Origin of the sequence: Burkholderia sp. 9779_493, assembly GCF_015712215.1 — a bacterium.
Classification (GTDB): domain Bacteria; phylum Pseudomonadota; class Gammaproteobacteria; order Burkholderiales; family Burkholderiaceae; genus Burkholderia; species Burkholderia cenocepacia.
On the sequence record NZ_JACCQA010000017.1, the window covers coordinates 112,518 to 154,736 of the forward strand.

The 42,219-nt window shown below is 67.4% G+C and carries 44 protein-coding genes (1 of these 44 cut by a window edge); 34 read left to right on the top strand and 10 right to left on the bottom strand.

The annotated features are described in order from the left end of the window. From H0X95_RS19390 to H0X95_RS19415, 6 genes are all read left to right on the top strand, one after another. A protein-coding gene (locus H0X95_RS19390) for a CaiB/BaiF CoA transferase family protein (protein ID WP_059723979.1) crosses the window boundary here: on the top strand, positions 1-209 show its end. It extends 997 nt beyond the left edge of the window; only the last 209 of its 1,206 coding nucleotides appear in the window; its start codon lies beyond the left edge, outside the window; its stop codon occupies positions 207-209. A 95-nt stretch (positions 210-304) separates the two neighbouring features. Then, positions 305-610 (top strand): DUF485 domain-containing protein, encoded by a 306-nt coding sequence (locus H0X95_RS19395; RefSeq protein ID WP_006477703.1) that lies wholly within the window; start codon positions 305-307, stop codon positions 608-610. An 11-nt stretch (positions 611-621) separates the two neighbouring features. Then, positions 622-2,307, top strand: a complete 1,686-nt coding sequence (locus tag H0X95_RS19400) for a cation acetate symporter (protein ID WP_059723977.1) — start codon at positions 622-624, stop codon at positions 2,305-2,307. Between the two features lie 356 nt (positions 2,308-2,663). Further along, complete coding sequence (locus H0X95_RS19405) at positions 2,664-3,953, top strand: dicarboxylate/amino acid:cation symporter (protein WP_006490818.1); 1,290 nt, start codon at positions 2,664-2,666, stop codon at positions 3,951-3,953. A 4-nt stretch (positions 3,954-3,957) separates the two neighbouring features. Continuing rightward, positions 3,958-5,967, top strand: coding sequence for a sensor histidine kinase (locus H0X95_RS19410; protein WP_006499058.1), 2,010 nt, complete (start codon positions 3,958-3,960; stop codon positions 5,965-5,967). Positions 5,968-6,054: 87 nt separating this feature from the next. Next, entirely contained in the window at positions 6,055-7,407 is a 1,353-nt protein-coding gene (locus H0X95_RS19415; protein ID WP_006499057.1) for a sigma-54-dependent transcriptional regulator, read from the top strand. A 99-nt stretch (positions 7,408-7,506) separates the two neighbouring features. On the opposite strand, the gene H0X95_RS19420 is transcribed toward H0X95_RS19415, so the two are convergent. Then, complete coding sequence (locus H0X95_RS19420) at positions 7,507-8,043, bottom strand: peroxiredoxin family protein (RefSeq protein ID WP_006490813.1); 537 nt, start codon at positions 8,041-8,043, stop codon at positions 7,507-7,509. Positions 8,044-8,200: 157 nt separating this feature from the next. On the opposite strand from H0X95_RS19420, the gene H0X95_RS19425 reads away from it, so the two are divergent. Further along, entirely contained in the window at positions 8,201-8,773 is a 573-nt protein-coding gene (locus H0X95_RS19425) for a hypothetical protein (protein WP_006499056.1), read from the top strand. 332 nt (positions 8,774-9,105) lie between these two features. Here the strand turns inward: H0X95_RS19425 and H0X95_RS19430 are convergent, their stop codons facing one another. Both H0X95_RS19430 and H0X95_RS19435 read right to left on the bottom strand, forming a co-directional pair. Continuing rightward, positions 9,106-10,710, bottom strand: coding sequence for a YifB family Mg chelatase-like AAA ATPase (locus H0X95_RS19430; RefSeq protein WP_059723976.1), 1,605 nt, complete (start codon positions 10,708-10,710; stop codon positions 9,106-9,108). Positions 10,711-10,974: 264 nt separating this feature from the next. After that, positions 10,975-11,226: an accessory factor UbiK family protein gene (locus H0X95_RS19435; protein ID WP_006489451.1), complete on the bottom strand. Its 252-nt coding sequence runs from the start codon at positions 11,224-11,226 to the stop codon at positions 10,975-10,977. A gap of 355 nt (positions 11,227-11,581) precedes the next feature. Here H0X95_RS19435 and H0X95_RS19440 point away from each other — a divergent pair, with 355 nt between their 5' ends. The 7 genes from H0X95_RS19440 (at position 11,582) to ptsP (ending at position 19,009) form a co-directional block, all read left to right on the top strand. Next, positions 11,582-11,920, top strand: coding sequence for a P-II family nitrogen regulator (locus H0X95_RS19440; protein WP_006398175.1), 339 nt, complete (start codon positions 11,582-11,584; stop codon positions 11,918-11,920). 37 nt (positions 11,921-11,957) lie between these two features. Beyond that, the gene (locus H0X95_RS19445) at positions 11,958-13,469 is read left to right on the top strand and encodes an ammonium transporter (RefSeq protein ID WP_006499054.1); all 1,512 of its coding nucleotides are present in this window, start codon (positions 11,958-11,960) and stop codon (positions 13,467-13,469) included. A 243-nt stretch (positions 13,470-13,712) separates the two neighbouring features. Then, complete coding sequence (gene gshA, locus H0X95_RS19450; RefSeq protein ID WP_006477713.1) at positions 13,713-15,002, top strand: glutamate--cysteine ligase; 1,290 nt, start codon at positions 13,713-13,715, stop codon at positions 15,000-15,002. Between the two features lie 25 nt (positions 15,003-15,027). Continuing rightward, the gene (gshB, locus tag H0X95_RS19455; RefSeq protein ID WP_006499053.1) at positions 15,028-15,984 is read left to right on the top strand and encodes a glutathione synthase; all 957 of its coding nucleotides are present in this window, start codon (positions 15,028-15,030) and stop codon (positions 15,982-15,984) included. A gap of 237 nt (positions 15,985-16,221) precedes the next feature. Then, on the top strand, positions 16,222-16,692 hold the full coding sequence (locus H0X95_RS19460; protein WP_006487073.1) for a PTS sugar transporter subunit IIA: 471 nt from the start codon (positions 16,222-16,224) through the stop codon (positions 16,690-16,692). A gap of 73 nt (positions 16,693-16,765) precedes the next feature. Beyond that, positions 16,766-17,035 carry an HPr family phosphocarrier protein gene (locus H0X95_RS19465; protein ID WP_006477716.1) on the top strand — a complete coding sequence of 90 codons (270 nt, stop codon included), beginning with the start codon at positions 16,766-16,768 and terminating at the stop codon, positions 17,033-17,035. A 201-nt stretch (positions 17,036-17,236) separates the two neighbouring features. Beyond that, positions 17,237-19,009 (top strand): phosphoenolpyruvate--protein phosphotransferase, encoded by a 1,773-nt coding sequence (gene ptsP / locus H0X95_RS19470; RefSeq protein WP_006487070.1) that lies wholly within the window; start codon positions 17,237-17,239, stop codon positions 19,007-19,009. A 67-nt stretch (positions 19,010-19,076) separates the two neighbouring features. Here ptsP and H0X95_RS19475 read toward each other — a convergent pair whose 3' ends face one another. From H0X95_RS19475 to gpmA, 3 genes are all read right to left on the bottom strand, one after another. Then, complete coding sequence (locus H0X95_RS19475; protein WP_006487067.1) at positions 19,077-19,829, bottom strand: HesA/MoeB/ThiF family protein; 753 nt, start codon at positions 19,827-19,829, stop codon at positions 19,077-19,079. A 104-nt stretch (positions 19,830-19,933) separates the two neighbouring features. Beyond that, positions 19,934-21,487 carry a S41 family peptidase gene (locus tag H0X95_RS19480; RefSeq protein WP_006487071.1) on the bottom strand — a complete coding sequence of 518 codons (1,554 nt, stop codon included), beginning with the start codon at positions 21,485-21,487 and terminating at the stop codon, positions 19,934-19,936. Between the two features lie 263 nt (positions 21,488-21,750). Further along, positions 21,751-22,497, bottom strand: a complete 747-nt coding sequence (gpmA, locus tag H0X95_RS19485; protein WP_006481562.1) for a 2,3-diphosphoglycerate-dependent phosphoglycerate mutase — start codon at positions 22,495-22,497, stop codon at positions 21,751-21,753. 136 nt (positions 22,498-22,633) lie between these two features. On the opposite strand from gpmA, the gene H0X95_RS19490 reads away from it, so the two are divergent. From H0X95_RS19490 to H0X95_RS19510, 5 genes are all read left to right on the top strand, one after another. Continuing rightward, positions 22,634-23,056 (top strand): rhodanese-like domain-containing protein, encoded by a 423-nt coding sequence (locus tag H0X95_RS19490; RefSeq protein WP_006481558.1) that lies wholly within the window; start codon positions 22,634-22,636, stop codon positions 23,054-23,056. Further along, on the top strand, positions 23,053-23,313 hold the full coding sequence (grxC, locus tag H0X95_RS19495; RefSeq protein ID WP_006477722.1) for a glutaredoxin 3: 261 nt from the start codon (positions 23,053-23,055) through the stop codon (positions 23,311-23,313). Before H0X95_RS19490 ends, grxC begins: the two co-directional genes overlap by 4 nt. A gap of 107 nt (positions 23,314-23,420) precedes the next feature. Continuing rightward, positions 23,421-23,912, top strand: a complete 492-nt coding sequence (gene secB, locus H0X95_RS19500) for a protein-export chaperone SecB (RefSeq protein WP_006481561.1) — start codon at positions 23,421-23,423, stop codon at positions 23,910-23,912. 25 nt (positions 23,913-23,937) lie between these two features. Continuing rightward, positions 23,938-24,936, top strand: coding sequence for an NAD(P)H-dependent glycerol-3-phosphate dehydrogenase (locus H0X95_RS19505; RefSeq protein ID WP_006499050.1), 999 nt, complete (start codon positions 23,938-23,940; stop codon positions 24,934-24,936). Positions 24,937-25,028: 92 nt separating this feature from the next. Further along, positions 25,029-25,553 carry an O-acetyl-ADP-ribose deacetylase gene (locus H0X95_RS19510; RefSeq protein WP_006481556.1) on the top strand — a complete coding sequence of 175 codons (525 nt, stop codon included), beginning with the start codon at positions 25,029-25,031 and terminating at the stop codon, positions 25,551-25,553. Positions 25,554-25,580: 27 nt separating this feature from the next. On the opposite strand, the gene trmL is transcribed toward H0X95_RS19510, so the two are convergent. Beyond that, a complete protein-coding gene (gene trmL, locus H0X95_RS19515; protein WP_034201336.1) occupies positions 25,581-26,051 on the bottom strand; it encodes a tRNA (uridine(34)/cytosine(34)/5-carboxymethylaminomethyluridine(34)-2'-O)-methyltransferase TrmL in 471 nt (156 codons plus the stop codon). A 106-nt stretch (positions 26,052-26,157) separates the two neighbouring features. Next, positions 26,158-26,955, bottom strand: a complete 798-nt coding sequence (locus H0X95_RS19520) for a ComF family protein (RefSeq protein WP_058901827.1) — start codon at positions 26,953-26,955, stop codon at positions 26,158-26,160. Between the two features lie 81 nt (positions 26,956-27,036). Between H0X95_RS19520 and H0X95_RS19525 the strand changes: the two genes are divergently transcribed. The 8 genes from H0X95_RS19525 to H0X95_RS19560 all read left to right on the top strand — a co-directional run bounded on the left by H0X95_RS19525 (position 27,037) and on the right by H0X95_RS19560 (position 34,126). Further along, on the top strand, positions 27,037-28,002 hold the full coding sequence (locus tag H0X95_RS19525; protein ID WP_048986797.1) for a methyltransferase domain-containing protein: 966 nt from the start codon (positions 27,037-27,039) through the stop codon (positions 28,000-28,002). Between the two features lie 195 nt (positions 28,003-28,197). Continuing rightward, a complete protein-coding gene (locus H0X95_RS19530; protein WP_006486400.1) occupies positions 28,198-28,722 on the top strand; it encodes a DUF2244 domain-containing protein in 525 nt (174 codons plus the stop codon). A 56-nt stretch (positions 28,723-28,778) separates the two neighbouring features. After that, positions 28,779-30,377, top strand: a complete 1,599-nt coding sequence (gene coxB, locus H0X95_RS19535; protein WP_006477730.1) for a cytochrome c oxidase subunit II — start codon at positions 28,779-28,781, stop codon at positions 30,375-30,377. Positions 30,378-30,420: 43 nt separating this feature from the next. Further along, positions 30,421-32,028, top strand: a complete 1,608-nt coding sequence (gene ctaD / locus H0X95_RS19540) for a cytochrome c oxidase subunit I (RefSeq protein ID WP_006477731.1) — start codon at positions 30,421-30,423, stop codon at positions 32,026-32,028. Between the two features lie 80 nt (positions 32,029-32,108). Next, entirely contained in the window at positions 32,109-32,249 is a 141-nt protein-coding gene (locus H0X95_RS19545; protein ID WP_006486385.1) for a cytochrome oxidase small assembly protein, read from the top strand. A 35-nt stretch (positions 32,250-32,284) separates the two neighbouring features. Further along, a complete protein-coding gene (locus tag H0X95_RS19550; RefSeq protein ID WP_059723974.1) occupies positions 32,285-32,893 on the top strand; it encodes a cytochrome c oxidase assembly protein in 609 nt (202 codons plus the stop codon). A 16-nt stretch (positions 32,894-32,909) separates the two neighbouring features. Continuing rightward, positions 32,910-33,110 (top strand): DUF2970 domain-containing protein, encoded by a 201-nt coding sequence (locus H0X95_RS19555; protein WP_006486367.1) that lies wholly within the window; start codon positions 32,910-32,912, stop codon positions 33,108-33,110. 158 nt (positions 33,111-33,268) lie between these two features. Next, positions 33,269-34,126, top strand: coding sequence for a cytochrome c oxidase subunit 3 (locus H0X95_RS19560; protein WP_006486364.1), 858 nt, complete (start codon positions 33,269-33,271; stop codon positions 34,124-34,126). A gap of 174 nt (positions 34,127-34,300) precedes the next feature. On the opposite strand, the gene H0X95_RS19565 is transcribed toward H0X95_RS19560, so the two are convergent. After that, positions 34,301-34,510 (bottom strand): twin transmembrane helix small protein, encoded by a 210-nt coding sequence (locus H0X95_RS19565; RefSeq protein WP_006477735.1) that lies wholly within the window; start codon positions 34,508-34,510, stop codon positions 34,301-34,303. Positions 34,511-34,594: 84 nt separating this feature from the next. Between H0X95_RS19565 and H0X95_RS19570 the strand changes: the two genes are divergently transcribed. The 5 genes from H0X95_RS19570 to H0X95_RS19590 are packed head-to-tail and all read left to right on the top strand — an operon-like array spanning position 34,595 to position 38,677. Next, entirely contained in the window at positions 34,595-35,305 is a 711-nt protein-coding gene (locus tag H0X95_RS19570; RefSeq protein WP_059723993.1) for an SURF1 family protein, read from the top strand. 60 nt (positions 35,306-35,365) lie between these two features. Next, positions 35,366-35,992: an SCO family protein gene (locus H0X95_RS19575; RefSeq protein WP_012492387.1), complete on the top strand. Its 627-nt coding sequence runs from the start codon at positions 35,366-35,368 to the stop codon at positions 35,990-35,992. A gap of 25 nt (positions 35,993-36,017) precedes the next feature. Further along, the gene (locus H0X95_RS19580) at positions 36,018-37,130 is read left to right on the top strand and encodes a COX15/CtaA family protein (protein WP_059723972.1); all 1,113 of its coding nucleotides are present in this window, start codon (positions 36,018-36,020) and stop codon (positions 37,128-37,130) included. An 8-nt stretch (positions 37,131-37,138) separates the two neighbouring features. Next, a complete protein-coding gene (gene cyoE / locus H0X95_RS19585) occupies positions 37,139-38,041 on the top strand; it encodes a heme o synthase (protein WP_006477738.1) in 903 nt (300 codons plus the stop codon). Between the two features lie 18 nt (positions 38,042-38,059). Beyond that, positions 38,060-38,677 (top strand): SCO family protein, encoded by a 618-nt coding sequence (locus H0X95_RS19590; RefSeq protein WP_034201339.1) that lies wholly within the window; start codon positions 38,060-38,062, stop codon positions 38,675-38,677. Between the two features lie 152 nt (positions 38,678-38,829). Here the strand turns inward: H0X95_RS19590 and H0X95_RS19595 are convergent, their stop codons facing one another. Further along, positions 38,830-39,120 carry a YciI family protein gene (locus tag H0X95_RS19595; RefSeq protein ID WP_006486398.1) on the bottom strand — a complete coding sequence of 97 codons (291 nt, stop codon included), beginning with the start codon at positions 39,118-39,120 and terminating at the stop codon, positions 38,830-38,832. 231 nt (positions 39,121-39,351) lie between these two features. Between H0X95_RS19595 and H0X95_RS19600 the strand changes: the two genes are divergently transcribed. Beyond that, positions 39,352-40,989, top strand: coding sequence for a methyl-accepting chemotaxis protein (locus tag H0X95_RS19600; RefSeq protein ID WP_043206215.1), 1,638 nt, complete (start codon positions 39,352-39,354; stop codon positions 40,987-40,989). Positions 40,990-41,215: 226 nt separating this feature from the next. After that, on the top strand, positions 41,216-42,031 hold the full coding sequence (locus H0X95_RS19605; protein ID WP_006486394.1) for a MetQ/NlpA family ABC transporter substrate-binding protein: 816 nt from the start codon (positions 41,216-41,218) through the stop codon (positions 42,029-42,031). The last annotated feature ends 188 nt before the right edge of the window (positions 42,032-42,219 follow it).

A 42,219-nucleotide genomic window follows, 5' to 3' on the forward strand; every position in this document is an offset into this window, starting at 1 on the left:
CGACGAGTGCCGGGCTCGTCACGCGGCAGCCGCATCCGGTCGCGGGCGGCGTCGACGTGCTTGCGCCGCCGTACCGCTTCGACGGCGCGCGGCTGCCGGTGCGCGGCGCGCCGCCGGTGCTCGGCGCCGATACCGAGGCGGTGCTGGGCGGCTGGCTCGGGATGTCGGCGGAGGACGTCGCGCGGCTGCGGGCGGATCGCATCGTGTAATTCAATTTACCGCCGCGGCGCGGGCGGAACAGTCGACGCGCGCCGACCATTCCACAAAACACCGCTCGCCATGACGAGCTGGAAATGGAGACACCATGGAGCTTTCCGTCATCGAATCGGTCACGGCGCGCCGCGACTACCAGCAGCTCGTGCGGGCACGGCGCCGCTTCAGCTTCACGCTGACGGCGCTGATGATCGCCACCTACTACGGCTTCATCCTGCTCGTCGCGCTTGCGCCGCACGTGCTCGCCGCGCCGCTGTACCGCGGCGCGACGACGACGGTCGGGATCGCCGCGGGTGTCGCGATCATCCTGATCGCGATCGGCCTGACCGCGTGCTACGTGCTGCGCGCGAACCGTGCGTTCGACCGCCGCGTCGACGCGATCCTGCAACGTTCGTGACGGAGGCCCGCATGCGACGCATTGCGCGCGCGCTCGGCGCGCTGACCGTTCTCGTCTCCTCCACCGCCCATGCGACCGGTGTCGCCGGCCCGATGCCCGACAAGGTCGAGCTGAACCCGGTCGCGATCGCGATGTTCTTCGCGTTCGTGTTCGCGACGCTCGCGCTCACGCGCTGGGCCGCGCGCCGCACCCGCTCGACGCGCGACTTCTACACGGCCGGCGGCGGCATCACCGGGCTGCAGAACGGGCTCGCGATCGCCGGCGACTACATGTCGGCCGCGTCGTTCCTCGGGCTGTCGGGGATGGTGTTCATGTTCGGCTTCGACGGGCTGATCTATTCGATCGGCTTCCTGGTCGGCTGGCCGTTCGTGATGTTCCTGATCGCCGAACCGCTGCGCAACCTCGGCAAGTTCACGTTCGTCGACGTCGTCGCGTACCGCTTCGCGCAGCGGCCGATCCGGCTGCTGACGTCGGCGAACGCGCTGACCATCGTCGTGCTGTACCTCGTCGTGCAGATGGTCGGCGCGGGCAAGCTGATCCAGCTGCTGTTCGGGCTGTCGTACGGCACGGCCGAGCTGATCGTCGGCGTGCTGATGGTCGTCTACGTGTTCTTCGGCGGGATGACCGCGACCACCTGGGTGCAGGTGATCAAGGCCGTGCTGCTGCTGTGCGGCGCGACGCTGCTCGCGGTGCTCGCGCTCGGCGAGTTCGGCTTCAGCATCGACGCGATGTTCCGCCGCGCGGTGGCCGTGCATCCGGGCGCGCTGTCGATCATGGGGCCCGGCAAGCTGATCCGCGACCCGGCCAACGCGCTGTCGCTCGGCATCGCGCTGATGTTCGGCACGGCCGGCTTCCCGCACATCCTGATGCGCTTCTTCACGGTGCCGAACGCGAAGGAGGCGCGCAAGTCGGTGCTCTACGCGACGGGCTTCATCGGCTACTTCTACCTGCTGACCTTCGTGATCGGCTTCTCGGCGATCGTGCTGCTCGCGCAGCATCCGGAATTCTTCCGGCTCGGCGCGAACGGCACGTTCAACCTGACGCGCGACCTGCTCGGCGGCTCCAACATGGTCGCGGTGAAGCTCGCGCAGGCAGTGGGCGGCAACTGGTTCTACGGGTTCATCGCGGCCGTCACGTTCGCGACGATCCTCGCGGTGGTCGCGGGCCTGACGCTCGCCGGCGCGACGACGATCTCGCACGACCTGTATGCGCAGATGTGGGCGCGCGGCAAGCCCGACGAGCGGCTGGAGATGCGGATCTCGCGCGCGGCGACGATCGTGCTGTCGGCCGTCGCGATCGGGCTGTCGATCCTGTTCGAGCACGTGAACGTCGCGTTCATGGTCGGGCTCGTCGCGGCGGTGGCCGCGAGCGCCAATTTCCCGGTGCTCGCGATGTCGATCTTCTGGCGCGGGATGACCACGCGCGGCGCGGTGCTCGGCGGCGGCCTCGGCCTCGTGTCGGCGGTCGCGCTCACGGTGCTGTCGAAGTCGGTGTGGGTCGACGTGCTGCACCACGCGCATGCGCCGGTGTTCCTCGACAACCCTGCGCTCGTGTCGGTGCCGCTCGCGTTCGTCGGGATCGTCATCGGTTCGCTCGCGGATCGCGGCGAGCGCGCACGCCGCGAGCGCGACGCGTTCGCGCAGCAGGAGTTCTACGCGCAGACCGGCGTGCTGGCCAGCCAGGCCGTGCAGCACTGATTCGTCTGACGAAGCGACACATCCGTCCGGATCGCCGGACGGATATTTTCCGGAAATCCGGAATCCCGGATTTTCTTGCCTGCCGCATTATGAGAAATACAATGAAAACAACGGCTTGAGGGGTTCCGGAAACCTGGCATCGACCTTGCAATATAAAGCGCATGGCCGGCCCCCGGCCTGACTATTAAACCAAGGAGACAACCGATGACCACTGCCTTCCTCCCCCTCCGGATGTTCTGAGGCATCGCTTGTTGCGGCACGGCAGCCGCGCGGGCGAGTGACTTTCCCCTGAGACATTCGCCTGCGCGCGTGACGCCGTTTCCACCGGCTCATCATCTACTTCAGCAGGAACCATCGTGAAGAAGAAACCCTTCTACAAAGTGCTCTATGTGCAGGTGATCTTCGCCATCATCGTCGGCGTGATCCTCGGCCACTACTACCCGGCGCTCGCCACCGACATGAAGCCGCTCGGCGACGGGTTCATCAAGCTGATCAAGATGGTGATCGGTCCGATCATCTTCTGTACGGTCGTCACCGGCATCGCCGGCATGGAGGACATGAAGAAGGTCGGCCGCGTCGGCGGCAAGGCGCTGCTGTACTTCGAGATCGTGTCAACCTTCGCGCTGCTGCTCGGCCTCGCGGCCACGCACCTGCTGCGTCCGGGCGTCGGCTTCAACATCGATCCGGCGACGCTCGACGGCAAGGCCGTCGCGTCGTACGCGGCGAAGGCGCACGGGCAGTCGACGGTCGACTTCCTGATGCACATCATCCCGAACACGATGGTCGACGCGTTCGCGCAGGGTGAAATCCTGCAGATCCTGCTGATCGCGCTGCTGTTCGGCAGCGTGCTCGCGCACCTCGGCGAGCGCGGCCGTGTGGTCACCGACTTCATCGACGGCCTGACGCGCGTGCTGTTCGGGATCGTGCACATCGTCACGAAGCTGGCCCCGATCGGCGCGTTCGGCGCGATGGCGTTCACGATCGGCAAGTACGGCGTCGGCTCGCTGGTGCCGCTGCTCAAGCTGATCGGCACGTTCTACCTGACGTCGGTCGTGTTCGTGCTCGTCGTGCTCGGCGCGATCGCGCGCTTCACCGGCTTCTCGATCATCCGCTTCGTGTCGTACATCAAGGAAGAGCTGCTGATCGTGCTCGGCACGAGCTCGTCGGAAGCCGCGCTGCCGCAGCTGATGGAAAAGCTCGAGAAGGCCGGCTGCTCGCGTTCGGTCGTCGGCCTCGTCGTGCCGACCGGCTATTCGTTCAACCTCGACGGCACCAACATCTACATGACGATGGCCGTGCTGTTCATCGCGCAGGCGACCAACATCGAGCTGACCTGGATGCAGCAGCTCACGCTGCTGGCCGTCGCGATGCTGACGTCGAAGGGCGCGAGCGGCGTAACCGGCGCGGGCTTCATCACGCTGGCCGCGACGCTGGCCGTCGTGCCGACGATCCCGCTGTCGGGCATGGTGCTGATCCTCGGCATCGACCGCTTCATGAGCGAATGCCGTGCGCTGACCAACATCGTCGGCAACGGCGTGGCGACGGTCGTCGTGTCGGCCTGGGAGAAGGAGCTCGACCGCAACAAGCTGCGCCAGGCGCTGAAGGGCGGCAGCGAAGTCGCGCCGACCGAGACGGCCGGCGTCTGACGCGATGAACGAGCAGGCGGCGGCGCCGCCCGCCGGCCGTGCGGCCCGCGGCGCCCGGGGCATCGAGGCGGAGGCCTATGACACAATAGGCGATCCGCATCGCCAGGAAGCCTCGACCGTGACGCGCCGCCTGCTCATCCTCGTCGTGCTCGCCGCCGCGCTCGTCGCGGCGTGCGCGCTCACGTGGACGGTCACCTGGCAGCGCGGCGTCGCCGAGCTGCAGCGCAATGCCGCGGTGCGCGTCGACCGCACCACCAACGCGCTCAAGAGCACGCTCGATCGCTACGAATCGCTGCCTTACCTGCTCGGCAGCCATCCGTACGTGCAGGATCTGCTCGCGGAGCCCAAGCGCGGCGACTACACCGCGCGCGTCAACCGCTATCTCGAAGACCTCAACGAACACGCGCACGCGACCGTCACCTACGTGATCGGCGCGGACGGCCTGTGCGTCGCCGCCAGCAACTGGCGCGCGCCCGACAGCTTCGTCGGAATCGAATACCGTTTCCGCCCGTATTTTCTCGACGCGATGAACGGCCAGGTCGGCCGTTTTTTCGGGATCGGCACGATCTCGCGCGACCCCGGTTACTACATCTCGCAGCCCGTGTGGCACGACGGCAAGATCGCGGGCGTCGTCGTCGTGAAGCTCAACCTCGAATGGTTCCAGGGCGCCGACGCGTCCGAGCCGCTCGTCGTCGTGGACGATCACGGCGTCGTGTTCCTGTCGTCGGTGCCCGCGTGGAAGTACCACACGCTGCGCCCGCTCACGGGACCGGTCGCCGCGTCGATCTACGAAACGCGCCAGTACGCGCAGCAACCGGTCACGCCGTTGCCGTTGCGTGTCGAGCAGACGCTCGGCGCCGACGCGGAGATCGTGCGCCTCGGCGCCGGCCGGCGCGCGCCGCGCTTTCTCGCCAGCAAGCGGCGGATCGGCGAGCCCGACTGGCTGCTCGTCACGCTCGCGCCGATCGCGCCGATCGATGCCGATGCGCGCAACGCGACGATCGTCACCGGCTTCGGCTTCGTGTCGGTCGCGCTGCTGGCGTTCTACTGGCGAATGCGCCGCGCCCGCGTGCGCGAGATGATCCGCGGCCGCGCGCTGCTGCAGCAGGCGTACGCGGAGCTGAACCGGCGCGTCGAGGAGCGTACGGCCGATTTGTCGGAAGCGAACGAGCAATTGCAGAAGGAAGTCGGCGACCGGATCCGCGCGGAGCAGGAGCTGCGCGCCGCGCACGACGAACTGATCCAGGCGAGCAAGCTCGCCGCGCTCGGCCAGATGGCGGCCGGCATCACGCACGAACTGAACCAGCCGCTCGCGGCGCTGCGCAGCTTCTCGGACAACACGCGCGTGCTGCTCGATCGCGGCGAGCAGGCCGCCGCGCGCGAGAATCTCGAGGCGATCGCCGCGCTGACCGAGCGGATGGGCAAGATCACCAACCAGCTGAAGCTGTTCGTCGGCCGCGCGAAGCCGCGCAACGAGCAGGCCCTCGTCGTGCGCGCATTGCGCAGCGTGCTGTCGCTGCTCGACGAGCGCCTGCGCGGCGTCGCGCTCACGCTGACGCTGCAGGACGCGACCGTGTCGCCCGCGCGCGATGCGCCGCTCGACCTGGCGCGCGACTATCCGGAACTCGTCGCGCGCTGCGAGGATCTGCGCCTCGAACAGGTGCTGATCAACCTGCTCGGCAACGCGCTCGACGCGGTGGCCGGCGTCGCGGCGCCGGCGATCGAGGTGACGATCGCGGTGTCGGCCGCGACGCTCGCGGTCGAGGTGCGCGACAACGGCTCCGGGATCGCGCCCGATCTGCTGCCGCGCCTGTTCGAGCCGTTCTTCACGACCAAGGAAATGGGGCGCGGGCTCGGGCTCGGCCTCGCGATCTCGTCGTCGATCGCGAGCGACGCGGGCGGTGCGCTGACCGCCCGCAACGCCCCGTCGGGCGGCGCGCTGTTCGTCTTGACGCTGCGGCGCGCCCGCACGCATCATCCGGACTCCGTGTCCGAGCCGGCGGGTTCGCATTAGCGTGAACAGGCCCGGTCGGCGACCGACCGGCATCAATCGAGAGCCGCGTGCGAGCGCTGCGCGGCCTGTCAGGAGCAAGTGACCAAGATGGCCAACCGGCTGCAAGTGATCTATATCGAAGACGATGCGCTCGTGCGCCGGGCGAGCGTGCAGAGCCTTCAACTGGCGGGCTTCGACGTCGCCGGCTTCGAGTCGGCCGAAGCGGCCGAGAAGGCGATCGTCGCGGATACCGCCGGCGCGGTCGTCAGCGACATCCGGCTGCCCGGCGCGAGCGGGCTCGACGTGCTCGCGCAGTGCCGCGAGCGCGTGCCCGACGTGCCGGTGATCCTCGTCACCGGGCACGGCGACATCTCGATGGCCGTGCAGGCGATGCGCGACGGCGCGTACGACTTCATCGAAAAGCCGTTCGCGGCCGAGCGCCTGATCGAGACGGTGCGCCGCGCGCTCGAGCGCCGCGAGCTCGTGCTCGAGAACCACGCGCTGCGGCGCGAACTGGCCGGACAGCACGTGGTCGCGCCGCGCATCATCGGCCGCAGCCCGGCGATCGAGCAGGTGCGCAAGCTGATCGCGAACGTCGCGCCGACCGACGCGTCGGTGCTGATCAACGGCGACACGGGCGCCGGCAAGGAACTGATCGCGCGCAGCCTGCACGAGCTGTCGCCGCGCCGCGACAAGCCGTTCATCGCGGTCAATTGCGGCGCGCTGCCCGAGCCGATGTTCGAGTCGGAGATGTTCGGCTACGAGCCCGGCGCGTTCACCGGCGCGGCGAAGCGGCGCGTCGGCAAGCTCGAGTACGCGTCCGGCGGCACGCTGTTCCTCGACGAAATCGAAAGCATGCCGCTCGCGTTGCAGGTCAAGCTGCTGCGCGTGCTGCAGGACGGTGTGCTGGAGCGGCTCGGCTCGAACCAGCCGATCCGCGTGAACTGCCGCGTGGTCGCGGCCGCGAAGGGCGACATGAGCGAGCTCGTCGCGGCCGGCACGTTCCGACGCGACCTGCTGTACCGGCTCAACGTCGTGACGATCGCGCTGCCGCCGCTCGCCGAGCGCCGCGAGGACATCGTGCCGCTGTTCGAGCATTTCATGCTCGACGCGGCCGTGCGCTACGGGCGGCCCGCGCCGGTGCTGACCGACCGGCAGCGCGCGAGCCTGATGCAGCGCGACTGGCCGGGCAACGTGCGCGAGCTGCGCAATGCGGCCGACCGCTTCGTGCTCGGCGTGGCCGACATGCCGCAGGAAACGGGCGCGGGCGACGACGCCGACAACGACCAGACGCTGAAGGAGCGCATCGAGCAGTTCGAGCGCGCGGTGATCGCCGAGGCGCTGAACCAGACGGGCGGTGCGGTCGCGGCAACGGCCGACCGGCTGCACGTCGGCAAGGCGACGCTGTACGAGAAGATGAAGCGCTACGGGCTGTCGGCGAAAGGCGACACCGAGCGCTGAAAAGCAAACGGACCGCGGAACCGGGTTGCCCGGTCATGCGGTCCGTTGTCTTGCCGGAAGGGCGCGGTGCGCGCGCCTGCGAGCCGGATCGGGCGGCGCTCAGGCCGCGTTGCCGTCGAGCGCCTTCTTGAGCAGTGCGTCGAGCTCCGCGAATTGCGGCGCGCCGACGTAGCGCTTCAGGATCTTGCCGTCCTTGTCGACGACGAAGGTCGTCGGCGTGAGCTGCACGTTGCCGAACTGCTTCGCGACGCTGCCGTCGTCGAGCGCGACCTTGAACGGCAACTGGCGCGTCTGCGCGTAGTTCGCGACGTACATCGGCGGATCGTAGTTCATCGCGACCGCGACGAATTCCAGCCCCTGACCCTTGAAGCGATTGTAGGTATCGACCATCTGCGGCATTTCCTGCATGCAGGTCGCGCAGCTCGTCGCCCAGAAATTCACGAGATAGACCTTGCCCTTCAGGTCGCCGGCGGTCGAGACCTTCTGGCCCGACAGCAGCGTGAAGGTCGCGTCCGGCACGCTGGACTTGCCGTTGAACGCGAAGAAGCCGGCGACGGCGATCGCCGCGACGACTGCGGCCGCGACGATATAGCGGACGGGGCCGGTACTGCGGCGGGCGGGGGGCGTGGTGTTCATCTGGTGCTCTCGGAGTCGATGACGCGGATCGATGCAAGGGACGTCGAAATTCGGCGCTCATTTTAGCGCGAATGCGGCGCGCGCACCGGCGGCGGCCCCGCATCCCGGTTGTCAGGTTCGGCGGATAATGGCCGTTTTGCCTGCCGCGATCCACGCCATGCCGAAGGAAGTCACCGATTCGTTGCGCCCCCTTTTTCGCCCGCTGCGACACTTCGCCGCGCTCGCCTGCCTGAGCGCCGCGCTGGCCGCGTGCTCGCCGTCGTACGACTGGCGCACGCTGCACAACGACGCCGGCTATACGATCGACCTGCCGGCGAAGCCGACCGTCGAGCAGCAGCCGGTGGCGCTCGGCGGCGCGTCGATGCCGATGCGGATGCAGGCCGCGCACGTCGACGGCGCGGTGTTCGCGGTCGGCACGCTGACGCTGCCCGACGACCGCGACGACACGCGCCGCGCGGCGCTCGACTTCCTGCGCGCCGGGTTGTCGCGCAACCTCGAGGGCGTGCCGCAGACGGCGTCGGTGCCCGTGCCGCTCGCGGCCGGCGGCGCGGTGAACGGGCTCGAGCTGCGCGTCACGGGCGCCGCCGCCGGCGGCGATCGCGCGCGCAAGACGATCGTCGCGCGGCTCGCCGCGCGCGGCCGGCATGCGTACCAGGCCGTCGTGATCGCCGACGGGCCGCTCGCGCAGGAGCAACTCGACCAGTTTTTCGGCTCGTTCAAGCTCGATTGACGACGGCCGGCGCGGCGCCCGGACACACTGTGACAACTGAAAGTTCGTTCGCAGCTTTCGACGCTAATCGCCGGATTTTGCGAGGGTTTTTCGGCTATCCACAGCGCATGTGGATAACTTTGTTGAAAAGTCGCGCGCATTTCCCGCAGAGCCGCGCCGGACGGCCTTCCGGCCCGTTTGGTCGTCTGTACGCCCTTTGAGAAAAATCAATCAAAACAACGGGATACGAATTCCGTCCGGCAAAGGCCGCGGCGAGTCGCGAACCGGGGCCGGATTCGCGAAATTGTGCATAAGTCAAGTCTTGACAGCCTGATTTTGTCCTCCCAGCGCGCTCACAGCGCCGTCAGCGCGCGCCGGTAGCGGATCGCCTCGGCGATCTGCGCGGCCGTCGGCAGCGGGTCGCCGGCCAGGTCGGCGATCGTTCGCGCGACTTTCAGCACGCGGAAATACGCGCGCGCCGACCAGCCGAAGCGCTCGCCGGCCTCGCGCAGCAGCCGCTCGCCTTCGTCGGTCGGCCGGCACAGGTCGTCGGTTTCGCGGCCGCTCAGCATGTGATTCGTCTTGCCTTGCCGATCGAGCTGCAGCGCCCGCGCCTGTGCGACCCGGGCGGCCACCGCCGCGCTCGGCTCGCCGGGTGCCGTCGCGCGGGTCGCGAGTTCCGCTGGCGACAGCGCGGGCAGGTCGATCTGGATGTCGATGCGGTCGAGCAGCGGCCCCGACAGCTTGCGCAGATAGCGGGCGGCCACGTCCGGCGAGCAGCGGCAGCGCCCGGACGGATCGCCGTGCCAGCCGCACGGGCACGGGTTCATCGCGGCGATCAACTGGCACGCGGCGGGGAAGTCGGCCTGCTGGGCCGCGCGCGAGATCGTGATGCGGCCGGCTTCCAGCGGCTCGCGCAGCATTTCCAGCACGTGCCGGTCGAATTCCGGGAGTTCGTCGAGAAACAGCACACCGAGGTGCGCGAGCGTGATTTCGCCCGGCTGCGGCGGATTGCGGCCGCCCACCAGCGCGGCGGCGCTCGACGAGTGATGCGGCGCGCGGAACGGCCGGCGGCGCCACTGCGCGGGCGAGAAGCCGAGCCGGCTCGCGGACAGCAGCGCGGCCGAGGTCAGCGCCTCGTCGTCGGTCAGCGGCGGCAGGAGCCCGGCCAGCCGCGCGGCCAGCATCGACTTGCCGGCGCCGGGCGGCCCGACCATCAGCATGTGATGGCCGCCCGCGGCCGCGACTTCCAGCGCGCGCCGGGCGCCGCGCTGGCCGACGACGTCCGCGAGGTCGGGCGCGGCGGGCGCCGGCAGGCCGTCGAGACAGGGCGCCGCGACCGGCGTGAGCCGCCCGTCCGGCGCATCCGCGAGGTGCGCGCACAGCGCGGGCAGGTCGCGCGCACCGAATACGGTCACGCCCGGCACGAGCGCGGCCTCGGCGGCGCTGTCGAGCGGCAGGTACAGCTCGGGCGGCCGCGAGGTCGCGACGGAATCGCGCGCGGCGCCGGAATCCGGGCTCGGGCCGCCGGCGAGGCCCGCGCCGGATTCCGCCGCACGCCAGTCCCGCGCGGCGCCGCACGCCATCGCGAACGCGCCGCGCATCGACCGCAGTGCGCCCGTCAGCGACAGTTCCCCCGCGAATTCGCGGCCGGCCAGCGCGTCGGCCGGGATCTGGCCGTTCGCGGCGAGGATGCCGAGCGCGATCGGCAGGTCGAAGCGGCCCGATTCCTTCGGCAGGTCGGCCGGCGCGAGATTGACGGTGATGCGGCGTACCGGGAATTCGAATCCGCAGTTCTGCAGCGCGGCGCGCACGCGCTCGCGGCTTTCGCGGACTTCGAGATCGGGCAGCCCGACGATCGAGAACGACGGCAATCCGTTGGCGAGATGGACTTCGACGGTGACGTCCGGCGCGCGGCCGGAGGCGGGCGCGCGACTGCGCACCACGGCGAGCGACATGGCGAGGCTCCTGTGAACGGGCGGACGACGGCCGTTCGGGGCCGCATGCCGCGGGAATCGGAGGAATCGGGTGCGCGCTTGCCGGCGTGGCGCGGGGGAAAGAACGAGGTGTTGCGGAACGACGTACTGCGAAGAGCGATGGACTGCGAAGAGCGGAGGGTGCTGCGAAGAACGACGGACGACGAAGAGCGGGACCGGCTTCGGGGGTGGGGGCGCGGGCCGCACGAGGCGGCCCGCGCCCGGACCGTTTGGCCGGGTGGGGCGTCAGGCCTGCGGGGCGGCGAGCTTCTGCTCGAGTTCCGCGACGCGCTTTTCGAGTTCCTCGAGGCGCACGCGGGTGCGGGCGAGCACCTGTGCCTGGGTGTCGAATTCCTCGCGCGTGACGAGATCGAGCTTCGAGAAGCCTTGCGACAGCATGGCCTTCACGTTGCGCTCGACGTCCTTGGCCGGCGAGTTTTTCAGCAAATCGCTGACGCGCGACTGCAGATCGTTGAAAACGTCGCTGGGTTGCTTCATGTGATTTCCCTTCCTTGCACAAAAAATGTGCATCTTCAGTTGCGTACGTGCCCATGATGCACGCATGACCGGAAATGGTGCGCGCGGGGCGCGAATTCCGGGCATGGCGCCCGCATGGGTGAATGGCCCGGCGATCCGGGACGTGCGTGCACTCTAGCAACGATCCTTTCGCCGCGCCAGCAAACCGGGCCATGTTGGCCATTCGGCCGGGCTTCCGCGCCTTACACCGCGGGATGCGACCCCGCTTCGAAGCCCTTCGAGACGGTGTTCGGACGAACATGGCATGCGAGTTGCTGAGAAGAGTCCGTTACAACATTCCAACTCATTCGACGGGACAACCCAGCGAGAGGACTTCATGAAACTCATTACCGCAATCATCAAGCCGTTCAAGCTCGATGAGACGCGCGAGGCGCTGTCGGCGCTTGGCGTCTCGGGCATCACGGTGACGGAGGTGAAAGGGTTCGGGCGCCAGAAGGGGCACACCGAGCTGTATCGCGGCGCCGAATACGTGGTCGATTTCCTGCCGAAGATGAAGATCGAGGCGGCCGTGTCCGACGATCTCGTCGACCAGGCGGTGGAAGCGATCGAGCGGGCCGCGCGCACGGGCAAGATCGGCGACGGCAAGATCTTCGTCACGCCGATCGAACAGGTGATCCGGATTCGCACCGGGGAGACGGGCGCGGACGCGCTGTAACAGAACACACAAGACAAGCGACAAGAGGAAACCCAAGATGCGCAAACTTCTGATGTCCCTGCTGATGGCCGGCTCGCTGATCGCGGCCGGCGTCGGCTCCGCGCTCGCGGACGACGCGGCGTCCGCCGCGGCCGGTTCCGCGCCTGCCGCCACCGCTTCCGACGCATCGGCTGCCGCCGCACCGGCCGCTTCGGCGCCGAGCGCCGACGCATCCGCCACCGCCGCTGCGGCCGCACCGGCTTCGGGCGCGACCGACGCATCGGCTGCCGCTGCCGCCTCCGCGCCGGCCGCCCCGGCCGCGCCCACCGCACCGTTCTCGGTCGATTCGTCGAAGATCAGCGCGGGCGACACCGCGTGGATGCTGACGTCGACCGCGCTCGTGCTGTTCATGACGATCCCGGGCCTCGCGCTGTTCTACGCGGGCATGGTCCGCAAGAAGAACGTGCTCGCGACCGTGATGCAGAGCTTCGCGATCACCGCGGTGATCACGGTGCTGTGGACGGTGGTCGGCTACAGCCTCGCGTTCACGCCGGGCAACGGCTTCATCGGCGGCCTGTCGCGTGCGTTCCTGCACGGCATGAACTACATCAAGGGTGACAAGGCGACGACGCTGACGGTCAGCCATCTCGCGACGACGATTCCGGAATCGGTCTACTTCGTCTACCAGATGACGTTCGCGATCATCACGCCGGCGCTGATCTGCGGCGCGTTCGCCGACCGGATGAAGTTCTCGGCGATGCTCGTGTTCATGACGCTCTGGTCGCTGATCGTCTACGTGCCGATCGCGCACATGGTGTGGGAGCCGACCGGCTGGCTGTCGGCCGACGGCGTGCTCGACTTCGCGGGCGGCACGGTGGTGCACATCAACGCCGGTATCGCGGGCCTCGTGTCGTGCCTCGTGCTCGGCAAGCGCGTCGGCTACGGCCGTGAATCGATGGCGCCGCACAACCTGGTGCTGACGATGATCGGCGGCTCGATGCTGTGGGTCGGCTGGTTCGGCTTCAACGCAGGCTCCGCGGTCGCGGCCGATGGCCGTGCCGGCTTCGCGATGCTGACCACGCAAGTGGCGACCGCCTGCGCGGCGCTCGGCTGGATGTTTGCCGAGTGGATCGCGAAGGGCAAGCCGTCGGTGCTCGGCATCGTGTCGGGCGCGGTCGCGGGTCTCGTGGCGATCACGCCGGCCGCCGGTTTCGTCGGCGTGGCGGGCGCACTGGTGATCGGTATCGCGGCGGGCGTCGTCTGCTTCTGGTCGGCGACCTGGCTCAAGTCCAAGCTCGGCTACGACGATTCGCTCGACGCGTTCGGCGTGCACGGCATCGGCGGGATTCTCGGCGCGTTGCTGACGGGCGTATTCGCGGTCAAGGACATCGGCGGCTTCGACGGCAGCCTGCTGCTGCAGGCCAAGGGCGTGCTGATCACGCTGGTCTACAGCGGCGTGCTGAGCTTCGTGCTGCTGAAGCTGATCGACCTGACGATCGGCCTGCGCGTGACCGAAGAGGAAGAGCGCGAAGGTCTCGACGTGATCCTGCACGGCGAGCACGTGGAATAAGTCATACGAATCAACGGCGGGCCGCCGCGACGACGGCGCCCGCTCCGAATGAGCGCAGCGACTTCGGCCCGCCCACCCGGCGGGCTTTTTTTCTCCTGTCACCCGCTGTCGTAGCGGATAACCCTTCACTCTATCGGGTCAATAGCCGAAAAGTTCCTCGATATCCTTGCGAAGCCGGGAACAATCCCCAAATGGGCAAGGCAATTGCTCTACAATCTTCATTCTCCCGCTCGCGAGTGATTCATGGTTCCCCACCTCGTTACCGCGTTGAACGGTCCGCTGCTCGAACTCGAGCAGAAGATCCTCGACGCGACGCCTGCGATCGAACGCTGGTTCAGGCTCGAATGGCAGGAACACACCCCGCCGTTCTATTGTTCGGTGGACCTGCGCAATGCCGGCTTCAAGCTGGCGCCCGTCGACGCGAACCTGTTTCCCGGCGCATTCAACAATTTGCCGTCCGAAGTGCTGCCGCTCGCCGTGCAGGCCGCGATGGCCGCGATCGAGAAAATCTGCCCGGACGCGAAGAATCTGCTCGTGATTCCCGAGCTGCCGACCCGCAACGCGTTCTACCTGGAAAACGTCGCGCGCCTCGCGACGATCATGCGCCAGGCCGGCCTGAACGTGCGCTTCGGCTCGCTCGACCCGAGCATCACCGACATGACGCCGATCACGCTGGCCGACGGCCAGAAGATCGTGCTCGAACCGCTCGAGCGTTCGCAGCGCCGCCTCGGCCTGAAGAATTTCGATCCGTGCTCGATCCTGCTGAACAACGACCTGTCGGCCGGCATCCCGGCCGTGCTGGAAAACCTGCACGAGCAGTACCTGCTGCCGCCGCTGCACGCAGGCTGGGCCGTGCGCCGCAAGTCGACGCATTTCTCGTGCTACGACGACGTCGCGAAGAAGTTCGCGAAGATGGTCGGCGTCGATCCGTGGATGGTGAATCCGTATTTCGCGCACGTGGAAGGCGTCGACTGGCAGGCGCATGAAGGCGAGCAGGCGCTCGCCGACGCGATCGACGGCGTGCTGAAGAAGATCGCGCGCAAGTATCGCGAATACGGGATCAGCGAGAAGCCGTACGTCGTCGTGAAGGCCGACGCGGGCACCGCCGGCCGGGGCGTGATGACCGTGCACGACGCGGCCGAGATCGGCCGCATGACGAAGGCCGAGCGCGCGCAGATGGCCGAATCGAAGGCCGGCCTCGCGGTGCGCGACGTGATCGTGCAGGAAGGCGTCTACACGTTCGAGCGCGTCGGCGACGAAGTGGCCGAGCCGGTCGTCTACATGATCGACCGCTACGTGGTCGGCGGCTTCTACCGCACGCACGGCGGCCGCGAGCGCGACCAGAACCTGAACGCGCCGGGCATGCACTACGTGCCGCTCGGCTTCGAGCACACCGCGCTGCCGGATGCAGGCGCCAAGCCGGGCGCCGCGCCGCCGAACCGTTTCTACATGTACGGCGTCGTCGCGCGGCTGTCGCTGATCGCGTCGTCGATCGAACTGGAAAAGACCGATCCCGAAGCCATCCAGGTGTAACGGCTTCGCTACGTACAGGACCCGCATGGACATTCTTTTTATCGCCGACCCGCTCGAGCATTTCAAGATCTACAAGGATTCGACCTACGCGATGATGGCGGAGGCCGCCCGGCGCGGGCATGCGGTGTACGCGTGCGAGCCGCGCCACCTCGCGTGGACGGGGTCGGCCGTCGAGGCCGACGTGCGGCGCATCACGTTCGTCGGCGAGCTGGACGACCTGCATCGCGACACCTGGTTCGACGCGGGCCCGGTCGACGCGCGCCGTCTCGAATCGTTCGGCGCGGTGCTGATGCGCAAGGATCCGCCGTTCGACATGGAGTACGTGACGTCGACGTGGCTGCTCGAGCTGGCCGAGCGCGCGGGTGCACGCGTGTTCAACAAGGCGCAGTCGATCCGCGACCATTCGGAGAAGCTCGCGATCGGCGAGTTTCCGCAGTTCGTCGCGCCGACGCTCGTCACGCGCGACGCGAAACGGCTGCGCGCGTTCCACGCCGAGCACGGCGACGTGATCCTGAAGCCGCTCGACGGGATGGGCGGGATGGGCGTGTTCCGCGTGAAGCCGGACGGCATGAACCTCGGTTCGATCGTCGAGATGCTGAGCCACGACGGCACGCGCTCGGTGATGGCGCAGAAGTTCATTCCCGAGATCAAGGCCGGCGACAAGCGCATCCTGCTGATCGGCGGCGAGCCGGTGCCGTATTCGCTCGCGCGGATTCCGCAGGGCAGCGAGGTGCGCGGCAATCTCGCCGCGGGCGGGCTCGGCGTCGCGCAGCCGCTGACGGCCCGCGACCGCGAGATCGCCGACACGCTCGGGCCCGTGCTCGCATCGCGCGGGCTGCTGCTGGTCGGGCTCGACGCGATCGGCGACTGGCTGACCGAGGTGAACGTCACGAGCCCGACGTGCTTCCGCGAGATCATGGAGCAGACGGGTTTCGACGTGGCCGCGATGTTCATCGACGCGCTGGAGCGTGCGGCCGCGTAGGCCCGACCCGTTTCCCGCGCAACCCCGGCGGCGGCCGCGCAGGTCCCCCGTCGCCGGAGCAGCTTGACCGGCCTGCTACAATGCCCGCTCGCCCGGTGCCGTGATCGGCGCACCGAAGGCCCGGCGGTCGGGCCGACACTGTTGCAAGGCTGAACATGAAACGTTCCCCACACTCGCTACGCTCATTGCCCCGCCGCGGGGTATCGGCCCGCCAGGGGCGGCCGGGAGCGATCTGACATGGCCGGGATCCTGATCATCGCGCACGCCCCGCTCGCCACCGCGCTGCGGGACTGTATCGCGCACATCTACGGCGGCGTACCTGCCCGCATCGGCTGCATCGACGTGATGGCGGACAGCGATCCGACCCAGGTGATGGCGTTTGCGCACGCGGAACTCGCGCGGCTGCGGGAAGAAAACGGCGTGGTCGTACTGACCGACATGTACGGCGCGACGCCCGCGAACATCGCGGGCCAGCTCGCGAAGCTCGACAACGTGCGCGTGCTGGCCGGCGTGAATCTGCCGATGCTCGTGCGGGCCGTCTGCTACCGCACCGTGCCGCTCGACAAGCTGGTCGACAAGGCGCTGTCCGGCGGCGCGAAGGGCGTCCACGAGGTGTCGTCCGGCACGCCGCCGCCGCCGACGGAAACCGGCTGCGGCCAGTGCGCGCCGATTCCGCCGGAGCCGCAACCGCGCACCGAATCGCACTGAGCCGCCGTTTTCCGTTTTAGACCGACCCGCCGACGCGTGCCGCCGGCGGTCCAGACCGACCCGACCGAGAATCATGCTTCAACAAGAAACCACCATCGTCAATAAATTGGGGCTCCATGCGCGCGCATCGGCCAAGCTTACGCAACTGGCCGGCAACTTCCAGTCCGAAGTCTGGATGACACGCAACGGGCGCAAGATCAATGCGAAGAGCATCATGGGCGTGATGATGCTGGCGGCCGGCATCGGCAGCACCGTGACGATCGAAACCGAAGGGCCCGACGAGCGGGAAGCGATGGACGCGCTGCTGAAGCTGATCGCCGACAAGTTCGGCGAAGGCCAGTGATCGCGACGCGGAATCATTGCCGTTTCCAGTCAGAATGCCGCGGATCTCGCGGCATTTTTTTCGTCGGAAGCATTGATGCGGAATGCGCAATGCTGCGCTGCATGCAGTCAGCAGGGAGTCGCGGAATTTATAATCGCTAACCGGGGTCATAAGCGCATCGCAGCAGTGTGCCGCGGCTTTACTTGTACAGAGGAGGTGCGCGTGTCCTTCACGCTGCATGGCATTCCCGTCTCACGAGGTATCGCGATCGGGCGAGCGTATCTGATCGCGCCGGCGGCGCTCGACGTCGCCCATTACCTGATCGAGGCCAACCAGATCGACGCCGAAGTGGAGCGATTCCGCACGGCGCTCGACGTCGTGCGTCGCGAGCTCGAAGCGCTGCGCGCCGACCTGACCGACGACACCCCGAGCGAAGTCGGCGCATTCATCGACGTCCACACGATGATCCTGAGCGACGAGATGCTCGTGCAGGAAACCATCGACCTGATCCGCACGCGCCGCTACAACGTCGAATGGGCGCTGACCGAGCAACTCGAACTGCTGACGCGCCATTTCGACGACATCGAGGACGAGTACCTGCGCGAGCGCAAGGCCGACATCGAGCAAGTGGTCGAGCGTGTGCTGAAGGCGCTCGCCGGTGCGCCGTCCGCGTCGCAGGCGCTCGACGGCGCGGCCAGGAACGGCACGAACGACATGATCGTCGTCGCGCACGACATCGCGCCAGCCGACATGATGCAGTTCAAGACGCAGTCGTTCCAGGCGTTCGTCACCGATCTCGGCGGGCGCACGTCGCACACGGCGATCGTCGCGCGCAGCCTCGGCATTCCGGCCGCGGTCGGCGTCCAGCATGCGAGCTCGCTGATCCGCCAGGACGACCTGATCATCGTCGACGGCGACCAGGGCATCGTGATCGTCGATCCGGCGCCGATCGTCCTCGAGGAATATTCGTACCGCCAGTCCGAGAAGCTGCTGGAGCAACGCAAGCTGCAGCGCCTGAAGTTCTCGCCGACGCAAACGTTGTGCGGCACGAAGATCGAGCTGTACGCGAACATCGAGCTGCCCGACGACGCGAAGGCGGCCGTCGAGGCCGGCGCGGTCGGCGTCGGCCTGTTCCGCTCCGAGTTCCTGTTCATGCATCAGAAGGAGATGCCGGAAGAGGAGGAGCAGTTCGCCGCGTACAAGCGGGCCGTCGAGTGGATGAAGGGCATGCCGGTGACGATCCGCACGATCGACGTCGGCGCCGATAAACCGCTCGAGGCGCTCGACGAAGGCTACGAAACGGCGCCGAACCCGGCGCTCGGGCTGCGCGCGATCCGCTGGAGCCTGTCCGAGCCGCAGATGTTCCTCACGCAGTTGCGTGCGATCCTGCGCGCGTCCGCGTTCGGCCAGGTGAAGATCCTGATCCCGATGCTCGCGCATGCGCAGGAGATCGACCAGACGCTCGACCTGATCCGCGAGGCGAAGCGCCAGCTCGACGACGCGGGGCTCGCATACGATCCGAACGTGCGCCTCGGCGCGATGATCGAGATCCCGGCCGCGGCGATCGCGCTGCCGCTGTTCCTGAAGCGCTTCGACTTCCTGTCGATCGGCACGAACGACCTGATTCAGTACACGCTCGCGATCGATCGCGCGGACAACGCGGTCGCGCACTTGTACGATCCGCTGCATCCGGCCGTGCTGCATCTGATCGCGTACACGCTGCGCGAAGCGAAGCGCGCGGGCGTGTCGGTGTCGGTGTGCGGGGAGATGGCGGGCGACCCGGCGCTCACGCGCCTGTTGCTCGGGATGGGGCTCACCGAGTTCTCGATGCACCCGAGTCAGTTGCTCGTCGTGAAGCAGGAGATCCTGCGCGCGCACCTGAAGGCGCTCGAAAAGCCGACGGCCGACGTGCTGGCCGCGTTCGAGCCGGAGGAAGTGCAGGCGGCGCTGCAGCGGCTGTCGGTCGCCGAGCCGCGGGCGGACGCGGCCGCGTAGGCGTTTTCGTCGCCGCCAACTGTCGCGAAGTGTCACGCATGCGCGTCCAGCGCATGCCCGTCGCGTGTCAGTGCCGACCCCCGCACACGGGGCAGTCGGCCTGGCGCGCGATTTTCATCGTCGTCCATTCCATCCGCAGCGAATCGAGCATCATCAGCCGGCCGTTGAGCGTCTTGCCGATGCCGCCGATCACGCGCAGCGCCTCGGCCGCCTGCATCGCGCCGATGATCCCGACGGTCGGCGCGAACACGCCCATCGTCGAACACGCGACTTCCTCGAACGGCTGGTCTTCCGGGAACACGCACGCATAGCAGGGCGCGGCCGCGTCGCGGAAGTCGAACGTGCTGATCTGGCCGTCGAAGCGCAGCGCGGCGCCCGACACGAGCGGCACGCCGTGTGCGACGCACGCGCGATTGATCGCGTGCCGCGTCGCGAAGTTGTCGGTGCAGTCGAGCACGACGCTCGCATGCGGCACGTGCGCGTCGAGCCACGCATCGTCGACGCGCTCCGCGACCGCGTTCACCGTCACCTCGGGGTTCAGTTGCGCGAGCGCGTCGCGCCCCGACTCGACCTTGCTGCGGCCGACCGAGGCCGTCACGTGCAGGATCTGCCGCTGCAGGTTCGTGAGGTCGACCGTGTCGGCGTCGACGAGCGTGAGCGTGCCGACTCCGGACGCCGCGAGATACATCGCGGCCGGCGAGCCGAGGCCGCCCGCGCCGACGACGATCGCATGCGCATCGAGAAAGCGCTGCTGCGCCTCGATACCGATCTCGTCGACGAGGATGTGGCGGGAGTAGCGAAGGAGTTGATCGTCGTTCATGGGGAGTCGTGAGCGAGGCGGGCGGACGTTCGTTATTTTAGGCGCGCATGAAAAACGGGCCATCGCGGTCTTCCCGCGATGGCCCGTTCGATGCCGGCCGGCGCTTACTTCGGCGCGGATGCGGGCTTCGGTGCGGAAGCCGGCTTCGCGGCGCTTGCGCCCGATGCCTTCGACGCCGTCGCCGCCTTCGCGGCCGGGCTCTTGGTCGTGCTCTCGGCGAGCAGCGACTTCGATTCCTGGACCGGCTTGCCTTCGAGCTTGTTGAGCGCCTGCTGCATCATGAAGTCGTCGGCGCTGCCGAACTCGATCGGCTTGCGATCGCGATCCTTCTGGCGTTGCTCCGGTGTCTTCTTGTCGTTCTGCTCTTCGAGAATGCGCAGCTGATCCATCCGGCGCTGTTCGCGTTCTTCCTGCTCCTTCTTCTCGTTCGGATCCTGCGTGTTCGCGAGGTGGTTCGTGTAGTCGACCTCGCGCGTCACGAGCACGTCGTCCGGATCGCCGTCCGCGTACTGATCGACCGGCACGTCCGGCGTGATGCCCTTGTTCTGGATCGAGCGGCCGCTCGGCGTGTAGTAGTACGCGGTGGTCAGACGCAGCGCGGTGTCGGCCGTCATCGGGCGCACCGTCTGCACCGAACCCTTGCCGAACGTCGTCTTGCCCATGATCTGCGCGCGCTTCGAATCCTGCAGCGCACCGGCGACGATTTCCGACGCGGACGCCGAATACGCGTTCGTCAGCACGATCATCGGCACGGTCTTGAAGATCGGCGGCAGGTTCTTCAGCGGATCGCCGTCGAAGGACGGCAGGCGATAGTTGTCGTACGTATCGCGGTAGACCTGCTTCGAATCGGGGATCTGGCCGTTGGTCGACACGACGACCGAGTCGGGCGGCAGGAACGCGCCGGCCACGCCGACTGCGCTCTGCAGCAGGCCGCCGCCGTTGTTGCGCAGGTCGAGGATGAGGCCCTTCAGGTTCGGCTGCTGGCGCGCGATGTCCTGCAGCTTCTGCGCGAGATCGGGCGTCGTGCGCTCCTGGAAGCTCGTGATGCGGACATACGCGTAGCCCGGATCGAGCATCTTCATCTTCACGCTCTGGACCTTGATGATCGCGCGCGTGACCGTGACCGGGAACGTGCGGTCGTCGCTCTTGCGGAAGATCGTCAGCGTGACCTTGGTGCCCGGCTCGCCGCGCATCTGCTTGACGGCCTTGTCGAGCGTCATGCCGCGCACCGGCTTGTCGTTGATGCGCGTGATCAGGTCGCCCGGACGGATGCCGGCGCGGAACGCGGGGGTGTCCTCGATCGGCGAGATCACCTTGACGAGGCCGTCTTCCTGCGAGATCTCGATGCCGAGACCCGCGAAGCGGCCCTTCGTCTGCTCCTGCAGCTCGTCATAGTCGGTCTTGTCGAGGAACGACGAGTGCGGATCGAGGCTCGACACCATGCCCTTGATCGCCGCCGTCAGCAGCTTCTTGTCGTCGACCGGTTCGACGTACTCGCGCTTGATCTGCCCGAATACCTCCGCGAACAGGCGGAGCTGGTCGAGGGGAAGCGGCGCCGTGGCGGTCTGCTCGGCCGATGCGGAAACCTGCAGCGTGGCGAACACGCCCGTGGCGAGGCCCGCGGCAATCAGGCCGATGTTCTTCAAATTCATTCGCATAGAGAGTCTGGTGCGGTCGGGAAGCGCGTGGCGGTAGCGGGGATGTAGCGGACAAGTATAACTGTTCGTCCGATAACTCAGTGGAACGGCGCGAAAAGCGTCGAAAAGGCCGCAGAGGCCCCGGCGGGGGCGCTGCGGTTCGAAAGCGGGTTCGACCGCAGCGGGGCCGCGAAGGTTCGCGCGGCGTGCAGCGTGCAGCGTGCAGCGGGCGACCGGGGCCGGGCGCGCCGCGCCGGAACCGGGCCTGCCCGCCGCGTCGGGCGTCAGCCCGCCTTGCCTTGCTTCGCGACGGCGGCCTGCGCCTGCGCGATCGCTTCCTGGTCGCCGAGGTAATAGTGCTTGATCGGCTTCAGGTTTTCGTCGAGCTCATAGACGAGCGGCACGCCGTTCGGGATGTTCAGGCCGACGATGTCGCTGTCCGAGATGCCGTCGAGGTACTTGATCAGCGCGCGCAGCGAGTTGCCGTGCGCGGCGATCAGCACCTGCTTGCCGGCGCGCACCGCCGGCGCGATCGACTCGTTCCACAGCGGCAGCACGCGCGCGACCGTGTCCTTCAGGCACTCGGTGAGCGGCAGCTGCTCGCGCGGCACCTTCGCGTAGCGCGGGTCGTTGAACGGCGCGCGTTCGTCGGTCGGCTCGAGCGCGGGCGGCGGCGTGTCGTAGCTGCGACGCCACACGAGCACCTGCTCGTCGCCGAACTTGGCGGCCGTTTCCGCCTTGTTCAGGCCCGACAGCGCACCGTAGTGGCGCTCGTTCAGGCGCCACGAATGGACGACCGGCAGGTACATCAGGTCCATCTTGTCCTGCACGTGCCACAGCGTGCGGATCGCGCGCTTGAGCACCGACGTGTACGCGATGTCGAACGTGTAGCCGGCCTCCTTGAGCAATTCGCCGGCCTGATAGGCCTCGTTGCGACCCTGTTCGGTCAGGTCGACGTCGACCCAGCCGGTGAAGCGGTTTTCCTTGTTCCACGTCGATTCGCCGTGGCGGATGAGAACGAGTTTGTACATGGATCTTGCGGTCGGTAGTGATAGGGAAGCGGGGCGCGTCGCACGGGACCGAACCGGGGCCCGACATCGCGCAAGACGGTTATTTTATAATGGCGGGATTGTCCTCATCCGATTTCTCTTTTTCCGGCGGCATTCCGTGACGTTCTTTACCAATTACACGAACCTGGCCCTTATCGCGATCCTGCTGGTTTCCGGCGGCCTGCTCGCATGGCCGGCCCTGCGCCGCGGCCGCGGCGGCCTGTCGGCCGCCGAGGCGACGCAGCTCATCAATCGCCGCAACGCGGTCGTGATCGACCTGCGCGCCGCGTCCGACTTCGCCGCCGGCCACCTGCCGTCGGCGCGTCAGGTCGCGGCGGGCGAGATCGGCGCGAAAATTGCGCAGGTCGCGAAGAACAAGAGCACCCCGGTGCTGCTCGTCTGCCAGAACGGCCAGCAGTCGCAGAAGGCGGCGCGCGAGGTCGAGGCGGCGGGTTACGCCGAGGTGCACGTGCTCGAAGGCGGCGTGGCCGCCTGGCAGCAGGCCGGGATGCCGGTCGTCAAACAAGGAGTGGCGAAGTGAACAAGGTTTTGATGTACAGCACGCAGGTGTGTCCGTATTGCATGCAGGCCGAGCGCCTGCTGAAGCTGCGCGGCGTCGAGCAGATCGAAAAGGTGCTGATCGATCGCGATCCGGCCCGCCGCGAGGAAATGATGACGCGCACGGGGCGCCGCACGGTGCCGCAGATCTATATCGGCGACACGCACGTCGGCGGCTACGACGATCTGTCGAAGCTCGACCGCGAAGGCGGCCTCGTGCCGCTTCTGCAAGCGGCCTGATTAGGGCAGAATGGCCGCCGGCCGCGCCGCGGCTTGGGCGCGCAGGATTCATCCGTGGCGGCCGGCGAACAGCCGGGCCGCCCCGTCACCACTTTTAGGGAAACACCATGTCCGACGTCGAAAACCAACCGTTCTTCAACATCCAGCGCGTCTACCTGAAGGATATGTCGCTCGAGCAGCCGAATTCGCCGGCGATCTTCCTCGAGCAGGACATGCCGTCGGTTGAAGTCGAAGTCGACGTCAAGGCCGATCGCCTCGCGGAAAGCGTGTTCGAAGTCGTCGTGTCGGGTACCGTCACCGCGAAGGTGAAGGACAAGGTCGCGTTCCTGATCGAAGCGAAGCAGGCCGGCATTTTCGACATTCGCAACATTCCGGACGAACAGCTCGACCCGCTCGTCGGCATCGCATGCCCGACGATCCTGTTCCCGTACCTGCGCTCGAACATCGCGGACGCGATCACGCGCGCCGGCTTCCCGCCGATCCACCTCGCGGAAATCAACTTCCAGGCGCTGTACGAGCAGCGTCTCGCGCAGCTCCAGCAGCAGGCTGGTGCGGCAGGCGCACCGAACGGCGCGCCGAATGGCACGACGCTGAACTGACGTTTCGCTCGGACCGGTGCTGGGTATGAAAGTAGCCGTTCTCGGCGCCGGTGCCTGGGGCACCGCGCTCGCGGGCCATCTGGCCGCGCGGCACGATACGCTTTTGTGGGCGCGCGACGCCGCGCTCATCGCCGGGCTGCAGGCCCGGCACGAAAATTCCCGCTATCTGGACGGCATCGCGTTGCCTGACGCGCTGCGCTACGACGCCGATCTCGGCGTCGCGCTCGCGCATGGCGCCGCGGACGACGCGCTGTGCGTGATCGCCGCGCCGGTGGCCGGGCTGCGCACGCTGTGTCACGCGATGCGCGACGCCGGCTGCGTGCCCGCGCATATCGTCTGGGTCTGCAAGGGCTTCGAGGCCGACACGCACCTGCTGCCGCATCAGGTGATCGCGGCCGAGCTGCCCGGACAGCAGAGCAACGGCGTGCTGTCGGGCCCGAGTTTCGCGCGCGAGGTCGGGCAGTCGCTGCCCGTCGCGTTGACGGTGGCGAGCACGTCGGCCGGATGCCGCGAGCGCACGCTCGCCGCGTTCCATCACGGCGCGATGCGGATCTATACGGGCGACGACGTGGTCGGCGTCGAGGTCGGCGGCGCGGTGAAGAACGTGCTGGCGATCGCGACCGGCATTTCCGACGGCCTCGGCCTCGGGCTGAACGCGCGCGCCGCGCTGATCACGCGCGGCCTCGCCGAAATGTCGCGGCTCGGCGTGGCGCTCGGCGGCCGCGCGGAAACCTTCACGGGCCTCACGGGCCTCGGCGACCTGATCCTCACCGCGACGGGCGACCTGTCGCGCAACCGCACGGTCGGCCTGCAACTGGCGGCCGGCCGCACGCTCAACGACATCCTCGGCGCGCTCGGCCACGTGGCCGAAGGCGTGCGCTGCGCGCAGGCCGTGCTGGCGCTCGCGCGCGCGCAATCGATCGAAATGCCGATCACGGAAGCCGTGTGCGGGGTGCTGTTCGACGGCATCGCGCCGCGCGACGCCGTCAGCGGCCTGTTGCGCCGCGACGCGCGCGCCGAGTAGCGCGAGCCGGGTTCGCCCGGCACGGTTGCGCCGGGCGCGCGGCGCCAAAGCGGACTACGCTTGAACAATCTCCGGCGTTCCGCGAGGTCGTCATGCTGCAGATCCATTCCACCACGCTCGATGCGCAAGTCGTCGACATCACGACGCTCGAGGTCGACGCGATCGTCAACGCCGCGAACGGCTCGCTGCTCGGCGGGGGCGGTGTCGACGGCGCGATTCACCGCGCGGCCGGCCCCGGCCTGCTCGCCGAGTGCCGCACGCTCGGCGGCTGCGACACCGGCGACGCGAAGCTCACGCGCGGCCACGGGCTGCCGGCGCGCTATGTGATCCACGCGGTCGGGCCGGTCTGGTACGGCGGCGCGCGTGGCGAGGCCGAGTTGCTCGCGTCGTGCTACCGGCGCGCGATCGAGCTGGCTGAGGAAGTCGCCGCGACGTCGATCGCGTTCCCGGCGATCAGTTGCGGGGTCTACCGCTATCCGGCCGAAGCCGCCGTCGATATCGCGGTCGGCACCGTCGCCGAGATGCTCGCGCAGGCGCCGAACCTCACACGCGTGGTGTTCGCGTGCTTTTCCCCCGATATCTACGACCTGTACCGCGCACGGCTCGCGCGAACCTGACGCGTTCGACGCCGCGCGCGGCGAGCGTCAGGCGCCGCCTTCGAAGCCGGCCTGGCGCCACGCCTCGAACACGACCACCGCGACCGTGTTCGACAGGTTCAGGCTGCGGTTGTCGGGTCGCATCGGCAGGCGCACGCGCTGTTCGTTCGGGAAGCGTTCGAGCAGCTCGGCCGGCAGGCCGCGCGTTTCCGAGCCGAACACGAACCAGTCGCCGGGCAGGAACGCACGATCGTGGAAGCGGCCCGAGCCGCGCGTCGTGAACGCGAACATTCGCGCGGGATCGGGCGCTTCGGAGGCGACGAATGCGTCCCAGTCGCGGTGCACGCGCATTTGCGCATACTCGTGATAGTCGAGGCCGGCGCGACGCATGCGCGCGTCGTCGAGCGGAAAGCCGAGCGGCTCGATCAGGTGCAGGTGCGCGCCGGTGTTCGCGCACAGGCGGATCACGTTGCCGGTGTTCGGCGGAATTTCGGGGGCGACGAGGACGACGTTGAACATGTTTCGGTTTGGCTGGGCCGGCCGGAGCCGCGCAACGCGCGCGGGCTCCCGGCCGACCGGTTCGTGACGGCCGCATTCGCGGCGGCCGGTCTCTCTCTCTCTCTAATTAATCCCTGGCGGTGCGCAGCGCAACCAGATTCGTCACGCGCGCGGCGCCCGCCGCCTTCAGCGCCTGCGCGGCCGCCGCGAGCGTCGCGCCGGACGTCATCACGTCGTCGACGAGCGCGATGTGGCGGCCGGCGACGCCGCCGGCCACCGCGAAAGCCGTCATCACGTTGTCGCGCCGTGCGTGCCGGTCGAGCCGCGACTGCGGCGCGGTGTCGGCGACGCGCGTGAGCAAGGTTGCGTCCGCTTGCACGCCGAGCCGGCGCGCGAGCGGACGTGCGATCGCCCACGCCTGGTTGTAGCCGCGCGCGACGAGCCGCCGGTGCGACAGCGGCACCGGCGCGACGAGGTCGAAGCCGCTCGCGCCGTGCGTATCGTCGACCAGCCGGGCGAGCCGGGCCGCGAATTCGCCGCCGAGCGCGAGTCGCGCGTGAAACTTCAGGCCGCGCGCGAGCCCGTCGAGCGGTGCGCGGTAATCGGCAAGCGCGAGCGTCGCATCGAACGGCGGCGGCGCGGTGCGGCACGCGTCGCACCGGTACGCGGTCGCGCGGCCGGCGCCGGTACGACGGCCGCCAGGCGATCGCGCATGTCCGACACCGAGCGGCAGCGCGCAGACCGCGCAGCGCAGCCTCGCTTCATTCCAGTACGCGGCATCGCAGGCGCCGCAAATCACTCCGTGTGACAAATTGCCGCACAACGCGCAGCGATTCGGCAATGCGACCGCGGCAACGCGCACGACCAGCGTTCGAACCTGCGACAAAACGACGCGCATCGTGCGCTCGGCGGAACCGCGGACCATCGCAACACTCCTGGCACGCCGCCTCAATGAAGCTTGCGAGGCGAGCGAGTATACTTCGGGCTCTTCGCCAGTGTGCCCGACATGTCCCCAGCTTCGACTTCAACCGGCCGTCCGGCCAATGACACCCGGCGCCTGCGGCGGATCTTCGACCGCCGTGCCGCCACGTTCGATGCGGTCGCGTTCCTGCCGCGCGAGATCGCGCAGCGGATGAACGAGCGCCTCGAATACATCAAGGTGAGCCCCGCGGCCGTACTCGACGCGGGCTGCGGCCCGGGCGACGACCTGCCGGCGCTGCGCGCGCGCTTTCCGGAGGCGCCTGTGTTCGGCGTGGACCTGTCCGGCGCGATGCTCGCGCGGGCCGGCCAGCGCGAGGTCGAGCAGACCAACTGGCGCCGCTGGCTGCCGGCGTCGCTCGGCCGGGCGCTGGGCCAGCGCGGCCCGCGCGTCGCGCAGGCCGACTTCGCCGCGCTGCCGTTTCCCGGTGGCGCGTTCGACCTGATCTGGTCGAATCTCGCGCTCCACTGGCATTCGCGTCCCGATACGGTGTTTCCTGAATGGCAGCGCGTGCTGCGCGTGAACGGCCTGCTGATGTTCAGCACGCTCGGCCCGGACACGCTGCGCGAGCTGCGCGCGGCCTGCGCGGACGCCGAAGCGGCGCTCGGCATCGCGCCGCCCGCCGCGCGCGTGATCGATTTCGTCGACATGCACGACCTCGGCGACATGCTCGTCGAGAGCGGCTTCGAGATTCCCGTGATGGACCAGGAAGTGCTGACCGTCACCTACAAATCCCCCGACTCCCTGCTGGCCGACGTGCGCCGCTGGGGCGCCTATCCGTTCGAGCGCACGGCGCCGCAGCACGCGACGCGACGCTTTCGCGCGGCGCTCGGCGACGCGCTGGACGCGCGCCGGCGCGAGGACGGCACGATCCCGCTGACCTTCGAGGTGATCTACGGCCACGCGTGGAAGGCCGTGCCGCGCACGACCGCGGAAGGCCACGGGATCGTGCGCATCGAGGACATCGGCAAGGGGCGTCCGAAGAATCGGTAAAGCGGTAAAGAGGGGTTTTGTTATGTCTGAAATTAGCGGCGCAAAGCGGGGTCGAATTGGCGCCAAAAACGGCCGGAAAGCTTGTCGCACTTGGCTTGGCGGGCGATAGGCGCTTGCTTGTGGATGCCATTGAACCCGCCTATAATGCGTCAGCTTGTCGTCCCGGGGTCCCCGCAATACGGGGCGACGAGTCCGATGCAGGCATGCATCGCATGCCATTCGCGTGAGGCGGCGATGGAAGCAGCGAGGGTTTTGGCGGAGACGGCGGACAGCGAACCGGTCCTCGAAGACTGGCTCATGAAACGCAACTGTTCGGTGTCGCCACGCCAGTTCGTGCTGTTTTACGCGTCGCTCGCGGGCTTCTCGCTGGCGATCGCGGCGTTGCTGATGTGGAGAGGGGTCTGGCTCGTCATGCCCTTCACCGGAATCGAGTTGCTGGCGGTGGGTGTCGCATTTGCGATCTATGCTCGCCATGCGGTCGATTACGAGCGCATCAGGCTGTTTCCGCACCGGCTCGTGATCGAGCGGATGGATGCGGAGCGGCTCACGCAGATCGAATTCAACCCGCGCTGGGTGCGGGTCGAGCCGGGTGCGACGCCACGCGATCCGATTCGGCTGGTATCGCGCGGGCAGACCGTCGTAATCGGGCAGCATCTCGCGCAGTACAAGCGTGCGCAGTTCGCCGACGAACTGCGCGTGTCGCTCAGGCGCTGCGGCTGACGAGGCGCGGTCATCGGCCGGACGAGGCCGGTGGCTTGCGACGGGGGAGGGTTTGAATGGAAATTTTGGGTAAGGATGCTATGAAAACAATCAAGCGAGCCCTCACGGGCGTGCTGGCATGCAGCGGATTGCTCTTTGCCGGTGCGGCCCTGGCGGTCGGTGATAGCCCGGGCGGCCCCCGTGTCAACGAGATCAACTTTCAGCCGCCTGTCACGAAGATCGCCGAGGAGCTCTACGATCTCCATACGATGATGCTGATCCTGTGTACGGTGATCTTCGTCGGCGTGTTCGGCGTGATGTTCTATTCGATCTTCGCGCACCGCAAATCCAAGGGCCACAAGGCCGCCAATTTCCATGAAAGCACGACCGTCGAGATCATCTGGACGATCGTGCCGTTCGTCATCGTCGTGCTGATGGCGCTGCCGGCGACGAAGGCCGTCGTCGCGATGAAGGACACGACGAACGCCGATCTCACGATCAAGGTCACCGGCTACCAGTGGAAGTGGGGCTACGACTACGTGAAGGGCCCGGGCGAGGGCATCGGCTTCCTGTCGACGCTGACCACCCCGCGCGACGAAGTGATGGGCAAGAAGCCGATCACCGACACCTATCTGCAGGAAGTCGACAACCCGCTCGTCGTGCCGGTCAACAAGAAGATCCGCATCATCACGACCGCGAACGACGTCGTCCACTCGTGGTACGTGCCCGCGTTCGGCGTGAAGCAGGATGCGATCCCCGGCTTCGTGCGCGACACGTGGTTCAAGGCCGACAAGGTCGGCACGTTCCGCGGCTTCTGTACCGAGCTGTGCGGCAAGGAGCACGCGTACATGCCGGTCGTCGTCGAAGTCCTGTCGGACGACGACTACGCGAAGTGGGTGACGGCGCAGAAGGCCAAGCTGGCCAGCGCGGCGGTCGACCCGAACAAGGTTTACACGATGGCCGAACTCGTCGCGCACGGCGAGGAAGTCTACAAGGCGAACTGCGCGGCTTGCCACCAGGTGAACGGCAAGGGCCTCGGCGCATTCCCGGCGATGGACGGCAGCCCGATCGTGAACGGCCCGATCGCCGCGCACGTCGAGCGCGTGCTGCACGGCAAGGGCGCGATGCCGTCGTGGGCGTCGCTGTCGGACCTCGACATCGCTTCGGTCGTCACGTACGAACGCAACTCGTGGGGCAACCACAAGAACGACCTGCTGCAGCCGAAGCAAGTGGCCGACGCACGCAACGGCAAGCTGCCGGAAGACACGGCAGGCGCGGCAACGGCAGCGGCCCCGGCGGAAGCGGCTTCGGCGCCGGCGCAAGCCGCGTCGGGCGCCGAGCAGCCGGCGGCAGCGGCATCGGCCGCGCTGTCGACGATCTACTTCGAGACGGGCAAGAGCGTGCTGCCGGCCGACGCGAAGGCGGCGATCGCCGCCGCGGCCGACTATGCGAAGGCGCATCCGGACGCGAAGCTCGCGCTGTCGGGCTTCACCGACAAGACGGGCTCGGCCGACGCGAACGCCGAACTGGCGAAGCATCGGGCGCAGGCCGTGCGCGATGCGCTGAAGGCAGCAGGCGTGGCGGAAGACCACATTATTCTCAAAAAGCCGGAAACGATCACGGGCGGGGCTGACGCGAAGGAAGCCCGGCGTGTCGAGATCGGCCCGGCGGCTTGACGTGTCGCTGAGTTAGTCGACGTATTCGCATTAGGAGATTCTCATGTCTAGCATCGGGCACGACGTAGCCGCGGACCACGCGCACGACGACCACGCGCACGAAGCCCCGCACGGCTGGCGTCGCTGGCTGTTCGCCACCAACCACAAGGACATCGGTACGCTGTACCTGCTGTTCTCGTTCATCATGTTCCTGTCGGGCGGCGTGATGGCACTCGGCATCCGTGCCGAGCTGTTCGAGCCGGGCCTGCAGATCATGCGTCCGGAGTTCTTCAACGAACTCACGACGATGCACGGCCTGATCATGGTGTTCGGCGCGATCATGCCGGCGTTCGTCGGCTTCGCGAACTGGATGATTCCGCTGCAGATCGGCGCATCCGACATGGCGTTCGCGCGGATGAACAACTTCAGCTTCTGGCTGCTGCCGGTCGCGGCCGTGCTGCTGGTCGGTTCGTTCTTCGCGCCGGGCGGCGCGACGGCGGCCGGCTGGACGCTGTACGCACCGCTGTCGACGCAGATGGGCCCGGGCATGGACTTCGCGATCTTCGCGGTCCACATCATGGGCGCATCGTCGATCATGGGCGGGATCAACATCGTCGTGACGATCCTGAACATGCGCGCACCGGGCATGACGCTGATGAAGATGCCGATGTTCGCGTGGACGTGGCTGATCACCGCGTACCTGCTGATCGCCGTGATGCCGGTTCTGGCAGGCGCGATCACGATGGTGCTGTTCGACCGCCACTTCGGCACGTCGTTCTTCAACGCGGCAGGCGGCGGCGACCCGGTGATGTACCAGCACATCTTCTGGTTCTTCGGCCACCCCGAGGTGTACATCATGATTCTGCCGGCGTTCGGGATCGTGTCGCAGGTGATCCCGGCGTTCGCACGCAAGACGCTGTTCGGCTATAGCTCGATGGTGTACGCGACGGCGTCGATCGCGATCCTGTCGTTCATGGTCTGGGCGCACCACATGTTCGCCACGGGCATGCCGGTCACCGGCCAGCTGTTCTTCATGTACGCGACGATGCTGATCGCGGTGCCGACGGGCGTGAAGGTGTTCAACTGGCTCGCGACGATGTGGCGCGGCTCGATGACGTTCGAAACCCCGATGCTGTTCGCGATCGGCTTCCTGTTCGTGTTCACGTTCGGCGGCCTGACGGGCCTGATGCTCGCGATGGCGCCGCTCGACATCCAGTATCACGGCACCTACTTCGTGGTCGCGCACTTCCACTACGTGCTGGTGGCCGGCTCGCTGTTCGCGCTGTTCTCGGGCTGGTACTACTGGGCGCCGAAGTGGACGGGCTGGATGTACAACGAGACGCGCGGCAAGATCCACTTCTGGGCGTCGATGATCTTCTTCAACCTGACGTTCTTCCCGATGCACTTCGTCGGTCTCGCGGGCATGCCGCGCCGCTATGCGGACTACCCAGCGCAGTTCACGGACTTCAACCAGGTGGCGACGATCGGCGCATTCGGCTTCGGCCTCGCGCAGGTGTACTTCCTGTTCGCGGTCGCGCTGCCGGCCTACCGTGGCGGCGGCGAGCTGGAAAAGGCGTCGGACAAGCCGTGGGATGGCGCGACGGGCCTCGAGTGGACGGTCCCGAGCCCGGCTCCGTTCCACACGTTCGAGCAACCGCCGCACGTCGAATAAGTTTCACCTAGCGTTCCGCCGCTGCCTGCCGCGCAGGCAGGCGCGGCGGGCGCGAAACGGAAGTTTCAGCGAAGTTTCAGATGACCCGGAATCCACAAGAAAGACGAACGCCCGAGCAGATCCGCGCGGGCAACAAGCGGCTCGGCCTCACCCTGCTCGTCATCGCCGCCGTTTTTTTTGTGGGTGTCGTGATCAAGCAGTGGTGGCTGTCCACCCACTGATGCAGTAACTGACGCAGTAGCGAGGAAGTCGTCGTATGTCGAAGCCGGAAGAGGGCGCCGCGGATCGCGCGTTCAATCGTTCGATGCTGGTGAAGCTCTTCGTCGTGGCCGGGCTGATGTTCGGTTTCGGCTTCGCGCTGATCCCGATGTATCGGGCGATCTGCCAGATCACCGGCATCAACAACCTGGTGCAGCGCGATGTCAGCGAGCGCGAGGTGAAGAACTCGCAGGTCGACTACAGCCGCACGGTGTCGGTCGAGTTCGATGCGAACGCGCGCGGGCCGCTCGGCTTCAAGCCGGAGCACAACAGTCTCGACGTGCATCCGGGCGAACTGACGACGATCGTGTACGACGTGACGAACGGGCAGGGCCGGCCGGTCGTCGCGCAGGCGATTCCGAGCTACGCGCCGAAGCAGGCGACGGAGTTCTTCAAGAAGATCGAGTGCTTTTGCTTCACGCAGCAGACGCTGACCGCGAACGAGTCGCGCAAGATGCCGGTGGTGTTCGTGATCGACCCGAAATTGCCGAAGGACGTGAAGACGATCACGCTGTCGTACACGTTCTTCGAGCTGAATACCCCGGCCACGCCGGCCCCGGCGCAGCGCAGTACGGCGGCGCAGGGTGCGGCGAAGCCGGATGCATGACGACGGAGGCGGGGCGATGACGGAGGTCAAGCGGAGCGGTACGTTCGGTCAGGCGCTGAAAGCGGTGCTGTGGTCGTTCTTCGGGGTGCGCAAGCGGCGCGACCTGGAGGCCGACGCGACGCAGCTCAATCCGCTGCACGTGCTGATCGTCGCGTTGATCGCGGCCGGCGTGTTCATCGGCGTGCTGATCCTGATCGTGCGTGCCGTCGTGGGTTGAGGGCGCAGTTAGCAGCTAGCGGCCCGCGGCGACGAAAGAATGCAGTGCGCGGCGCCACGGCGCGGCGTGCAGGAAAGAGCGGTGGCGGTCTCGCCGCGCAAGAAATAAAGCCGGAGCGGTTTCCGGTACACAAATTGGACTGAAGTGGAGAATCAAGCATGAGCGGTCAAAACCAGACCCCGTACTATTTCGTGCCGCATCCGTCGCAGCATCCGATCAGCGCGGCCATCGGCCTGCTGGTCATGCTCGGCTCGGTAGCGCTGTGGATCAACGGTCACGACTGGGCGCCGTTTACGGCGCTGCTCGGCCTGCTGTGGTTGCTCTTCACGCTGTATCACTGGTTCGGCGACGCGATCGCCGAATCGGAAGGCGGTCATTACGGCAAGAACGTCGACAAGTCGTACCGCTGGAGCATGAGCTGGTTCATCTTCTCGGAAGTGATGTTCTTCGGCGCGTTCTTCGGCGCGCTGTTCTATGCGCGTGAAATCGCGCTGCACCAGCTCGGCAGCCTCGACTACAAGCTGATCTGGCCGGACTTCTCCGCCGTGTGGCCGAACGAAGGCCCCGCCGCGCTCGCCGGTCACTTCAAGACGATGGGCCCGTGGCCGGTCCCGACGCTGAACACCGCGTTCCTGCTGTCTTCGGGCGTGACGCTGACGATCTCGCACCACGCGCTGCGTGACGATCATCGCAAGAAGGCGATCGCGTGGCTGGCCGCGACGCTCGTGTTCGGTATCTGCTTCCTGTTCCTGCAGGGCTTCGAGTACTACCACGCGTACAACGAACTGAACCTGACGCTGAACTCGGGCGTGTACGGTTCGACGTTCTTCCTGCTGACCGGCTTCCACGGCTTCCACGTGTTCCTCGGCGGCACGATGCTCGCGGTGGTGCTGGTGCGGATGATCCGCGGCCACTTCAAGCCCGATCACCACTTCGCCTTCGAAGGCGCCGCGTGGTACTGGCACTTCGTCGACGTCGTCTGGCTCGGCCTGTACGTCGTCGTCTACTGGCTGTAAATGGAACGACGGCCCGCGCAGCAATGCGCGGGCCGTTTTCATTGGTGTCGAGCGCGCGGCGGCGAAGCCGCGACCGACACCACCCTGGCGCCGCCGCGACTCAGTCAGGCGGCGCTTTTGCTTGGTGGCGCGGCCGTGCGGCGAAATGTCACAGCGGCCGGCGCGGCAACGGCATCAACGCCCGATCGGCAGGCCGGTCGAATGGATCCAGCCCATCCAGTTCGCGAACAGGATGAGCAGAAACAGCGACACCGACAGCCCGACGCGGGTGGCGAGCGACCAGACCATGCGCTTCGTATGGCCGCGGTCGTGCATCATGAAGTAGAGCGCCGAGCCCATGCTGGCAATGATGAGGACGAAGGCGATGGGAACGAGTATGTGCATGACACGAACCGGACGACGGCAATTCGAAAGGAAGAGGATAATTATCGCACTTCGCTTTCGCGCAGGTGCCGGGCGGGCCGCATGATGAAGATCCGCTGGCTGCCCGCGTTGCTGATCCTCGTCGTCGTCGCCGTCACGGTCCGTCTCGGTTTCTGGCAGCGCGACCGCGCGCACCAGAAGGAAGCGCTGCAGGCGAGCATCGAGCGCTACGAGCAGGCGGCCCCTGTCGACATCGGCGCGCAGCCGGTTCCGCTCGCGTCGATCGAGTTTCATCGCGTGCGGGCAAAGGGCCGTTTCATGCCCGAGCAAGCGGTGTTCCTCGACAATCGGCCGTATAACGACCAGCCGGGTTTTTACGTCGTGATGCCGTTTAAACTCACGGGCGGCGGCGTCGTGCTCGTGAACCGCGGGTGGCTGCCGCGCAATATCGCCGATCGCACGGCGATCGAGCCGTTCGCGACGCCGGCGGGCGACGTCGAGATCGTCGGCATCGCGCGCGCCGATGCGTCGCGCGCGTTCGAGCTCGGCGAAGGCGGATCGGCCGCGCATCAGAAGATCCGCCAGAACCTCGACGTCGCCGCGTATGCGAAGGAAACCGGGCTGCCGCTGCAGCCGTTCGTGATCCAGCAGACGAGCGACGACGGCGACAAGCTCGTGCGCGACTGGCCGGCGGCGACGACCGGCGTCGAGCGCAATTACGGTTACATGTTTCAGTGGTGGGCGATGGCGGCGGCCGCGCTCGGCTTCGGGCTGTACGCCGCGCGGCGTGCGGCGAAGAAGTCGGCCGGCGCGTGAGCGTCATGCCAGGACGCGGCGAGCGCGCCGCGGGTTCGTTTCGAGAGGTCTGATTTGTCCATGCAATCTCCCCGTCAGGGTCCGGCCGCTGCGCCGATGTCGCCCGCGGCCCGCAAGCGCGGCCGCTGGATGCTCGTGCTGCTGGGTCTCGTGTGCGCCGCGCCGATGATCGCGTCGTACTTCACCTATTACGTGATCAAGCCGAAGGGCGGGTCGACCAACTACGGCACGCTGATCGAGCCGCAGCGCCCGATCCCGGCGGATCTGCAGGTCACCGACGAAGCCGGCAAGACGGTGCCGCTGTCGTCGCTGCGCGGCGTCTGGCTGTTCGTGATGACCGACCGCAGCGCGTGCGACGACGCGTGCGCGCAGAAGCTCTATTTCATGCGCCAGATCCGCGTCACGCAGGCGGGCGAACGGCACCGGATCACGATGGTGTGGCTGCGCAGCGATGCGGGCGCGGTGCCGCAGAAGGTGCTGGACGCGTATCCGGACACGCGCCGGCTCGTCGCCGATCCGGCCGCGGTGGCCGCGTGGCTGCCGGCCGACGCCGGCACGAAGGACAGCGACCACATCTACATGGTCGACCCGAACGGCAACCTGATGATGCGTTTCCCGAAAGACCCGAATCCCAGCAAGATCAAGTCGGACGTGACGAAGCTGCTGAAGTGGTCGAGCATCGGTTAAGGCGAGAGAACGAGGCACCATTCCGATGTCGTATCTACTGCAACTCGGCCTGATCGGCTTGTGCATCGCGCTGCTGCCGCTGTCGTACGTGTGGGTGAAGGCCGACGACGACAAGTTCCGCAAGCTCGTGTGGATCACCACCTTCCTGACCCTCGACCTCGTGATGTTCGGCGGCTTCACGCGGCTGACCGATTCGGGGCTCGGCTGTCCCGACTGGCCAGGCTGCTACGGCACGTCGTCGCCGTTCATCGCGCACGCGGCGATCACGGCCGCGCACCAGGCGATGCCGACCGGGCCGGTCAGCATGACGAAGGCGTGGATCGAGATGATCCACCGCTATTTCGCGATGGCGATCGGCGTGCTGATCATCGCGCAGACCGCGATCGCATGGGCCGCGCGGCTGCGCCGCCGCCCGCTGCACGTGTCGCCGTGGTGGCCGACGAGCCTGCTGCTGCTGATTCTCGTGCAGGGCGCGTTCGGCGCATGGACGGTCACGATGAAGCTGCAACCGGTGATCGTCACGATCCACTTGCTGCTCGGCCTCACGCTGCTCGGCACGCTGGGTTGGCTCGCGGCGCGCCAGACGCCGCTGCCGTCGTATGACCCCGAGGCCGGGCGTTACCGTGCGGCCGCGCTCGCGGCGCTCGTGCTGCTGGTCGTGCAGATCGCGCTCGGCGGCTGGGTGAGCACGAACTACGCGGTGCTTGCGTGCACCGACTTCCCGACCTGCAACGGCCAGTGGATTCCGCCGATGGACTTCCAGCATGGCTTCCACCTGTGGCGCGCGCTCGGGATGACGAAGGACGGCGACGCGATCACGCAGGACGCGCTGGTCGCGATCCACTGGACGCACCGCACGTTCGCGTTCGTCGTGGTCGCGTACCTGGTCGCGTTCGCGCTGAAGATGCGCCGCTTCGAATCGCTGCGGCGGCCCGCGAACGGCGTGCTGCTGGTCGTCCTGCTGCAGTTCGTGACGGGCCTGACCAACATCGTGCTGCAGTGGCCGCTGCCCGTCGCCGTCGCGCACAACGGCGGGGCCGCGATCCTGCTGCTGCTCGTCGTCATGTTAAACTTTCGCATCCTTTCAAGCCGCCCCGGCCGTGTCGCGCAGCCTGCGCGCGACGCCGCCCCGGCGTGACCGCCCCCATGCAAAGCACCCTCTCCCAATCGCCCGGTAGCCGCTTTTCCCAGTACATGGCGCTGACGAAGCCGCGTGTCACGCAGCTCGCGGTGTTCTGCGCGGTGATCGGCATGTTCCTCGCGACGCCGGGCATGGTGCCGTGGCATGTGCTGATCGGCGGCACCGTCGGCATCTGGCTGCTGGCCGGCGCCGCGTTCGCGATCAACTGCCTCGTCGAACAGAAGATCGACGCGATGATGCGCCGCACCGCATGGCGCCCGTCCGCGCGCGGCGAGATCACGACGCCGCAGATCCTGCTGTTCTCGGCCGTGCTCGGCAGCGTCGGCGCATGGACGCTCTATACGTTCACGAATCCGTTGACGATGTGGCTGACGATCGCGACGTTCGTCGGCTACGCGGTGATCTACACGCTGCTGCTCAAGCCGATGACGCCGCAGAACATCGTGATCGGCGGCGCGTCGGGCGCGATGCCGCCGGCGCTCGGCTGGGCCGCCGTCACCGGCGCGGTGCCGGGCGACGCGTGGATCCTCGTGCTGATCATCTTCGTGTGGACGCCGCCGCATTTCTGGGTGCTCGCGCTCTATCGCCGCAAGGATTACGAGAACGCGGGGCTGCCGATGCTGCCCGTCACGCACGGCGAGAAGTTCACGCGGCTGCACATCCTGCTGTACACGGTGATCCTGTTCGCGGTCACGCTGATGCCCTTCATTTCCGGGATGAGCGGGGCCGTCTACCTGACGAGCGCGGTACTGCTCGGCGCGGTGTTCCTCGCGTATGCGTGGAAGATCCATCGCGACTATTCGGACGAACTCGCCCGCAAGGCCTTCCGCTACTCGATCGTCTATCTGTCGCTGCTGTTTGCCGCGCTGCTCGTCGATCACTACGCACGCCCGCTGCTCGGCGTGTAACCGCACGGTTTGAACGCAATGCTCCCATCACGGTTCGGGCGCCGCGCGCGCCAAGGCTGGATGCTCGCGTGCGCATTCACGGCAGCGCTGCTGCTCGCCGGATGCGACAACGCGCCGAAATTCCAGAATCTCGACATCACCGGCAACACGCAGTTCGGCAGCGACTTCGCGCTGCCCGATACGAGCGGCAAGGTCCGCACGCTAGCCGACTTCAAGGGCAAGGCCGTCGTGATGTTCTTCGGCTATACGCATTGCCCGGACGTGTGCCCGACCACGATGGCGGAATTGTCCGAAGCGCTGAAGCAGCTCGGGCCGGATGCCGCGAAGCGCGTGCAGGTGCTGTTCGTCACCGTCGATCCGGAGCGCGACACGCCGGCGCTGCTCGGCCAGTACGTGCCCGCGTTCGATCCGTCGTTCATCGGCCTGCGGCCGGCCGACGAAGCGCAGCTCAAGAAGGTCACGAAGGATTTCCGCGTGTACTACGCGAAGGTGCCCGGCAAGACGCCTGGCAGCTACACGATGGATCACACGGCCGCGAGCTACGTGTTCGACCGCGACGGCAAGCTGCGCCTGTTCGTGCGCGACGGCCAGGGCCCGGCCCCGTGGGTCCACGACCTGAAGCTGCTGGTCGACTGACCGGCCGCCGCCGGGCGCCCGTCCGGCGTTTCGCGTGACGGTCGTGTTCGCGCCGTCACGTTTCCCCGCTCTCATCTTTGCGCGCATGCGCTGCCCGCCGGGCGGCGCGTCGGCATGCGCGCGTATTGCGCACGTATTGCGCCGAAGCCGCGTTACGGCAGCGCCGGCACGTTGAAGCCCGACGCGGCGCGGGTGATCCGGAATTCCGTCACGCGATACGTGGCGAGCCCCTCGGTGACGAACGGGTCGGTCTCGAGGATCGCGTCGAGTGCGTCGCGATCGATGCGGGCCGCGAGGATCATGCCGCCTGCGCGCGGCACCTTCGGCCCCGCCGCGATGAAGATGCCCTTGTCGAACTGCGGCTGCAGGTACGCGCGATGGCGCTCGAGCGCGTCGTCGATGCGCTCGAGCGACGCGGTGTAGTGGATGTCGATGACGTACATGGATGCCCCTGGAATGATGCCGGCGCTTCGCGCGCCGGCCAGCCGGTCTTTTTAGCACAGCGGATGCGGGCTGTCGCGCCGGCGCGCCGCGTGGGAGCCTGTCGATCGCCGGTTCGCCGCGGCGACGCGTATTCAAGATGTAAGCCTCGTTGCCGTAAATAAAAGAGCAACCGTTTGCGCGCGGCCGGCCGTTCGCGCGTCGGATGCATCGACATCGACAGAGGCACGCAGATGAGCAGAATGAGTTTGAACCGCAAGCTGTGGCTCGCGCTTGCGCTGGTATGGATCGGTCTTCTGGGCGTCGGCGCATGGAGCGCCTACGAGACGCGCGCGACGATGCTCGCCGAACGCAAGGCCGGCATCGCGAATCTCGTCGACTCGGCGGCGGGCATCGTGAAGGCCTATCACGCGCTCGCGCAGAGCGGCACGCTGCCCGAGGCCGACGCGAAGCGCGACGCGCTCGCGAGCCTCGCCGCGATGCGCTACGGCGATTCGGGCTACGTGTTCGTGATGGATTCGAAGCCGGTCGTGCTGATGCATCCGACGCTGCCGAAACTCGTCAACACGCAGGTCGGCGACTATCTCGATCCGGACGGCAAGCCGCTGTTCGTGACGATCCTGAACGCGGCGAAGGCGACCGGCAGCGGCTTCGCCGAATATCGCGGGCGGCTGCCGCACAGCGAGACGGCCGTGCCGAAGATCAGCTACGTCACGCGGTTCGCGCCGTGGGACTGGAACATCTCGAGCGGCGTGTTCCTGAAGGACATCGACACCGTGTACTACCGGACGCTGTTCGGCCATCTGGCCATGGTGTTCGTGATCGGCTTCGTGATCAGCGCGGCGATGCTGGTGATCATCCGCAACGTGCGCGGCAGCCTCGGCGGCGAGCCGGACGAAGCGGCCGCGCTCGCGACGCGCATCGCGCAGGGCGACCTGACGCAGCCGGTGCCGGTGCGCGCGGGCGATCGCACCAGCATGATGGCCGCGATGCACGACATGCAGGCACGGTTGCAGGCGACGATCGGCGGGATTCGCCAGTCGGCCGAATCGATCGCGTCGGCGAGCCGCCAGATTTCGGCCGGCAACGACGACCTGTCGCAGCGCACCGAGGAGCAGGCCGCGTCGCTCGAGGAAACCGCCGCGAGCATGGAGCAGCTGACCGCGACGGTGAAGCAGAACGCGGACAACGCGCGGCAGGCGAGCGGGCTCGCGAACAATGCGTCGGACATCGCGCGTGCGGGCAGCGACGTCGTGAACCGCGTGATCGGCACGATGGGCGAGATCGACGACAGCTCGCGCAAGATCGCCGACATCATCGGCGTGATCGAGGGCATCGCGTTCCAGACCAACATCCTCGCGCTGAACGCGGCGGTCGAAGCCGCGCGCGCGGGCGAGCAGGGCCGCGGCTTCGCGGTGGTCGCGGGCGAGGTGCGCTCGCTCGCGCAGCGCAGCGCGACGGCCGCGAAGGAGATCCGCGCGCTGATCGTCGATTCGGTCGAGCGCGTGCGCAACGGCTCGACGCTGGTCGGTCAGGCCGGCACGACGATGGGCGAGATCCTGCAGGCGGTCGCACGCGTGACCGACATCATGGGCGAGATCGCGGCGGCGTCCGAGGAGCAGGCGAGCGGCATCACGCAGGTCGGCCGCGCGGTCACGCAGATGGACCAGGTGACGCAGCAGAATGCGGCGCTGGTCGAGGAAGCGGCCGCGGCCGCTGCGTCGCTGCAGGAACAGGCCGCGCGGCTGCGCGACGCGGTCGGCGCGTTCCGGGTCGCCAATACCGGCGGCCCGTCGCCGCGCGGGACCGGTGCATGGGCGGCCGAGCCGGCTTTCGGCACGAAGGCGGCCGACGAGACGGTGGCGGCGTGACGTGTATCGGCCGATTGGCCAATGGGTCGATGCGTCGATGCGTCGAGGAAAAATGCAACTAACGGCCGAGTTGTGCGGCGGCCGCCGGCACTGCGCTGGTGCATACCCATATGAGCGGGATGTATTTCACTTCCCGCCGATCCTGTGACACCATTTGGCCCTTCCTGCGAGTCCGGGCATACCCGTATCGCGCCCCATTTCCAGTAAGCAAGAAAGCGAGAAACAGATGAAGCGTCGCAGTCTCCTGAAGGTATTTTCCGTGCTGGCCACCGGCGCCGCGCTGACGCTGTCGGCAGGCGCGCACGCCGAAGACAAGGTGATCAAGGTCGGCACGGTCGCCGGCCCGGATTCGGAAGTGTGGCAAGTCGTGCAGAAGGTCGCGAAAGAGAAGGAAGGCCTGAACGTGAAGGTCATCGAGTTCAACGACTACGTGCAGCCGAACGCGGCGCTCGATTCGGGCGACCTCGACGCGAACAGCTTCCAGCACCAGCCCTACCTCGACAGCCAGGTGAAGCAGCGCGGCTACAAGATCGTCAGCGCGGGCCTGACCTACATCTCGCCGATCGGCGTGTACTCGAAGAAGTTCAAGTCGCTGAAGGATCTGCCGCAGGGCGCGAAGCTCGCGGTGCCGAACGATCCGTCGAACGAGAACCGCGCGCTGCTGCTGCTGCAGACGCAAGGCGTGATCAAGCTGAAGGCCGGCGCCGGCACGGGCGGCAACAACGCGACGGTGCTCGACATCGCCGAGAACCCGAAGAAGCTGAAGATCTCCGAACTCGACGCCGCGCAATTGCCGCGCGTGCTGTCGGACGTCGACGCGGCCGTGATCAACACGAACTACGCGCTGGCCGCGAACCTGCAGCCGACCAAGGACGCGATCGCGCTCGAATCGCTGACGAGCCCGTACGCGAACCTGATCGCCGTGCGCGCGAAGGACAAGGATCAGCCGTGGGTGAAGAAGCTGGTCAAGGCGTACCAGTCGCCGGAAGTGAAGGAATTCATCAAGAAGCAGTTCAAGGGCTCGATGGTCGCGTCGTTCTGAACGCCGCCCACCGGTCGGACCGCTGAACGAAAAGGGCCTGCATCGCTGAACTGCACCCCAAAAGTTGGACTAGATCCAACCTTTGGGGTGTTTTTCATGACGAAGTACGACGAACGTTTTCGGCGTCGAGTGGTTCAGGCGTACCTGGCTGGAGAGGCCGGCACCAAGACACTTGCTCACCGTTACGG

Bases quoted from the DNA above. Each gene is read 5' to 3' on its own strand.
- H0X95_RS19395 (WP_006477703.1), top strand. From the start codon at position 305: ATGGAGCTTTCCGTCATCGAATCGGTCACGGCGCGCCGCGACTACCAG.
- H0X95_RS19400 (WP_059723977.1), top strand. From the start codon at position 622: ATGCGACGCATTGCGCGCGCGCTCGGCGCGCTGACCGTTCTCGTCTCC.
- H0X95_RS19410 (WP_006499058.1), top strand. From the start codon at position 3,958: ATGAACGAGCAGGCGGCGGCGCCGCCCGCCGGCCGTGCGGCCCGCGGC.
- H0X95_RS19415 (WP_006499057.1), top strand. From the start codon at position 6,055: ATGGCCAACCGGCTGCAAGTGATCTATATCGAAGACGATGCGCTCGTG.
- H0X95_RS19420 (WP_006490813.1), bottom strand. From the start codon at position 8,043: ATGAACACCACGCCCCCCGCCCGCCGCAGTACCGGCCCCGTCCGCTAT.
- H0X95_RS19425 (WP_006499056.1), top strand. From the start codon at position 8,201: ATGCCGAAGGAAGTCACCGATTCGTTGCGCCCCCTTTTTCGCCCGCTG.
- H0X95_RS19430 (WP_059723976.1), bottom strand. From the start codon at position 10,710: ATGTCGCTCGCCGTGGTGCGCAGTCGCGCGCCCGCCTCCGGCCGCGCG.
- H0X95_RS19435 (WP_006489451.1), bottom strand. From the start codon at position 11,226: ATGAAGCAACCCAGCGACGTTTTCAACGATCTGCAGTCGCGCGTCAGC.
- H0X95_RS19440 (WP_006398175.1), top strand. From the start codon at position 11,582: ATGAAACTCATTACCGCAATCATCAAGCCGTTCAAGCTCGATGAGACG.
- H0X95_RS19445 (WP_006499054.1), top strand. From the start codon at position 11,958: ATGCGCAAACTTCTGATGTCCCTGCTGATGGCCGGCTCGCTGATCGCG.
- gshA (WP_006477713.1), top strand. From the start codon at position 13,713: ATGGTTCCCCACCTCGTTACCGCGTTGAACGGTCCGCTGCTCGAACTC.
- gshB (WP_006499053.1), top strand. From the start codon at position 15,028: ATGGACATTCTTTTTATCGCCGACCCGCTCGAGCATTTCAAGATCTAC.
- H0X95_RS19460 (WP_006487073.1), top strand. From the start codon at position 16,222: ATGGCCGGGATCCTGATCATCGCGCACGCCCCGCTCGCCACCGCGCTG.
- H0X95_RS19465 (WP_006477716.1), top strand. From the start codon at position 16,766: ATGCTTCAACAAGAAACCACCATCGTCAATAAATTGGGGCTCCATGCG.
- H0X95_RS19475 (WP_006487067.1), bottom strand. From the start codon at position 19,829: ATGAACGACGATCAACTCCTTCGCTACTCCCGCCACATCCTCGTCGAC.
- H0X95_RS19480 (WP_006487071.1), bottom strand. From the start codon at position 21,487: ATGCGAATGAATTTGAAGAACATCGGCCTGATTGCCGCGGGCCTCGCC.
- gpmA (WP_006481562.1), bottom strand. From the start codon at position 22,497: ATGTACAAACTCGTTCTCATCCGCCACGGCGAATCGACGTGGAACAAG.
- secB (WP_006481561.1), top strand. From the start codon at position 23,421: ATGTCCGACGTCGAAAACCAACCGTTCTTCAACATCCAGCGCGTCTAC.
- H0X95_RS19505 (WP_006499050.1), top strand. From the start codon at position 23,938: ATGAAAGTAGCCGTTCTCGGCGCCGGTGCCTGGGGCACCGCGCTCGCG.
- H0X95_RS19510 (WP_006481556.1), top strand. From the start codon at position 25,029: ATGCTGCAGATCCATTCCACCACGCTCGATGCGCAAGTCGTCGACATC.
- trmL (WP_034201336.1), bottom strand. From the start codon at position 26,051: ATGTTCAACGTCGTCCTCGTCGCCCCCGAAATTCCGCCGAACACCGGC.
- H0X95_RS19520 (WP_058901827.1), bottom strand. From the start codon at position 26,955: ATGGTCCGCGGTTCCGCCGAGCGCACGATGCGCGTCGTTTTGTCGCAG.
- H0X95_RS19525 (WP_048986797.1), top strand. From the start codon at position 27,037: ATGTCCCCAGCTTCGACTTCAACCGGCCGTCCGGCCAATGACACCCGG.
- H0X95_RS19530 (WP_006486400.1), top strand. From the start codon at position 28,198: ATGCAGGCATGCATCGCATGCCATTCGCGTGAGGCGGCGATGGAAGCA.
- coxB (WP_006477730.1), top strand. From the start codon at position 28,779: ATGGAAATTTTGGGTAAGGATGCTATGAAAACAATCAAGCGAGCCCTC.
- ctaD (WP_006477731.1), top strand. From the start codon at position 30,421: ATGTCTAGCATCGGGCACGACGTAGCCGCGGACCACGCGCACGACGAC.
- H0X95_RS19545 (WP_006486385.1), top strand. From the start codon at position 32,109: ATGACCCGGAATCCACAAGAAAGACGAACGCCCGAGCAGATCCGCGCG.
- H0X95_RS19550 (WP_059723974.1), top strand. From the start codon at position 32,285: ATGTCGAAGCCGGAAGAGGGCGCCGCGGATCGCGCGTTCAATCGTTCG.
- H0X95_RS19555 (WP_006486367.1), top strand. From the start codon at position 32,910: ATGACGGAGGTCAAGCGGAGCGGTACGTTCGGTCAGGCGCTGAAAGCG.
- H0X95_RS19560 (WP_006486364.1), top strand. From the start codon at position 33,269: ATGAGCGGTCAAAACCAGACCCCGTACTATTTCGTGCCGCATCCGTCG.
- H0X95_RS19565 (WP_006477735.1), bottom strand. From the start codon at position 34,510: ATGCACATACTCGTTCCCATCGCCTTCGTCCTCATCATTGCCAGCATG.
- H0X95_RS19570 (WP_059723993.1), top strand. From the start codon at position 34,595: ATGAAGATCCGCTGGCTGCCCGCGTTGCTGATCCTCGTCGTCGTCGCC.
- H0X95_RS19575 (WP_012492387.1), top strand. From the start codon at position 35,366: ATGCAATCTCCCCGTCAGGGTCCGGCCGCTGCGCCGATGTCGCCCGCG.
- H0X95_RS19580 (WP_059723972.1), top strand. From the start codon at position 36,018: ATGTCGTATCTACTGCAACTCGGCCTGATCGGCTTGTGCATCGCGCTG.
- cyoE (WP_006477738.1), top strand. From the start codon at position 37,139: ATGCAAAGCACCCTCTCCCAATCGCCCGGTAGCCGCTTTTCCCAGTAC.
- H0X95_RS19590 (WP_034201339.1), top strand. From the start codon at position 38,060: ATGCTCCCATCACGGTTCGGGCGCCGCGCGCGCCAAGGCTGGATGCTC.
- H0X95_RS19595 (WP_006486398.1), bottom strand. From the start codon at position 39,120: ATGTACGTCATCGACATCCACTACACCGCGTCGCTCGAGCGCATCGAC.
- H0X95_RS19600 (WP_043206215.1), top strand. From the start codon at position 39,352: ATGAGCAGAATGAGTTTGAACCGCAAGCTGTGGCTCGCGCTTGCGCTG.
- H0X95_RS19605 (WP_006486394.1), top strand. From the start codon at position 41,216: ATGAAGCGTCGCAGTCTCCTGAAGGTATTTTCCGTGCTGGCCACCGGC.